Origin of the sequence: Sneathiella sp. (assembly GCF_047631475.1) — a bacterium.
In the GTDB taxonomy this organism is placed as follows: domain Bacteria; phylum Pseudomonadota; class Alphaproteobacteria; order Sneathiellales; family Sneathiellaceae; genus Sneathiella.
In genome coordinates, this window is record NZ_JBLHZT010000030.1 from 1 (window position 1) to 48,559 (window position 48,559).

At 47.7% G+C, this 48,559-nt stretch carries 42 protein-coding genes; 20 read left to right on the forward strand and 22 right to left on the reverse strand.

Annotated elements, in window-relative coordinates:
* Nucleotides 1–89: 89 nt before the first annotated feature.
* Nucleotides 90–410 (reverse strand): DUF1476 domain-containing protein, encoded by a 321-nt coding sequence (locus ACJAYR_RS12535; RefSeq protein ID WP_415236917.1) that lies wholly within the window; start codon nucleotides 408–410, stop codon nucleotides 90–92.
* 306 nt (nucleotides 411–716) lie between these two features.
* Here ACJAYR_RS12535 and purC point away from each other — a divergent pair, with 306 nt between their 5' ends.
* The 9 genes from purC to ACJAYR_RS12580 all read left to right on the forward strand — a co-directional run bounded on the left by purC (nucleotide 717) and on the right by ACJAYR_RS12580 (nucleotide 9,191).
* A complete protein-coding gene (purC, locus tag ACJAYR_RS12540; protein ID WP_169545489.1) occupies nucleotides 717–1,481 on the forward strand; it encodes a phosphoribosylaminoimidazolesuccinocarboxamide synthase in 765 nt (254 codons plus the stop codon).
* Between the two features lie 50 nt (nucleotides 1,482–1,531).
* Nucleotides 1,532–1,774 carry a phosphoribosylformylglycinamidine synthase subunit PurS gene (gene purS / locus ACJAYR_RS12545; RefSeq protein WP_169545488.1) on the forward strand — a complete coding sequence of 81 codons (243 nt, stop codon included), beginning with the start codon at nucleotides 1,532–1,534 and terminating at the stop codon, nucleotides 1,772–1,774.
* Between the two features lie 24 nt (nucleotides 1,775–1,798).
* Nucleotides 1,799–2,488 (forward strand): phosphoribosylformylglycinamidine synthase subunit PurQ, encoded by a 690-nt coding sequence (gene purQ, locus ACJAYR_RS12550; RefSeq protein ID WP_415236918.1) that lies wholly within the window; start codon nucleotides 1,799–1,801, stop codon nucleotides 2,486–2,488.
* An 8-nt stretch (nucleotides 2,489–2,496) separates the two neighbouring features.
* Nucleotides 2,497–4,704 carry a phosphoribosylformylglycinamidine synthase subunit PurL gene (gene purL / locus ACJAYR_RS12555; protein ID WP_415236919.1) on the forward strand — a complete coding sequence of 736 codons (2,208 nt, stop codon included), beginning with the start codon at nucleotides 2,497–2,499 and terminating at the stop codon, nucleotides 4,702–4,704.
* A 6-nt stretch (nucleotides 4,705–4,710) separates the two neighbouring features.
* Nucleotides 4,711–4,947, forward strand: coding sequence for a BolA family protein (locus ACJAYR_RS12560; protein ID WP_169545485.1), 237 nt, complete (start codon nucleotides 4,711–4,713; stop codon nucleotides 4,945–4,947).
* Between the two features lie 31 nt (nucleotides 4,948–4,978).
* Nucleotides 4,979–5,317, forward strand: coding sequence for a Grx4 family monothiol glutaredoxin (gene grxD, locus ACJAYR_RS12565; RefSeq protein ID WP_169545484.1), 339 nt, complete (start codon nucleotides 4,979–4,981; stop codon nucleotides 5,315–5,317).
* A gap of 165 nt (nucleotides 5,318–5,482) precedes the next feature.
* Nucleotides 5,483–6,514: an alpha/beta hydrolase gene (locus ACJAYR_RS12570; RefSeq protein WP_415236920.1), complete on the forward strand. Its 1,032-nt coding sequence runs from the start codon at nucleotides 5,483–5,485 to the stop codon at nucleotides 6,512–6,514.
* A 5-nt stretch (nucleotides 6,515–6,519) separates the two neighbouring features.
* The gene (locus ACJAYR_RS12575; RefSeq protein WP_415236921.1) at nucleotides 6,520–7,494 is read left to right on the forward strand and encodes a nucleoside recognition domain-containing protein; all 975 of its coding nucleotides are present in this window, start codon (nucleotides 6,520–6,522) and stop codon (nucleotides 7,492–7,494) included.
* Between the two features lie 956 nt (nucleotides 7,495–8,450).
* On the forward strand, nucleotides 8,451–9,191 hold the full coding sequence (locus ACJAYR_RS12580) for a substrate-binding periplasmic protein (protein WP_415236922.1): 741 nt from the start codon (nucleotides 8,451–8,453) through the stop codon (nucleotides 9,189–9,191).
* A 39-nt stretch (nucleotides 9,192–9,230) separates the two neighbouring features.
* On the opposite strand, the gene prfB is transcribed toward ACJAYR_RS12580, so the two are convergent.
* The 3 genes from prfB to ACJAYR_RS12595 form a co-directional block, all read right to left on the reverse strand.
* Nucleotides 9,231–10,338, reverse strand: a protein-coding gene (prfB, locus tag ACJAYR_RS12585) for a peptide chain release factor 2 (protein ID WP_415236923.1) whose coding sequence is annotated in 2 segments (ribosomal slippage) — nucleotides 9,231–10,268 and nucleotides 10,270–10,338 — 1,107 coding nt in all. Because the reading frame shifts where the segments join, the coding sequence is not laid out codon by codon here.
* A 61-nt stretch (nucleotides 10,339–10,399) separates the two neighbouring features.
* Nucleotides 10,400–12,835, reverse strand: coding sequence for a penicillin-binding protein 1A (locus ACJAYR_RS12590; protein WP_415236924.1), 2,436 nt, complete (start codon nucleotides 12,833–12,835; stop codon nucleotides 10,400–10,402).
* A 112-nt stretch (nucleotides 12,836–12,947) separates the two neighbouring features.
* Nucleotides 12,948–14,135 carry an N-acetylmuramoyl-L-alanine amidase gene (locus ACJAYR_RS12595; RefSeq protein ID WP_415236925.1) on the reverse strand — a complete coding sequence of 396 codons (1,188 nt, stop codon included), beginning with the start codon at nucleotides 14,133–14,135 and terminating at the stop codon, nucleotides 12,948–12,950.
* Between the two features lie 463 nt (nucleotides 14,136–14,598).
* Between ACJAYR_RS12595 and ACJAYR_RS12600 the strand changes: the two genes are divergently transcribed.
* A complete protein-coding gene (locus ACJAYR_RS12600) occupies nucleotides 14,599–17,373 on the forward strand; it encodes an Rne/Rng family ribonuclease (protein ID WP_415236926.1) in 2,775 nt (924 codons plus the stop codon).
* 135 nt (nucleotides 17,374–17,508) lie between these two features.
* On the opposite strand, the gene ACJAYR_RS12605 is transcribed toward ACJAYR_RS12600, so the two are convergent.
* Both ACJAYR_RS12605 and ACJAYR_RS12610 read right to left on the reverse strand, forming a co-directional pair.
* Entirely contained in the window at nucleotides 17,509–18,657 is a 1,149-nt protein-coding gene (locus ACJAYR_RS12605) for a pyridoxal phosphate-dependent aminotransferase (RefSeq protein ID WP_415236927.1), read from the reverse strand.
* Between the two features lie 24 nt (nucleotides 18,658–18,681).
* A complete protein-coding gene (locus ACJAYR_RS12610) occupies nucleotides 18,682–20,115 on the reverse strand; it encodes a gamma-glutamyltransferase (protein WP_415236928.1) in 1,434 nt (477 codons plus the stop codon).
* 73 nt (nucleotides 20,116–20,188) lie between these two features.
* Here ACJAYR_RS12610 and ACJAYR_RS12615 point away from each other — a divergent pair, with 73 nt between their 5' ends.
* Together ACJAYR_RS12615 and ACJAYR_RS12620 are read left to right on the forward strand one after the other, a co-directional pair.
* On the forward strand, nucleotides 20,189–21,538 hold the full coding sequence (locus ACJAYR_RS12615; protein WP_415236929.1) for a M48 family metalloprotease: 1,350 nt from the start codon (nucleotides 20,189–20,191) through the stop codon (nucleotides 21,536–21,538).
* 92 nt (nucleotides 21,539–21,630) lie between these two features.
* A complete protein-coding gene (locus tag ACJAYR_RS12620; RefSeq protein ID WP_415236930.1) occupies nucleotides 21,631–22,404 on the forward strand; it encodes a DsbA family protein in 774 nt (257 codons plus the stop codon).
* 17 nt (nucleotides 22,405–22,421) lie between these two features.
* Here ACJAYR_RS12620 and hppD read toward each other — a convergent pair whose 3' ends face one another.
* On the reverse strand, nucleotides 22,422–23,492 hold the full coding sequence (gene hppD / locus ACJAYR_RS12625) for a 4-hydroxyphenylpyruvate dioxygenase (protein ID WP_415236931.1): 1,071 nt from the start codon (nucleotides 23,490–23,492) through the stop codon (nucleotides 22,422–22,424).
* 85 nt (nucleotides 23,493–23,577) lie between these two features.
* On the opposite strand from hppD, the gene ACJAYR_RS12630 reads away from it, so the two are divergent.
* Complete coding sequence (locus tag ACJAYR_RS12630) at nucleotides 23,578–24,054, forward strand: MarR family winged helix-turn-helix transcriptional regulator (RefSeq protein ID WP_415236932.1); 477 nt, start codon at nucleotides 23,578–23,580, stop codon at nucleotides 24,052–24,054.
* Between the two features lie 17 nt (nucleotides 24,055–24,071).
* Here ACJAYR_RS12630 and ACJAYR_RS12635 read toward each other — a convergent pair whose 3' ends face one another.
* Nucleotides 24,072–24,818: a DUF3750 domain-containing protein gene (locus ACJAYR_RS12635; protein WP_415236933.1), complete on the reverse strand. Its 747-nt coding sequence runs from the start codon at nucleotides 24,816–24,818 to the stop codon at nucleotides 24,072–24,074.
* 65 nt (nucleotides 24,819–24,883) lie between these two features.
* The gene (gene thiS, locus ACJAYR_RS12640; RefSeq protein WP_415236934.1) at nucleotides 24,884–25,861 is read right to left on the reverse strand and encodes a sulfur carrier protein ThiS; all 978 of its coding nucleotides are present in this window, start codon (nucleotides 25,859–25,861) and stop codon (nucleotides 24,884–24,886) included.
* Between the two features lie 201 nt (nucleotides 25,862–26,062).
* Here thiS and aroQ point away from each other — a divergent pair, with 201 nt between their 5' ends.
* Genes aroQ through aat form a run of 4 tightly spaced genes read left to right on the forward strand, consistent with a single transcriptional unit; the run spans nucleotide 26,063 to nucleotide 29,022 of the window.
* Nucleotides 26,063–26,503, forward strand: coding sequence for a type II 3-dehydroquinate dehydratase (gene aroQ / locus ACJAYR_RS12645; protein WP_169545469.1), 441 nt, complete (start codon nucleotides 26,063–26,065; stop codon nucleotides 26,501–26,503).
* Between the two features lie 20 nt (nucleotides 26,504–26,523).
* Entirely contained in the window at nucleotides 26,524–26,988 is a 465-nt protein-coding gene (gene accB, locus ACJAYR_RS12650; RefSeq protein ID WP_415236935.1) for an acetyl-CoA carboxylase biotin carboxyl carrier protein, read from the forward strand.
* Between the two features lie 13 nt (nucleotides 26,989–27,001).
* Nucleotides 27,002–28,345, forward strand: a complete 1,344-nt coding sequence (gene accC, locus ACJAYR_RS12655; protein WP_415236936.1) for an acetyl-CoA carboxylase biotin carboxylase subunit — start codon at nucleotides 27,002–27,004, stop codon at nucleotides 28,343–28,345.
* Between the two features lie 26 nt (nucleotides 28,346–28,371).
* Nucleotides 28,372–29,022: a leucyl/phenylalanyl-tRNA--protein transferase gene (aat, locus tag ACJAYR_RS12660; protein WP_415236937.1), complete on the forward strand. Its 651-nt coding sequence runs from the start codon at nucleotides 28,372–28,374 to the stop codon at nucleotides 29,020–29,022.
* On the opposite strand, the gene ACJAYR_RS12665 is transcribed toward aat, so the two are convergent.
* The 3 genes from ACJAYR_RS12665 to ACJAYR_RS12675 are packed head-to-tail and all read right to left on the reverse strand — an operon-like array spanning nucleotide 28,959 to nucleotide 30,299.
* The gene (locus ACJAYR_RS12665; RefSeq protein WP_415236938.1) at nucleotides 28,959–29,375 is read right to left on the reverse strand and encodes a DUF2155 domain-containing protein; all 417 of its coding nucleotides are present in this window, start codon (nucleotides 29,373–29,375) and stop codon (nucleotides 28,959–28,961) included. The genes aat and ACJAYR_RS12665 overlap by 64 nt on opposite strands.
* A 48-nt stretch (nucleotides 29,376–29,423) precedes the next feature.
* Nucleotides 29,424–29,888, reverse strand: coding sequence for an outer membrane lipid asymmetry maintenance protein MlaD (mlaD, locus tag ACJAYR_RS12670; RefSeq protein WP_169545466.1), 465 nt, complete (start codon nucleotides 29,886–29,888; stop codon nucleotides 29,424–29,426).
* Between the two features lie 45 nt (nucleotides 29,889–29,933).
* Nucleotides 29,934–30,299: an NADH:ubiquinone oxidoreductase subunit NDUFA12 gene (locus ACJAYR_RS12675; protein WP_169545465.1), complete on the reverse strand. Its 366-nt coding sequence runs from the start codon at nucleotides 30,297–30,299 to the stop codon at nucleotides 29,934–29,936.
* 484 nt (nucleotides 30,300–30,783) lie between these two features.
* On the opposite strand from ACJAYR_RS12675, the gene ACJAYR_RS12680 reads away from it, so the two are divergent.
* Nucleotides 30,784–34,464 (forward strand): vitamin B12-dependent ribonucleotide reductase, encoded by a 3,681-nt coding sequence (locus ACJAYR_RS12680; protein ID WP_415236939.1) that lies wholly within the window; start codon nucleotides 30,784–30,786, stop codon nucleotides 34,462–34,464.
* 215 nt (nucleotides 34,465–34,679) lie between these two features.
* Here ACJAYR_RS12680 and ACJAYR_RS12685 read toward each other — a convergent pair whose 3' ends face one another.
* Entirely contained in the window at nucleotides 34,680–36,380 is a 1,701-nt protein-coding gene (locus ACJAYR_RS12685) for an EAL domain-containing protein (protein ID WP_415236940.1), read from the reverse strand.
* Between the two features lie 97 nt (nucleotides 36,381–36,477).
* Complete coding sequence (gene aspS / locus ACJAYR_RS12690) at nucleotides 36,478–38,262, reverse strand: aspartate--tRNA ligase (protein ID WP_415236941.1); 1,785 nt, start codon at nucleotides 38,260–38,262, stop codon at nucleotides 36,478–36,480.
* 195 nt (nucleotides 38,263–38,457) lie between these two features.
* Here aspS and rnd point away from each other — a divergent pair, with 195 nt between their 5' ends.
* Nucleotides 38,458–39,609: a ribonuclease D gene (gene rnd / locus ACJAYR_RS12695; protein WP_415236942.1), complete on the forward strand. Its 1,152-nt coding sequence runs from the start codon at nucleotides 38,458–38,460 to the stop codon at nucleotides 39,607–39,609.
* On the opposite strand, the gene ACJAYR_RS12700 is transcribed toward rnd, so the two are convergent.
* From ACJAYR_RS12700 to ACJAYR_RS12735, 8 genes are all read right to left on the reverse strand, one after another.
* Nucleotides 39,593–41,119, reverse strand: coding sequence for a hypothetical protein (locus ACJAYR_RS12700; RefSeq protein ID WP_415236943.1), 1,527 nt, complete (start codon nucleotides 41,117–41,119; stop codon nucleotides 39,593–39,595). The genes rnd and ACJAYR_RS12700 overlap by 17 nt on opposite strands.
* A gap of 52 nt (nucleotides 41,120–41,171) precedes the next feature.
* Nucleotides 41,172–43,325 (reverse strand): RNA degradosome polyphosphate kinase, encoded by a 2,154-nt coding sequence (locus tag ACJAYR_RS12705; protein WP_415236944.1) that lies wholly within the window; start codon nucleotides 43,323–43,325, stop codon nucleotides 41,172–41,174.
* A gap of 91 nt (nucleotides 43,326–43,416) precedes the next feature.
* The gene (locus ACJAYR_RS12710) at nucleotides 43,417–43,851 is read right to left on the reverse strand and encodes a DUF2147 domain-containing protein (protein WP_415236945.1); all 435 of its coding nucleotides are present in this window, start codon (nucleotides 43,849–43,851) and stop codon (nucleotides 43,417–43,419) included.
* Nucleotides 43,852–43,875: 24 nt separating this feature from the next.
* Nucleotides 43,876–44,655 carry an SDR family oxidoreductase gene (locus ACJAYR_RS12715; RefSeq protein WP_415236946.1) on the reverse strand — a complete coding sequence of 260 codons (780 nt, stop codon included), beginning with the start codon at nucleotides 44,653–44,655 and terminating at the stop codon, nucleotides 43,876–43,878.
* Nucleotides 44,655–45,332, reverse strand: a complete 678-nt coding sequence (locus tag ACJAYR_RS12720) for an HdaA/DnaA family protein (RefSeq protein WP_415236947.1) — start codon at nucleotides 45,330–45,332, stop codon at nucleotides 44,655–44,657. Before ACJAYR_RS12720 ends, ACJAYR_RS12715 begins: the two co-directional genes overlap by 1 nt.
* A complete protein-coding gene (locus tag ACJAYR_RS12725) occupies nucleotides 45,329–46,411 on the reverse strand; it encodes an AI-2E family transporter (protein ID WP_415236948.1) in 1,083 nt (360 codons plus the stop codon). Before ACJAYR_RS12725 ends, ACJAYR_RS12720 begins: the two co-directional genes overlap by 4 nt.
* Before the next feature lie 6 nt (nucleotides 46,412–46,417).
* A complete protein-coding gene (locus tag ACJAYR_RS12730; RefSeq protein ID WP_169545456.1) occupies nucleotides 46,418–46,963 on the reverse strand; it encodes a CDP-alcohol phosphatidyltransferase family protein in 546 nt (181 codons plus the stop codon).
* 49 nt (nucleotides 46,964–47,012) lie between these two features.
* Nucleotides 47,013–48,164, reverse strand: coding sequence for a DUF2066 domain-containing protein (locus ACJAYR_RS12735; protein WP_415236949.1), 1,152 nt, complete (start codon nucleotides 48,162–48,164; stop codon nucleotides 47,013–47,015).
* A 66-nt stretch (nucleotides 48,165–48,230) separates the two neighbouring features.
* Between ACJAYR_RS12735 and ACJAYR_RS12740 the strand changes: the two genes are divergently transcribed.
* On the forward strand, nucleotides 48,231–48,559 hold a 329-nt coding region (locus tag ACJAYR_RS12740; RefSeq protein WP_415236950.1), incomplete at its 3' end, for an AIR synthase related protein.

Genomic DNA, 48,559 nt, shown 5'->3' on the forward strand with positions numbered 1-48,559 from the left:
CCCCATGTATTATACCGTCTGTCCAGAGACGACTGGCATAAAAAAAGCCGGTCTTTATAACCGGCTTTTTTTGAACTGTCCTTCAAACCCTATTCAGATTTGATCTGTTCGCGGGCTTTCACCAGCAATTCATCCATTTCCCGGCGAATGCGGTGGTCCGACATTTCAACATTTTTTGAATCGAAATCTCGACGGATTTTACGGAAGACGTCGTCGTCGCCTTTTTCTTCCAGATCTGCCGTGATTACTTCTTTTGCGTAAGCGGCAACGGCATCTCCAGAGAGACCCATCAATTCTGCGGCCCACTGACCCAGAAGCTTGTTGCGGCGTGCGTTTGCTTTGAACTCAAGATCGCTATCATGCGCGAACTTGTTTTCATGTGTTTTACCAAGATCGTCCAAACCTGACATTCTTAACCCCTTAAAGTCACTTTTCAGTGCCGAAAATACCGTTATTACAGCTTATCACAAGACTAAACATGTAAGATGGTTATTTCTATAAAAAGCGACAAGAACTTTTTTTGAAATTATCCGCTCATAATGTGTTACGAGTTGTTGTGTTTGCGGCATAACTGAACTATGTTCCCCGTGAAATCACTAATCACTGGTATTTCAAGACGGATAGACCGGATTTGTTGACATGTCATTGCGACAGATCAAGTCAGCCGTTTCCTATTTACTGTTGGCTTTTTTAGCCCCATAGCTGGAGTGACGTCCATGACCCGACGTAGACGTGTCTACGAAGGCAAGGCAAAAGTTCTTTTTGAAGGACCAGAGCCAGGAACCCTTGTTCAATATTTTAAAGACGATGCAACTGCGTTCAACGGCGAGAAGAAATCCACCGTGACCGGCAAAGGCGTCCTTAATAACCGTATTTCAGAACATCTGATGAACCGCCTGTCTGAGATCGGTATTCACAATCACTTTATTCGGCGCCTGAACATGCGCGAGCAATTGATCCGGGAAGTCGAAATCATTCCTGTGGAAGTTATTGTTCGGAATGTCGCTGCAGGCTCTATTTGCAGTCGTTTGGGGATTACAGAAGGCACAGCCCTTCCGCGGACCATCATTGAATACTGCTTCAAGTCCGATGAACTGAACGACCCCCTTGTTTCTGAAGAGCATGTCACAGCCTTTGGCTGGGCGACGCCGCAGGAACTTGACGACATCATGAACCAGTCTTTGCGGGTCAATGACTTTTTGACCGGATTGTTCACTGGGATCGGCATTAAACTGATCGATTTTAAACTGGAATTTGGACGTCTTTATTCTGACGATGAAGTGCAGGTTATTCTGGCCGATGAAATTAGCCCTGATAACTGCCGTCTTTGGGATATTGCGACCAACGAAAAAATGGATAAAGACAGATTCCGTCGGGATCTTGGTGGGATTGAAGATGCCTATCAGGAAGTCGCTCGTCGGCTGGGTATCCTGCCCGAGGGCGGTCCCGGAGATCTTAAAGGTTCTACTGCAATTCAATAAGGCGCATTTTTGCGCCTTTTTTCTTGGGCATTTCAAGAAGGTAAGGATAAATGAAAGCTCGCGTTACTATTTCACTCAAGAACGGTGTACTGGATCCACAAGGCAAGGCAATTGAAAATGCGTTGCACGGGCTGGGCTTTGAACAGGCAAACAATGTCCGTCAGGGGAAAGTGATCGAACTCGATCTGGGGAATATCTCAGAAAATGAAGCACCGGACACTGTCGACAGGATGTGTAAACAATTGTTGGCCAATACAGTGATCGAAAATTACTCCATTGAATTGTTGGACTAACCTTTACTGGGAGACTAAAGACCGATGAAGGCCGTCGTTATTGTTTTTCCGGGGTCCAACTGTGACCGTGACATGAAAGTTGCGATCGAACAGTCTTTGGGTACCGCCCCGGCTATGGTCTGGCATGCAGACAGTCAATTGCCGGAATGCGATTTAATTGCCATTCCCGGCGGGTTCTCCTACGGCGACTATTTGCGTTGTGGCGCAATCGCAGGGAACTCACCGATTATGAGAGAAGTTGTGAAAAAAGCGGCCTCCGGCACGCCAGTTCTTGGGGTCTGCAACGGATTTCAGGTCGCCACGGAAACTGGAATGCTACCCGGAGCGTTGCTTCGCAATGCAAATCAGGCTTTCATTTGTAAAGATGTGCATTTGCAAGTTGTTGGCGAAAACCGGAACTTCTCAGCTGGTTTTTCTTCAGGTGATATTGTCCGCTTTCCTGTGGCCCATCATGACGGTAATTATTTTGCCGATGATGAGACCCTTGCTCGGCTCGAAGGTGAAGGTCAGATTGCCTTTAAATATGCCGATGAAAATGGCGTTGTTTCAGACGAGAGCAACATAAACGGTTCGCGCAATAATATTGCCGGCGTTTATAACAAGGCTGGAAATATCCTTGGTTTGATGCCTCACCCTGAACGCCTGATAAGTGACCAGCTTGGTGGCACGGACGGCAAAGTTTTCTTCGATAATCTTATCAATTCTCTGAACTGATTGACGACATGACCGAAATCACAAAAGAAATTGTCGCTGAACACGGTTTATCCGAAAGCGAATATGAACGGGTTCTGGAAATTCTGGGACGCGAACCAAATCTGACGGAACTTGGGATCTTCTCTGTAATGTGGAGTGAGCATTGTTCCTATAAATCTTCCAAAAAATGGCTCAAAACCCTACCGACAGAAGCCCCTTGGGTCATTTGCGGACCTGGGGAGAATGCCGGTGTGGTTGATATTGGCGATGGCCAGGCTGCTATTTTTAAAATGGAAAGCCATAACCACCCGTCCTATATCGAGCCCTATCAAGGCGCCGCGACCGGTGTTGGCGGAATTATGCGGGATGTCTTTACAATGGGCGCCCGCCCGATTGCTAATCTGAATGCCCTTCGTTTCGGCCGGCCAGAGCATCCCAAAACACGCCATCTCGTGTCTGGTGTTGTTGCTGGTATCGGTGGATATGGCAACTGTATGGGTATCCCAACAGTGGGCGGTGAAACCAATTTCCATGCGTCTTATGACGGTAATATTCTGGTAAATGCGATGACCGTTGGTCTTGCTGATACCGATAATATTTTCTATTCAGCCGCCGCCGGTATCGGCAATCCGGTTGTGTATGTAGGATCAAAAACCGGACGGGATGGTATTCACGGCGCCACGATGGCCTCAGCTGAATTCGATGATGACAGTGAAGAGAAACGCCCGACAGTTCAGGTTGGGGATCCGTTCACGGAAAAACTCCTTCTGGAAGCCTGCCTCGAATTGATGGCAACAGACGCGATTGTTGCTATTCAGGATATGGGGGCTGCCGGTCTGACCTCTTCTTCTTTCGAAATGGCAGACAAAGGCGGCGTTGGAATTCAGCTGGATCTTGACCATGTGCCGATGCGCGAAGAAGGCATGACGCCTTATGAAATCATGCTGTCGGAAAGTCAGGAAAGAATGTTGATGGTTCTGAAACCCGGTCGGGAAGCAGAAGCAAAAGCAATTTTTGACAAGTGGGAACTTGATTTCTCGGTCATCGGAACCGTTACTGACACAGGGCGCATGGTCCTGACCATGTTTGGTGATGTGGTCGCAGACCTTCCGGTTGCCCCGTTGGCGGATGCCGCACCGGAATATGATCGTCCTTGGATAAAGACAGAAGTGCCTGCACCAATCAAGGCCGCAGATGTTACCGAATGCAAGGATCTGAAACAGGCCCTGCTGACGATTATGGGCTCTTCTGAAATTGCCAGCCGAAAATGGATTTGGGAACAGTATGACCATATGGTGATGGGCGATACCATTCAACGTCCTGGCGGTGATGCCGCGGTTGTCCGTATCCACGGAACAGATAAAGCGCTTGCTGTCACAACAGACTGTACACCGCGGTATTGTTATGTGGATCCAGAAACCGGCGGCGCGCAGGCAATTGCGGAAACCTGGCGTAACCTGACCGCAACCGGGGCCCAGCCTCTTGCGGTTACGGATTGCATGAATTTTGGAAATCCGGAACGTCCTGAAATTATGGGACAGTTTGTTGGATGTATTGAAGGGATGCGAAAAGCCTGCACAGATCTGGATTATCCAGTCGTGTCTGGAAATGTGTCCTTATATAACGAAACAAACGGCACCGGCATTCATCCGACCCCGGCAATTGGCGGTGTCGGTTTGTTGAAACAGTCCGATCATATGGCGACGATCGCTTTTAAAAACGAAGGGGATGTTGTTCTTCTGGTTGGTGATACATCGGGAGACATGGGCCAGTCTATTTACCTCAGAGAAATCGAGGGCCGTGAAGAAGGGGCACCACCTCGCATGGATCTTGCTGTTGAAAAAAGAAACGGTGATTTCGTTAGAAATGCAATTCACACAGGGCTGGTAACTGCGTGTCATGATCTTTCAGATGGTGGTTTGGCTGTCGCATTGAGTGAAATGGCGCTTGCCGGCAAGATGGGTGCAACGATTGATCTGGATCTGGATCTTCCTTCCCATGCCGCACTTTTTGCAGAAGATCAGGGTCGTTATGTAATGACGGCATCGCCTGAAAATGCGCAGAAACTTCTGGAAAATTCAAAGAATGCCAACGTTCCCCTTCAAATAATTGGAACGACCGGTCATAATGAATTGAATATTGCAGGTGAACTGCACATATCTGTAGAAGATATCCGTCAGGTGCACAGCAATTGGCTGCCAAATCTGATGGTAAAACAAAGTGTTGAGCAGGAGTAATTAAGCATGGCAATGGACGCAGGTGAAATCGAACGCCTCATTCTCGAAGGCATCCCGGGTGCTTCCGTACAAATCACAGATTTACGGGGTGATGGCGATCATTATGCTGCGCTGGTTGAATCTTCGGCTTTTGAAGGTATTCCACGTGTCAAACAACACCAAATGGTGTATGACGCTCTCAAAGGGAAAATGGGCGGTGACCTGCATGCGCTTGCATTGCAGACCTCAACCCCTAAATCATAAATTACGTTAATAGTTTAAGAAGGACTTACAAATGCTTGATCAAGCTACCGAAGAACGGATTAAACAGGAAGTGTCCTCGAACGATGTTGTCCTGTTCATGAAAGGGACGGCAATCTTCCCGCAATGCGGTTTTTCAGCGACAGCGGTTCAGATTTTATCGCACCTGAATGTCAAGTTTCACAGCATTGATGTCCTCAGTGACCCCAGCATTCGCGACGGCATAAAACAATATAGCGAATGGCCGACCATCCCTCAGCTTTATGTAAAAGGCGAGTTTCTTGGCGGTTGCGACATTATGCGCGAAATGTTTGAAACAGGTGAATTGCAGGGCATTCTTGAAGAAAAGAATGTTGCCAAAGCAACTGCATAATTGCCTATACCTGACGAGATCAAAAAACGGTGCCGTAGTGCACCGTTTTTTTTGACCTAAATTCGAAAGATCCCGCTGACATTTCGCCGAAAATACGTTGATGTCATTAAAAAATAATCTACTCTGCCGACAGAAAATAGGGGAATTTGCACTCTGGAGGGCAATGTGAATCAAGAAAAACTGGTGAAAATCATTGCGTCGTTACCCGACGGGCTGTTCAATCTTTTATATATTGGCCGGCGGATTAAGAAAGACAAACAACTCCTGAACGCAAAGGCACAGTTTTTATGTTCCATCGTTGAAAAACAAAGCCTACCCATTGAAGAGGAAACTGTCGAAAATACACGGCTTCAAATGGAGAGCCTTTCTGACTTGCTATCTGGCGAGACAGTTCCCATGGGATCAATCGAAAATTTTACGATTGACGGTCCCTTAGGCGACATCCCTGTTCGTTTGTATAAACCAGAAACTGATGATAGCCCGCTTCCGGTTCTGGTTTATTTTCATGGGGGTGGGTTTATTCGGGGGTCAATCAATTCACATGACGGGCTTTGTCGGCGTCTTGTTCAATATGGCGGTTTTGCTGTTTTGTCCGTTGATTACCATCTGGCCCCGGAATATCCTTTTCCAGCTGCTGTAGATGATGCCTACGCTGCCTTTGACTGGGCTCGTTCGAACGGCCAGTCGAAAGGTCTGGATACCGGAAAGGTTGCTGTGGGCGGCGATAGTTCTGGCGGTAACCTTGCGGCAGTCGTTGCGCAGGATACACTGCGTAATGGTACCCCCTCGCCTGTATTTCAGTTGTTGCTTTATCCAACGACAGACGCCAACTTTACGGCGCCCAGCCATCGCACGTTTGCAAATGGATTTTTCTTAACCGCCGAGCGAATGCATTGGTACAGAGGACACTATCTTCCTGATCCTGCCCTTTGGAATGATGAAAGAGCCTCACCGGGACTGAAAGAGAATCTTGAAGGGCTTGCGCCCGCCCTGATCATTACTGCAGGGTTCGATCCGTTACGAGATGAGGCGGAAGACTATGCCAGTCGATTAAAAAATGCGGGGGTTCCCATGGGCGTTATCCGGCATGAAGGTATGGTTCATGGTTTTATGTCGTTAAGTGGGCTGTTAGAAGACGCTGATAAAGCCATTCGGACTGCTGCAGACACTTTGAAAACGATATTTTCAAAGGATTGATGGTAATGAATGCAGTGCTTCAGGCATTAAAGGAAATCTTTCGGGAAAGTCTCATTGTCTATTGGGGCCTATTGAAAATCATGGTTCCCGTCATGGTTATTGTTGAAATCGGTGTTCGTTTGGGTGTCGTGGAAATCATCAGTAAATGGTGTGCGCCTATCATGTCAGTGTTCGGCCTTCCAGCAGAGCTTTCCCTTGTTTTGGCGACCAACCTGATTGTGGGTCTTTATGGTGCCGGGGCTGCCCTTGTTACCTTGGCCCCCGGTTTGGATCTTACCGTAGAAAATATGACCGTTTTGGCAGGAATGCTGCTTTTTGCGCATGCCCTCCCTGTGGAACAGACGATCGTAAAAAAGACTGGCACACCGCTTATTTTTTCTATTTTTACTCGGGTATTTGCTGCGGGATTTTATGGTTGGATAATGCATGTGGTGTATCAGTTTTTTGGCGCTCTTGATGGTCCGGCAACCATATTGATCACAGCGGGAAGCCAGACGGGTGATACCAGCTGGATGGCGTGGGGTATCTCTTCTCTTACCGGTCTTATTTCAGTTTTCGGTGTTCTCGTGTTTTTGATCACCCTGCTTCGTGTTCTGGAATATCTTGGCATTACAAAGCTTATTACCCGGGCCTTAACACCCGCGCTGCGCCTCATGGGGGTCGGGCCAAATGCGGCCCCCCTCGCGATGATTGGAATATTGCTGGGTCTTTCTTTTGGAGGGGCGCTTATCTTGCGGGAAGTTGAAAAAGGGGCCCTACAGCCGAGAAGTATATTTATCTCCATGATTTTTATGGGGCTGTGCCATAGCCTTATTGAAGATACGATTATTGCAATTGCCTATGGCGGGCATTGGAGTGGTGTTCTGGTTGGCCGGCTTGTTATTTCAATTCTGCTAATCCTTCCTATCAGTTTCTATGTCCTGCGTGTTTCCGATAAGACTTTCTTTCGCTACTGGTACAGTAGAAAGAGTAGCCCCTAAGGTGACATAAAATCTGCCGGTTTGCGTGGCCGGTAATTCCCCCACGCTTGTCCGGTCCCGCTAAAACGTTAAGATGATATGCGCTGCGCCCTCACTCCTTGATCGTGAAGGTCATAAATGCGGCGTTGTAACACTCGAATTGGAGGGGGCGCTGGATGAATTTCGTGAAGTCCAGACACTTTATCGTGTGGCGGGGGCGTCTAATTCAATTCCAAAGAGGTGCCACAATAGCGGAACCCCGCAGGCATTCCCAAATCACCGGATTTCAAATTTGGGAGAGCGGGCGCCTTCAGGACGCCCCTGTTTTTAAAAAAAATGCGGCCATATGCACCAATCCTCGACGCCTTTCTTGGCCTATAAGAAACGCGGAAAATATTCAATATTTTGTAGTTTTGTTATTCAGCGATAGGGCGCCCGTTTGTCCAACCTCTGGTATTTTAAGTCAGGGTTGGGGAGTTTGGAAGTATCCATGCAATCAAATAGGCAGGCCCGAATAGACGTTCGAATAAAATATTCGCGGTTTTTGCTGATCCTTTTTTCCATTGGTACGTGGAAAAATGCCTTATCCTCATGAGGGTGAACGATAAAACTAAATTGATGATTTTAAAAAAATCATCTCGTTCTTCCCTTTTATGCGTTTGTGTTACGGATGAAAATTTTCGAGTTTCTACTTGTCAAATTGGCCTGCTTCATCAAAAACGCACATCCATAACGCGCATCTGAAAAGTAACTTTTTGTAATATCAGCAAAATAATAATGTTATAAATTCTATCGACGAGTGCTTTTTGATGCATTTTTATTAATTAAATATCAACCACTTATAAGAGATAATTTAAAGCATGAAAGAGTATATAGAAAATGGAGATGAAAAAAAATACTGGAAAATGTAATAAAAAAGAAGAATAATGAATAAACGGCATGTCATATATGAAACTTACATAGTGATCGGCAGTTGCATGAAAAGAGTATTATTTTTAATTGGGTTGATCACTTCAGGGTTTGTTTCTGTTGTTTCTGCGTCTGAAACAACACCGGATCTGAAATTCGCCTGTAATCATTTCCCCCCTTATAATTTTAAAAATCAAACCGCCTCAGGTATGAACGTCGATGTTATTAAAGCGGCATTGGCTAACCAAGGCAGAAAAGCGTCGTTTGATTTTTTTCCGTTTTCTCGTGCCATGGCGCTCGTGAAAAACGGTGATTATGACGCGGTATGTGGTTGCAGTTATCGCGAAGAACGGGAAACCAGCTTTTTCTTTTCAGATATGCTTGGCAATATCAGTCAGGGTGTTTTTCGCAAAAAAAAGAATGCAGAGCAGTCGATTAACAGCCTTTCCAAGCTGAAAGGACAAACAGTTGCGACCATAACCGGGTATGTGCTGCAAAAAGAACTTAATGAGAATGACATAGAAAATGTCGGTGTAAAAGACGAAATACAATTGATCCGGATGCTGGAAAGCGACCGGGTTAAGAATATATATGCCTATCGCGATATAATTTTATATGATTTGAACTTGATGGGATTAGAGCTGCCGCTGGATTATTCAGAAATCTCTACCCAGCCAAATTATGTCTGTATTTCCAGAAAGATCCCTGACGGGGACCGCGTTCTAAACGAGTTTAATCGTGGATTACGGGCGATAAAATCATCCGGTTTGTATAGTAGAATTCGGGCGGAATATCTGACCGTGAATTAGAGGGACCAGCCATTTGATGCATCGCTGGCCCCACATCTTTTACTCTCCGTCGCCCACCCGTTGGGATAGCGCGGCGGCAAGATAATCATCCAGATCGCCATCCAGAACACCCTGCGCGTTTCCTTTTTCGACGCCGGTTCTCAAATCCTTGACCATTTGATAAGGGTGAAGCACATAAGACCTGATCTGATGCCCCCAACCAATATCTGTTTGCTGACCGCGGGTTTCCTGTGCCGCTTCTTCACGTTTTTGAAGTTCCAACTCATATAATCGAGACTTCAGCATTTTCATGGCGGAGGCCTTGTTTTTATGCTGGGAGCGGTCGTTTTGGCACTGAACCACAACATTTGTCGGAACATGCGTAATCCGGATCGCTGACTCGGTTCTGTTCACATGCTGTCCACCGGCGCCAGACGCGCGGTAAGTATCAATACGCAGATCTTTTTCTTCGATTTCGATGTCAATATCGTCATCGATCACAGGAAAAACACCGACCGAGGAAAAGCTGGTATGGCGACGGGCATTAGAATCAAACGGAGAAATCCTGACAAGCCGGTGAACACCAGATTCCGTTTTCAGCCATCCATAGGCATTCTCACCAGAAATCTCGATCGTTACGGACTTGAGGCCCGCCTCTTCGCCAGCACTTTCTTCAAGTGTTTTAACCTTACAGCCATGCTGTTCCGCCCAACGCATATACATGCGCAGCAAAATCTGGGTCCAGTCCTGAGACTCGGTTCCCCCCGCCCCGGCATGGATTTCAAGATAGCAGTCGTTCCCATCCACTTCACCGGAGAGCATACTCTCGAGGCGTCGTTTATCCACCTCAACCTGCAACTCACGCAGGGCTTCAGCCGCTTCGCCAAGGGTTTCTTCGTCCTCCTCCATCTCCGAAAGCTCCATCAGCTCAACCGTATCGTCCAGATCCTGTACAATTCGGTTATAGGCGGTAATGGCGGTATCCAGATTGGTCCGTTCCCGCATCAGAGCCTGTGCTTTGGAAGAGTCGTTCCAAAGATCGGGATCTTCGACAAGCGAGTTTAACTCTTCGAGGCGTCTTGTGGCGTTTTCCCAGTCAAAGATGCCTCCTCAGCAGTCCTAATGCCTGCTTGATTTCATCAACAACGGCCTGATGTTCGGCGCGCATGTTTATTCCACTTCATTCTTGAATTTCGATTTGGTTTGAGAAACTAATGGTAACTTGTCGATCAGTAAAGACCACCTGTGCCATGTGTTGCCGGATTTTTTGGTAAATCGTTGGAAATGATCGAAAGACCACCCCCATCTGACCCATCGAGTACTGAATTGGCCTTGATGGCATCCGATGTTTTGAAGGCTTCAAGGATGACCTGTCTGTCACCAGCGGTTGCCGGCATTCCAGTTGTCTGATTAACCCGAACCAGGCGGATACCTTCAGGCACCCGAAAAGGAATAGCAGATTTGTCTTTCAGGGCTTCCTGCATGAAATCCCGGAAAACGGGAGAAGCAACCCCACCGCCGCCTTCTTTCGGGCCTAACGTTTTAGGTGTGTCAAAACCGATATAGATACCGACAGCCAGATCTGGCGAAAATCCAACAAACCATGCATCCCGCGCTTCATTGGTAGTCCCTGTTTTGCCGGCCAGTGGTTTCTTGATGGCAGAAACTTTACGCCCCGTTCCTCTTTGCACAACACCTTCCAGCATAGAGACAACCTGATAGGCTGTTGCAGGAGAAATAATCTGTTTGCGATTATCTTCTATTTCCGGTTCTTCCTGATCTTGCCAGAGGCTGGCACGACATCCAGTGCAGGCCCGTGTTTCATGTTGGTAGATTGAAATACCGCGGCGGTTTTGAACGCGGTCGATCAGGGTTGGTGCAATTTCCTTACCCCCATTTACCAGTTCTGAATAAGCCGTTGTCATTCTTAACAGAGTAGTTTCCATGGCGCCCAATGACATGGCCAGGGTTTCCTGAAGATTATCGTGGATGCCAAATCGTTGGGCGTAATCAGCGACGGTTGACATTCCGATGGAACGCGCCAATCGGACCGTCATAAGGTTTCTGGATTTTTCAAGGCCCAGACGCAAGGTGCTGGGGCCGTAAAATTTCTTTGTATAGTTGGACGGTTTCCAGCGATCGCCATTTTCCTGATTTAAAACGAAGGGTCCATCCATAACTTTGCTGGCAGGCGTAAAGCCGTTATCCAATGCTGCTGCGTAGACAAATGGCTTGAACGAGGATCCGGGTTGGCGCCGTGCCTGAACCGCGCGGTTGAATTCCGATGCGTCAGCATCCCATCCACCTACGAGTGCAAGAATGCGCCCTGTATGAGGGTCCATGGCCACAAGTCCGCCCGAAATATCGGGTATCTGTTCCAGGCTATAAAGCCCCTCTTTTGCCCGTTCTCCTGTTATCGGGGTCACCGTGATAACATCGCCGACGGCAACCACATCGGATGCTTTTGAAACGCCGGGACCAACGCGTTGATCTTTCAGCCATGGCCGTGCCCATTTCATGTCCTGTAATTCGATCCGGCCTTGTGCGCCAGTGTCAAACCCGATGGCCACTTCATTTTTGCTCATTTCGAGGACCACAGCTAATTTCCAGTCGCCAAGACCTTTTGGAGGGGGCACCGATTTAAGCTGCTCGATCCAGTTTTCTTCCGTTTTAATCTGTGCAACCGGTCCGCGCCAACCGTGGCGGCGGTCATACCGGCGAAGGCCATCACGAAGGGCTTTTTCACCAATTTTCTGTAGTGAGGTCTGCATGGTTGTTCGAACGGACAGACCTCCGTCATATAACCCTTCAACACCATAAAGCGTATAGAGTTCCCGGCGGACTTCCTCAACGAACCATTTGGCTTCAATCACCTGCGCGTCGCCGCCCTGCTTGACATTCAGTGGCTGGTTTGTTGCATCCGCCGCCTCTTCCGCTGTAATAAACTTCTCATCCAGCATTCTGGAGATAACCCAGTTTCTGCGCGCAAGCGCCCGTTCCGGGAAACGGAAGGGACTATAGTTGTTCGGAGCCTTAGGAAGCGCCCCCAGATACGCCGCTTCGGCAATTGTCAGGTCATTCAGCGATTTATCAAAATAGTAAAGAGCCGCCGCCGCAACACCATACGCCCGATGTCCTAGATAAATTTCGTTTAAATACAGTTCCAGAATGCGATCTTTCGGCAGGATCCGTTCAACTCGGATGGCAAGGATCGCTTCCTTTGCTTTGCGTTCATAGGATACTTCGTTGGTCAGCAACATATTTTTTGCGACCTGCTGGGTAATTGTTGACGCTCCAACCAAGCGGCGCCCCTGCCCCAGATTTTTAAGGTTCACGAAAAAGGCGCGGGCAATACCCTGAAAATCAATTCCGATATGCTGATAGAAATTTTGATCTTCTGCTGCAAGAAAGGCTTGTTTTACCTTTTTTGGAATTGCATCCACGGGAACAAAAAGACGCCGTTGACGCGCATATTCTGCAATCAGGCTACCGTCTGCGGCGTGAACCCGTGTCATAACGGGAGGCTCGTAGCCAGCAAGCTGGTCGTAATCGGGTAACCCTTTGCCGAAATGCCAGAATCCGTAAAAAATCGCACTCACACCGATTATAAGACCCAGCAGACCCAAACCAGACAAAATCAAAAATATTTTTAAAAATCTATTCATAGAGCTCAACACTTAACAAAGGAACGCTTGCATTTTTATCGTCTGCATACTTAACGGCAACTTTGTCTATTTTTCGTTTATATTGCTAATATTAGCGTTCCGAGTGGCGATTTTAAGGCTTGATTGCTTCAAAATACTTATCGACTGCCAATGCGATGGAGTTTGCCAGCTTTCGTTGACCAATCTCGGATTTTAAAATCTGTTCATCTTTTTTATTGGAAAGATATCCCAACTCAACCAGAACCGAAGGTACATCCGGTGCTTTCAACACCCGAAATCCTGCAAATCTATGGGAATGCCCACCGACTTTCATTCCTGAACGGGCAATTTCTGGGATCAGCATCTTGGCAAATTTTACTGAAAAATTCATCGTCTCCCGCTGCGCAAGATCAATCAGGATTCCCTGAACCGTATCGTCCTGTTCCTCCAGATCCACACCGGCAATAACATCCGACTTATTGTTTGTATTCGCAAGGGCAGCCGCTTCGTCATCCGACGCATTTTCAGACAGGGTATAGACAGTCGATCCGCGGATGTCTGAACGGCCAATAGAATCGGCGTGAATGGATATGAACAGATCTGCTTCGTTCTTTCGGGCAAAATTCACCCGTTCACGCAAACTGACAAAGGTGTCGTTGGAGCGGGTCATCAAAATATGATATCGCTTGTTCAGTGATAGTTTCTGCTTCAGTTTGCGGGCCACGGCCAACGTAAGCTGTTTTTCATAAACGCCGCTTTTGCCAATGGCCCCAGGGTCAATGCCCCCATGCCCTGCATCAATAATAATGTTTAACTGCTTCTCATTTTTCGGGGGCGGCGCCGTTTTAATGGCGGGAACCGTCATCGCTACCTGACGTTTTCGAGATTCTGTTACGGCGGTTTGGAACGTCGACTTATCGGTTTTCTGGACATCAATGAAAAACCGATAGGGCTTCCCTTCTGAGGGCGGAAGAATTACTTTTCGAAGGACCTTAACTGGACGGTTCAAATCAAGCACAACCCGAGACGTACCCTGACGAAACAACCCGTAACGATAATTTTCGATAACCCCTGTTTTTCGAACTTTTTTGTTCCCCGGCTTCCAGGAAACTTCCTGCATATCAATGACTATACGATAGGGGTTGGGCAGGAAAAAGATATTGTATTCCGGCTTCTCGGACATCTCCATTACAAAGCGGGTTTTGTCTTTGTGTAAACCAAGCCGAACAGAAGTCACTTCTGGTTTTGCAATTGCTGTTTCACCAAAAAGAAAACAAAGCAACAGAACACTCAGTAAACCTGTTACACGCCTATATCTCAAACTACGAACCCCTTGGTAAAACGACATCTCTCAAAACGCCTACTAGTAGGCAATCGACCAAAGCATCTTATTCGTCAAAAGTTTTTTTAACCATATGTAATTATTCGTTTGTTATGTTGCTGCCAAGTAACTATCATCTGGGTGTGAGTTTCTGTGGTCAGTCCTCGAATATAAAAATATATGGAGGCGGCGCCGTTTTCGACAGCTTTTGCTGGCATCGACTTTTCGATCCCCCAAAGCGTCTGGAAACAGCGCTAAAGACAATGCAGAAAAATGGTTGAAACAGAAGTTGTTCCGTCTTTGATATACATTGGCGGGATCGGCAGCCGATTTAGGGTCCAGAGTTAAATAGGACATTCCTTTCCCTCCGGTTAGAGGGGGACCGGCGCCAACGACTTCCTTAAAAAATTTGGTTACTTTGCCCCTGTCTCACCAGGAAATTTGTAACTGACGGAGCTTTTAAATGGCTACGCGTATGCTAATCGACGCGACTCACGATGAGGAGACGCGCGTCGTAATCGTTAAAGGTACTCGCCTTGAAGAGTTTGATTATGAAACTGCTTCGAAGAAACAACTAAAAGGCAATATCTACCTTGCCAAAGTAACCAGAGTAGAACCGTCGCTGCAGGCGGCGTTTGTGGAATATGGCGGAAATCGCCACGGCTTCCTTCCCTTTTCCGAAATTCATCCTGATTATTATCAGATCCCGGTTTCTGACCGCGAAGAGCTGATTGAGCAGGAAAGTGTTGCTGAAAAAGAAGCGCTGAGTAAAGAGGACGAAGAGGAAGAAAAATCTTCCACTGAGCCGTCCGATCCGTCTGATACAGATGACGAGCCAAATAATTCATCCGCAAAAAATAGTGAAACGGCCTCCAGCGACGATGACGATGAAGAAGGTGTTGTCGATGATGAAGACGACACTTTGGGCGGTCTTGAAACTGTTGGAGACGACGAAGACGATTCTGTTGAGAATATCGGCGGCGAAGATGATGTTGATCTTGCACCCAAGGTAAATGTTAAACGCCACTATAAAATCCAGGAAGTCATTAAGCGCCGACAGATCCTGTTGGTCCAGGTTGTTAAGGAAGAACGGGGCAATAAAGGCGCCGCACTAACCACTTATATTTCATTACCCGGCCGTTATAGCGTGCTTATGCCAAATACGGGCCGCGGTGGTGGTATCAGCCGTAAAATCAGTAACCCTGCGGATCGCAAGAGATTAAAGAAAATCGCGTCGGAGCTTGATGTTCCGGATGGGATTGGCGTCATTATCAGAACAGCCGGTCTAAACCGGACAAAAGTGGAAATTCGCCGGGATTATGAATTCCTGATGCGTCTTTGGGACGATATTCGCGAGACAACGCTGAAATCCATTGCCCCCTGCTGCGTTTACGAAGAAGCAAATCTGATCAAACGTTCTATTCGCGACCTGTATTCTAAAGAGGTCAGCGAAATCCTGATTGAAGGCGATAACGGCTATCGGATTGCCAAGGACTTCATGCGCAAGCTGATGCCAAGCCATGCCAAGAAAGTTCAGCCTTACAGGGATCGTATTCCCCTATTCCATCGTTTTCAGGTGGAGCAGCAGTTTGCATCAATGTATTTACCGGAAGTTCATCTGAAATCCGGCGGTTATATTGTTATCAATCCTACCGAAGCGCTTGTTTCAATCGACGTCAACTCTGGTAAGGCGACGAAAGAAAGAAGCATCGAGGAAACAGCTCTTAAAACAAATCTGGAAGCGGCTGAAGAGATTTCCCGTCAGCTTAGACTGCGTGACCTTGCTGGTCTGATCGTTATCGATTTTATCGATATGGACGACAACCGGAATAACAAAGCGGTTGAACGTCGGATGAAAGATTGTCTGAAATCTGATCGGGCACGGATCCAGGTTGGTCGCATCAGTCCGTTCGGACTTATGGAAATGTCGCGTCAGCGTCTGCGTCCATCTTTCCTCGAAGCAAGTACAAATATCTGCCATACCTGTGGTGGCTCCGGTTTCGTTCGTTCAATTGAATCGACAGCATTGCTGATCATTCGCGCCCTTGAAGAAGAAGGGGTTCGTGAGCGGAGTGCCAAGATTACAATTACGGTTCATACGGATGTTGCAATTTATCTGCTCAACCAGAAACGTGGTGTCATTCAGGAACTCGAAGGTTTGTATGGTTTGACAATTGTCATTCTTGCGGATCCAACAACCAATTTGAACGATCACCAGATTGAACGCGAACGTGGCAAGCCAAACGCACCGACCCAGTCTGTTCTTCCTCCTGCTGTTTCAGAACCAGAAGAAGAAGACGAACCCACTGAGGACACAGCGGATAGCGAAGAGAGCGAAAGCAACTCAGCTAAACGTCGTCGTCGTCGCAGGCGGAGGAAGCCACGTGACGATGCCGATGGTAATGCTGAAAACGTTGAAACGTCAGAAGAAAACGAGTCCGATAAGTCAGAAGCAAAATCTGAGGAAACGGATGAAGAACCGCGCAAACGCCGCCGTGGAAAACGGGGTGGTCGTCGTCGGTCACGTCAGCCTTCTTCTGAAAATGGTGATGAAAACCAAGCCATAGTGGCCACTGAAAACCCGGAAAATCAGGAAGTCCTTCTTATTCCGATTACCATGCCCGAAACAGATGAAGGCGGTATTATTCTGAAATCTGGTGATTCAGATGAACCTTCGGATGAAACACCAACGTCGAAATCAGGGGAGACGAGCGAGGACGCTGAAAAGCCGAAAACGCCACGTCGCCGCAGACCACGTACTCGTAAAAAACCGGATACTGCCGGTGATGATACCGAAACAGTATCTGCAGAGGCTCCTGCAACAGAGGCTGAGGCTTCTACTGTCCAGCAACCGTCGGAAGAGGCCCCTGAAGAACAACCTGAAAAGGTGCGTCCCCGAAGGCGCCGTTCACCCCGTAAAAAGAGTGGCGAAACTGCTGAACCGACTTCTGAAGCGAACGTAAAAACTTCAGCGGTGGCTTCAGAAACAGTGGTGACAAATGTGTCGTCTCCGGCTGCGGAAAGTGATACGGCCCCTGCGGAAGCGACTGTAAAACCAAAACGCACGCGGGCGAGAAAAGAAAAAGTTGAAACACCTTCAGTTGCCAACACGCCTGAAGTGAAGGCTGAACCGGTTATTACAGAGGTTCCAGAAACATCTCCTGTTTCTTCTGAACCTGAAGAACCAGCAAAACCAAAAGGCCCTCGCCGGTCTGGCTGGTGGCGCCGTAAAAGCTGACAAATTGATAAAACTTAATAAAAAAGGCGCCTTTCACGGCGCCTTTTTTGATTTCTATTACTGTTTGTTTAGAGGGTCGTTTTTTTCAAAAACCCACTAATCAGTTTATCGATGTTCAGATAATCAAAGTTCAGGTTATCGTTTTGCAAGCCAGAGCCTTAAGGCTTCAACCGCTTTTTCAATGACGTCTGTCGCACCAGCAAAAGAGAACCGGACATAATGCTTGCCCCGAACAGGATCAAAATCCAGACCGGGAGTAGCCGCAACACCGCATCCTTCCAACATTTCCTGACAGAACACCATGCTGTCATCCGTTAAATGACGAACGTCAGCGTAGATATAAAAAGCACCATCGGCCGCTGCTAATTTATCAAGCCCCATAGCAGGAAGTTCGTCCAGCAACAGGCGCCGGTTTTTTTCGTAATTCGTTTTATACTCTTCCAGCTCATCTGTGCAATCAAAGGCTGCCAGCGCCGCATACTGGCTTAAAGCAGGTGCCGATATGAACAGGCTTTGAGCAATTTTTTCGATCCGCGGGACCAATGCTTCCGGCACGACCATCCAGCCAAGCCGCCACCCTGTCATGGAGAAATACTTGGAAAATGAGTTAATAATGACTGCATTTTCAGAAAATGAGAGCGCAGAGACTGTTTCCGTGCCGTAAGTCAGGCCGTGATAGATTTCATCGGAAATGAAATGCATCTGTTTTTCATCACAATACTGAACCAATGCGTTTAATTCAGTTGGCGTAAGCATTGTACCAGTTGGATTGGCAGGGCTGGCAACCAGCAGGCCGTTGAGTTTTCCCGGCACCGCATCGATTAATTGTGGTGTTGGTTGGAAATTGGTTTCATGCCCACAGGGAAGGCCGACAGGAACGATATCCAGAGATTGCAGAATATTCCGGTAGGCAGGGTAACCAGGTTCTGCCAGAAGAACCCGGTCATTGGCTGCAAATAAACTTAAAAAGGACAGCAGAAATCCACCCGAGGATCCTGTCGTTACAACAACCCGGGACGGATCGACATCCAGCCCGTACATTTCACTATAATGATTGGCGATAGCTGCCCGCAAAGGCGGGATGCCCAGCGCTTCAGTATATCCGATGGGCTGACCATGGAGGGCCTTGGCGGCCGCTTCTTTCACAGCCAACGGCGCAGATGTTGCGGGTTGCCCGATTTCCATATGAAAGACAGTTTTGCCTTCGGCCTCCCTCTGGTTAGCTGATTTCAATACTTCCATAGCGAAAAATGGGGAAAGCTTTCCCCGAGACGGATAAGTCACGGTTATACCTTTGCAAATGCGTGATTAACGCCGGATCATCGACAGGCCATACCCTCTTGGATCGGTATAGGACTGACAGTTAAACAGTTTGCCGTTTTTGCAGTGAATTGCATTCACGCGTCCCAGACGTTCAACCTCTAACTGAACCGGATGCGTTCCGGCAAGAGAAGATATCAGCGACCGATCGTTTTGGCTTTCAAATAACAAAGGTAAGCCTGGCCCCATTGTAAACGCTCGCGGAGCACTGATGGCTGCTTCCAGGTTATTCTCGTTCGCGAATACCTGAAGTGCTGTATAAACAGAAGCAACCGTTCCTGCCGCCCCGCCAGACGCTGCGCTGGCAAAGTAAAAGTCCTTATTGGGTTCGTTCACCATCAGGATCGGTGTGGTCGGGAATTCAGCTTTTTCATCCGGGACCACAGGTGCCATGACAATTCCGGTAATGCCGCCGGCAAAACCGGTTCCGAACGGCTTTTTCATGCCAACAACACAGGAAACTGCATTTCCTTCATTGTCAGAGGTTACAAAAGATGTTGTCGCATGCGACACAAAGGGAGAATGGGATTGGTATTTTGAAAAATTCTTACCGTTTGACTCGATCAATTTCGGTAACGTGACATCATCTGAAAGGTACAGAAACCCTTTGCCTTCAAAAGTGTCTGTCCAAACGTTTTTAAATAACTCGCCATAAGGACTGTTTGAAACGCCGACTGTGTTGGCATCAACATTGAAGGTAATCGCTGTTTCCCATGTTGGCCGATAATTAAACATATCCTTTTTGGTAATGGCCCCACCGATGGCATTCGCATCTTCTGTAAATGATCGCGCAAGATTTCCGCTATAGAAATGCGCCCCGCCATTTGTTCGCAAGGTTGTCAGTACACTGGCTAACCGGATTTGCTGGATCTTTTCGCCTTCTTTTTTGAAGTCGCCCTTTTCATCCATATAGATTTCCTGAAGCCGGGAACCGAGACGGAATTTAGCACTGCTTGAAATCATTGCCATACTTTGGGCCCGAGAGATATTCTCTCCAAAATTGGCAAACTTTTCGGCGTAAGACAGCAGGGCGGACCATTCGAAGCGACCATAGCGCGCATGCAGGGCGGCAAAGCCCCGAATGTTACCGGGAATTCCAACACTCCCGCCCGCAGCCGGGACACCGACCGGAAATTTCAAATTCTCCAGACGGTTTTTCTCGTTGTTATAAACAATGCATTCACCGCCACCGCCAAGTGATCCAGCAATAGGATAGGTCACTGCCAAGGTAAAATAAAGTGCGGTGGCCGCATCAGCAGCGGTCCCGCCTGCGGATAGAATATCCTGCGCGATTAAGGTCGCCCGGGGCTCGTCTGAGGCTGCGCCACCCAAAGGTCCATCAACACTGTCGATTTCCCCGACCTGTTTCGTTGCTGGCGTATCGCAGGCCGAAAGTAGAAAGACGCCACCGGCTAATAACAAACTGGTTTTCCTCAACCATTGACGTGGGCCGGTTCTGTTCTTAGGTTTACTTTGAAACAATGGGAAAGAGTTCTTGATTAAACGCATACTTATATCTTTTTTAGCCATAGTATTTGCGACCCTGCCTTCTGTGCGCGCTTATGCTCAACAGACGAAGCTGTCCTACATTCGTGATGCTGAAATTGAACATACCCTGCGATCCTACGCAAGCCCCCTCTTCACCACAGCGGGACTAAATGCAAATGATGTGTCCATTCACCTGATTAACAACAAAACACTAAATGCCTTTGTCGCCGGCGGGCAACGTATGTTTTTCTTCACCGGGCTTTTGGAACGGGTGGAACATCCCAGTCAGTTAAAGGGGGTTATTGCCCACGAAACCGGACATATTGCCGGTGGACATCTTGCACGAACACAGGAAGCCCTGGAGAAAGCGACAACCGCCAGTATCATCGGGTATCTTCTGGGAGCTGCAGCAATTATCGCGGGCGGCGGTGCGGGTGGACAAGGAATTATTATGGGCTCGCAAGCGCTCGCCACCAAAAATTTTCTAAAATATAACCGTACGCAAGAATCATCTGCGGATCAGGCCGCGATGGCCTATCTGAACCAAGTCGGCGTATCTGGTGTTGGAATGCTGGAATTCTTAAGAATTCTGGGGGAATCAGATCGGGCCAATTATGGCAAAATCGATCCCTACTGGCGAAGTCACCCGATCAGCAGTGAGCGAATTCAGGCGTTGGAACAACAGGTGAATAACTCACCGTTTAAAGATGTCAAAGATCCGCCGCACGAAGTGGCGGCCCTCAAACGGATACAGGGCAAACTTTTTGGCTTTACCAATAGCCTTGCAAAGACTTTGAAAAAATATCCACTGGAAGATCAATCGGTTGAGGCGCGATATGCGCGCGCAGTTGGATATTTTCGCAGACCTGACATTGCCAAAGCGACTGTAGAAATTGACTCTTTGATCGCTGAATTTCCCGGAAATCCATATTTTTACGAGTTAAAAGGGCAAATGTTATATGAAAATGGGGATGTGTTCGGTGCCCTTCCCTCTTTGGAAGCGGCCGTAGAAACAGCCCCGTTTGAACCTCTAATTCTAACCTTGTATGGCCGCGTTTTGTTAGCGTCCGGTCGCCGGGAAGATGACTTAAAAGCCGTCGAGGTTCTGCGTACCAGTGTTTCCTATGATCCAAATAATTCTGAAAGCTGGCATCAATTGGCGACCGGTTACAGTCGCATTGGTGATACGGGTAATCTGGCCCTCGCAACAGCAGAACGTTTTCTGTTAATCGGAAAATTCGATAAAGCCATTTTTCATGCGAAGCGGGCTCAGGAAAACCTGGGAACGGGCACCCCCGGCTTTCTTCGCGCCGATGATATCATCACAATCGCGGCCCAGTTGGAAAGCCGACGCTGATCAAATAACTTTGTACTCACAACCTTGTGCTTTGAATAGCGGGTGTCTTTGTATACCTTTACAATTCAGTTCTATTGTTAAAGGTTTATTCTATGCAAAATTCGAAGGGTACTGTGGCCCTCATCAGTGTTTTATGTCTTGGTCTGGCGGCGATGGTTGGTCTTAACCTCTATCAAATGCAAAAACCTGAAGAAGATACCAAGGATATATTTGGCGCACAGGTAAGAGCTTACCTTTTGGAAAATCCCGCGGTAATTCGCGAAGCCATTCAAGTACTCAGCGCGACCGAAGCCGCAGAAGCCCGTCAAAAAGCAAAAGAGCAACTGGCTTCTCGTATGAACGAGCTTGAAAATGACGGATACAGTTTTGTCGCTGGTAATCCGGACGGTGATATTACGATTGTCGAATTTTTCGACTACCAATGCGGGTACTGCAAACGAAGTTATCCTGATCTGATGAAGACCGTTGAAGAAGACGGAAATATTCGCTTGGTAATGAAAGAGTTTCCAATTTTGGGAGACGAGTCAGTTTTGGCAGCCCGGGCCGTTATGGCGGCAGAGAAACAGGGAAAATATAACGAGTTTCATAAAGTCCTGATGGAATCCCGTGGGGGTCTGTCTTTGGACAAAATCATGTCCTATGCGCAAGGTCTTGGGCTGAATGTTCAGCAACTGGCCACGGACATGGGGTCAGACGCGATTTCAAAGAGTCTCAGTCAAACCTACGAATTAGCGCAAGCACTCAATATTACAGGGACACCAGCCTTTGTGATTGGCGGGCACTTGGCCCCAGGTGCCATACCTGCGGACACCATGAAAAGGTTGGTTGCGGAAGCAAGATCCAAAAAATCATCCGCAACCAACTAGGTTTCATGCAAACTGGATCAGATGACGCCTCGGTTAATCTGGTCCAGTTCAATTGATTCAAACAAGGCCTGGAAGTTGCCTTCCCCAAATCCTTCATTCCCTTTTCGTTGAATAAGTTCAAAGAAAATCGGTCCAATGACATTTTGGGTAAAGATCTGAAGCAGTAGGCCCTGCCCTTCAGTTGGAGCGCCGTCCAGAAGGATTTTCAAATCTTTCAGCCGCGCCGTGTCTTCCCCATGATCTTTAACCCGTTCGTCCAGAAGATCGTAATAGGTATCCGGTGACGATTGAAATTCGACATTTTGCGCCTTCATGACTTCAACAGAGTTAAAGATGTCATCTGTACCCAAAGCGATATGTTGAATACCTTCCCCATGATACGCATCCAGATATTCCTGAATTTGCGACTTATCATCGGAACTTTCATTGATCGGTATCCGGATTTTCCCGCATGGGCTGGTCATCGCTTTACTTTTAAGCCCGGTCAATTTGCCTTCAATATCGAAATACCGAATTTCCTTGAAGTTAAACAGGCGTTCGTAAAATTCTGACCATTCATCCATGCGCCCCCGATGAACATTGTGCGTCAGGTGATCAATGTAAGTAAGTCCTGCCCCAACCGGGTTGCGTTCCTCCCCTTCAATCGGCACAAAATCCACATCATAAATGGAGCCTTTGTCACCATACCGATCAACCAGATAAATCAGCGAGTCGCCAATTCCCTTAATCGCTGGAATACTGAGCTCCATTGGGCCGGGTGTCGCGTCCACAACCCATGCGCCGCCAGCACGGGCTTGTTCAACTGCCTTTGCCGCATCTTTTACCCGAAAGGCCATCGCACAGGCGCAAGGGCCGTGAATCCGGGCAAAGGCCTGCGCAAAGCTGTCTTTCTCTGCGTTCACGATGAAATTAACATCACCCTGGCGATAAAGGGTTACATCCTTTGATCTGTGTTTCGCGACGGGACGAAAGCCCATCTGGACAAATAATTTTCCCAGAGCTTCCGGATCCGGCGCCGCATATTCCACAAACTCAAACCCGTCGGTTTGCATCGGGTTTTCCCATAAATCAGCCACAAAAGCCTCCATCACAAATTTCAAGAGATATATAGTTACATATGAAACTATTATTTTTCAAGTTGTTCTTTGCACGGTTAAAAGTCAAGATAGGCGGATGAAGAAAGAGTCAAGTAAACTTAACCTGCAACGATTTTTGCCTTATCGCCTGACAAAGCTTTCCGGAGTTATCAGCCGAAGCCTGGCAGAGCGTTATTCCCGTCAGTTTGACCTTACCATTCAAGAGTGGCGCATTCTGGCTATCTTGGGCGAAAAACCCGGATTAACTGCCCGTGAAGTGGGCGTTTTGGCGTCTCTTGATAAAGTAAATATGAGCCGCGCGACTGAAAAACTGGAAAAATCAGGGCGCATTACCCGTCAAGTTGTCGCCGAAGACCGCCGTGCATTTTCGTTAATCCTGACTGATGAGGGCAAGGCGGTCCTTGAAAAAATAATTCCGTTGGCGTCTGAATATGAGGATCTATTGTTGGAAGAATTTTCCTCTAACGAGATTGAAATGCTGGATGGCTTTTTAAATCGGCTGGATAAACGGGCAGATGAATTGATCCCGCATCTGAAAAAGAACGGTGACTAACCACCTTTTGGAGAGTTTCAAAGCAAGGGCACCCTTCCAAACCCCGGTAACTTTAACACCATATCCCCATAATCGAATCCCGTTGTTAATCCAAGAAGATGAAATTCGAGCCCTTCAACCGGACTAAACGCAAATCCGCCATATCCACCGGCCGAAAACTGCACCCCTCGTCCACTGACGGGTGTCCCGATAACCCCATCGCCCGCCAGATAGTCTTTACCGATTGCGGTTGGGGGAAGGTCTAGCTCCAACTCTGGGATTTCGCGGCTGATATAAGCGATAAACGTGTTGGAATTGGGCCCGGGCCAGACCTTATAACTGTCTTTATAGGGATAACGATCAACGACATTATTCAGTTTACCAATGATATCTGCCGCCTTTTGGCCCCTGATATCCGTTATAAGAAACGGACGGTTACCGGCCCAGTAATTATCCGGCACACCAAAGCGGATGGTAAGCGGGGTGTGCCGCCAGCCGATCACTTCGTAGCGTGTAAAGCCAGGGGCATTCGCTGCTTTGACAGATATCCACGTATGAACGGCAAAACTGCCACGCCACCCCCATGTGCGAGCGGCCATAACCTGTACAACGGCTTCTTTGATGATCTTGGGATCCGGGGAAAGATAGGTACGATCATACCGTGCGTTTGACCAGTGTTTGGTTTCAACACCATATTCGCTGGCGAACGAAATAAGCTGGGGGGTCAGAAATGGAAATAAAACCAGAACGAACCCTGCCAGAATTTTAATGAGCGTGCGTTTCATTCGTCTCCTCATCCATAAATATAAAGATGAGGAGACCGTATCAATCCGTCAAGAGTAAGGCGAAACTATATCAAACCTGCGAGTGGTGAACTTGGATCCGCATATTTTTTGATCGGCATCCGGCCTGCCAGGAAGGATTTGCGCCCTGCGGTTACAGCGTCTTTCATGGCAGAGGCCATGATGACCGGGTTTTTTGCATGTGCGATGGCAGAATTCATGAGCACGCCGTCACATCCCAGTTCCATTGCAATTGTCGCATCTGATGCAGTTCCTACCCCGGCATCAACGATCACTGGCACTTTCGCCTGATCTTTGATAATACCAATCCCGACAGGGTTCTGAATACCTAATCCAGAACCGATAGGTGCCCCCAAAGGCATAATGGCAACGCAGCCCATATCTTCCAGCATCTGACATTGAATAGGGTCATCTGAGCAATAAACCATAACCTTAAACCCTTCATCTATCAGGGTTTGTGCGGCTTTCAGGGTTTCGGGCATATTGGGATAGAGTGTTTTTTCGTGACCAAGGACTTCCAGTTTCACCAGATCCCAGCCTCCGGCTTCCCGCGCTAGCCGTAATGTTCGAAGGGCTTCATCTGCCGTATAACAAAAAGCCGTATTTGGCAGATAAATATATTTTTTCGGATCTACATAATCGACCAGCATTGGCTGCTTGGGGTCTGTAATATTCACGCGCCGAACAGCAACGGTAACCATTTCAGCGCCCGATGCTTCGATCGCCAGTTTCGTTTCTTCAAAATCTTTATATTTTCCTGTGCCTACAATTAACCGGGAGTTTAACTTACGGCCTGCGACTTCAAAAACATCATCCGTATCCACGGAACCACCTCCAATAAAATGAACTATTTCAAGTTTGTCGCCCTCTTCCAGCATCGTTGTGCTGTAGCTCGATTTAGGGACAATTTCCAGATTTCGTTCTAACGCTACTTTCTGACCATCCAATTCAAGATCATTCAACAGTTCGTCAATGGACAAAGAGCGGTCATAGACTCTCTTTTCACCATTTATTGTGAGGTTCATTTAACTCAACCTTTACTCAGCAGTTCATAATTAGGGTGACAATTTCGGCGATTATGGTGCTCACACGTCACTGTTGCAACCGTCAACCTTGTTTCTGTCATACTTTATTCATAATTAACTATGCTACGGCTTTATCAATCTCTAAAACTTGAGTATAAGTGAGCCGTCTACTAAATGGCCACAGGCCCTTAGGGAGAGGAAATGGGAAAGTCAGTTCTGATAGTAAATGGTCCGAACCTCAATATGTTGGGGAAACGTGAACCAGAAATATATGGCAGTACAACACTGTCAGATATTGAAGAACTGTGCCGCGTCCATGCAAAAACCCTGGGAATGGATTGTGCGTTCATGCAAAGTAACCTTGAAGGCGAGATGATTAATGCCATTCAAGCAGCCGGAGAGACGCATTCCGGTATTATTATTAATGCAGCCGCTTATACGCACACATCCGTGGCGTTAATGGATGCGTTAAAAGCAGTGAACCTGCCATGTGTAGAAGTTCATCTGTCTAATGTATTTTCACGCGAGTCTTTCCGCCACACGAGTTACATTTCTTTTGCCGCTACTGGCGTGATTTGTGGGTTTGGAGCAAAAGGATATACTCTGGCTTTAGACGCGCTTTCCGAAATTTTTGATCAATAGAAACGAAAAGTCGAACAATTATGAGTAAACTTGACATCGACAAGGACGTCATCCGGGAACTGGCCGAAATCATGAATGAAACCGGACTGGGTGAAATTGAAGTTGAGCATGGAAGCAGCAGACTGCGTGTTTCCCGTAATTCTTCTGTTGCAAGTCAGGCAGTACCTCAAATGGTGGCTGCCCCTGCTCCATTGGCTCCAGCGGCTCCTGCGGCTGTTGAAGCGGCCCCTGCTGCGGATGCCGCCTCTCATCCCGGCGCCGTGAAATCACCAATGGTCGGCACAGCGTATCTGTCACCAGAGCCCGGCGCTGCCGAGTTTATCAAAGTTGGTGATTCTGTTTCTCAGGGGCAGACCCTGCTGATTGTTGAAGCTATGAAAACAATGAACCCGATTGCGGCGCCAAAAGGCGGCAAAGTCTTGGATGTTCTTGTTTCAGATTCGCAACCAGTCGAATTCGGTCAACCTCTCGTTATTATCGAGTGAGTGGACATACTTGATGTTTAAAAAAATTCTCATCGCAAATCGCGGCGAAATTGCCCTTCGGATTCACCGCGCCTGTCGTGAAATGGGTATCAAAACAGTCGCTGTCCATTCAGAAGCAGACGCCGCTGCCATGCATGTGCGTCTTGCAGATGAAAGTGTGTGTATCGGACCGCCTTCGTCGACAGCAAGTTACCTGAATATTCCGTCGATTATCGCTGCGGCCGAAGTAACCAACGCAGATGGCATTCATCCAGGGTACGGATTTTTGTCTGAAAATGCTAAATTCGTCGATATCGTTACGGAACACGGCATCAAGTTCATTGGCCCGTCTGCTGATCATATCCGCCTGATGGGAGATAAGATCGCGGCAAAGGATACCATGAAGAAATTTGGTGTTCCTTGTGTCCCTGGCTCAGACGGTGAAGTTAAAACGCTAGAAGAAGCCCGCAAGATTGCAGCGGATATCGGTTATCCCGTAATCATCAAGGCTTCTGCCGGTGGCGGTGGACGCGGTATGAAGGTTGCTCTTAACGACGCCTCTATTTCTGAAGCCTTTTCTTCTGCACGGGCTGAATCGCAACTGGCCTTTGGAGATAATGCGGTTTACATCGAAAAATATCTGGGCACACCTCGGCATATTGAAATACAGGTTCTGGCAGATGGACAGGGCAATGTCGTGCATCTGGGGGAACGGGATTGTTCTCTGCAGCGCCGTCATCAGAAGGCACTGGAAGAAACCCCATCGCCTGCGCTGAACGACGCTTTGCGGGAACGCATTGGTAAAACGGTGTCTGATGCGATCCGGGAAATGCGCTATGAAGGCGTCGGCACTATCGAGTTTCTGTTTGAAAATGATGAGTTTTATTTCATTGAAATGAACACCCGCCTTCAGGTGGAGCATCCGGTTACCGAAATGGTTACGGGTATCGATCTTGTGCGTGAACAGATTAATGTCGCTGCCGGTCAGAAACTTAGCCTGTCTCAAGAGGATATTTCCTTTAATGGGCATTCGATTGAATGTCGGATCACGGCAGAAGACCCCAACACTTTTGCAGCATCCCCCGGCCCTGTGCTGGAGTTTCATGCGCCAGGTGGCTTAGGGGTTCGGGTCGATTCCGCGTTGTACTCCGGCTACAATGTTCCGCCTTATTATGACAGTCTGATCGCAAAACTGATTGTTCACGGTGCCAATCGGAAAGAATGTCTGATGCGCCTGGATCGCGCGTTGGAGGAGTTCGTTGTCGGAGGCATTAAAACCACATTGCCACTGCATCAGGAACTCATCAAGAACGATGAATTTATCAAAGGCGAATATAATATTCACTGGCTGGAAAAATTCATTGAGGATCGACAATAGTTTTTATTGATTGATCACATAGTATAATGACCGCGCTGACGACAGAAATTTTGTTGAGTGCCTATTCACACGGTATCTTTCCAATGTCGGAATCTCAGGACGATCCAGAAATTTTCTGGGTCGACCCTGAGCGCCGCGGCATTTTTCCACTAGATGATTTTCATGTCCCGCGAAGTCTCGCCAAAACGATCCGCAAGGATCCTTTCAAAATCACGGCGGACACCTGTTTTCGGCAGGTTATGAAGGAATGCGCGGCCTCGCAAAGCGGTCGCGAGACAACCTGGATCAATCGAACCATCCTTGACCTCTATACGGAACTTCATCAAGAAGGCCATGCCCATTCAATCGAATGCTGGGACGGAGATACGTTGGTGGGCGGATTGTATGGAGTATCCTTTGCCGGTGTTTTTTGCGGAGAAAGCATGTTTTCCCGTCAGACCAATGCCAGTAAAATTGCATTGGTATATCTGGTTGCCCGCTTGAAGCGAGGCGGCTTCAAGCTTCTTGATACCCAGTTCTTAACCGATCACCTTGCCTCGATGGGGGCGATTGAAATCTCTAGAGAAGAATATCATCGTCGGTTGGATCAGGCTCTGGATGTTGAAGGTGATTTTTATTCTTTAGAAGACGGTTTGTCGTCTTCCGCCATTTTGCAATCAATCACCCAAACATCATAAACAGGATGTTCAAGAGCATTTAATGCAGGGCTTGACGCAAACATCCATCCACTGAACAGCTCTACCGTTTCTTCTTCCTGTTTGGTTTCCCGAATTTCCAAAAATGTGGATGTCTCAGGTGGCTCCTCAGGAGAACGTTTCAGGCATTTACGGCTTGTGATTTCCAACGTGCCATACCGCACGCTTTCGCCAATGGGAATGATCAGGTCAAGTGTTCGGGCTGTCACTTTGTCCAACGCGCGAACAATCGATGCCTCCCCAACCAGAGACTCTGCATTCGCGTGATCGGCGGCAACAATAAGACCGGCAAAAACAACAGGTAAACAAAATAGGAAACGGCGTTTCAGAGGCATTTAAAATTGCACTCCCTACCCGGTCTTTTTGAAGAATATACGGGGATATCAATCACTTTTATCGTCACCGGAACCGGCGCTGAAGATGGCCTGCCCGATAAGATCCATCAAACTGACGGAACTTTGCGTATACGTGATTTCGTCGCCGCTTTGCAGCACAGTTTCCGCGCCGCCGGGTTCAAGATCCAGATAGCTTCCCCCCAGCAGGCTTTCTGACGCGACTTTGGCGGCGGTGTCCTCTGGCAAGGCAATTTCATCACGGATACTAATCCCAATGATTGCCTGAAACGTTTCTGTATCCAGCACCTGACTGACAACAGTTCCGACCTTGATGCCACTCATCCTGACATCACTACCGACCTGAAGGCCATCCACTTTATCAAAACGGGCTGTGAGATTAAGGCCGTTACCGGTCGTGCCGATATCAGCAGTGCGATAGGCGAAGACAAGAAAAATAGTTGCAAAAGCGAGGACCACGCCCCCGATAATGGTTTCAACAATATTATTTCCCAAACCTAAGCCTCCCGCTTATCGTAATGTTTCCGACGCAAAAAAACCTTATTCTGGTTTCCAAGCTTCGTAATCGGTTGTTGCCTTCTGTCGTTCACCGGGTGAAACAACAGATCCACCTGGACGGTAAGCATAGTCTGTACCGGTCAAATTTGGCAAATGCTCTTCTTCCCACTTGTTCGCCTCAACGGCTTGTTCTGAAGGAAGGTTATTGGTCGTGTAGTGCAGCCAGATATGCCAAGCCGCAGGGACTTTAGACGCTTCTGGCTTCCCTTTATAAAGGACCCAGCGGCGCTCCCGGCCCAATGGACCTGTCGGCTTTCCTTTTTCTTTATAGTAGCGATTACCAAACTGATCTTCACCAACCTGTTCCCCTTTTCTCCAGGTAAACAGTCTTGTGCCCAGCGTAGCCATAGCGTTCTCTTCCGTCTGAAACTCAATAATTTGCAGGAATATGGCATCCAACTTCCTGTCAGTCCAGCCAAACTTTACCCAGAGAAGATCAATTTTCGATGAATCTGTGACATCTATATTCCAGTGCCTCTTTTTCCGGTTTTGATTCTTGTGAAATTCAGTCTGATTAACCGAACTGTTGTTTTTCGGTCACCCCATAAAAAAAATGTGAGGACAGCGTTTTTTACTTGCCACAGAAAAAGGAAACAAAACTGCGACATTCCACGACATGTGGACGACGAACGGACCTCTCACTACAAGATATGGATTATGACATGGTTGACTTAAGGGAATGTGATTGGCACCATCCTAGCGTCTCTAAGGGGGAGGCCTACCAGATGTAGTGCAAGAAGGTCAGTTTTAATGACTGTGCACGGGTCGCGTTCTGAGTATTCATTCACCTTCTACGACACAAGAATTGGGGATTACTTTAAGGACGATTAACATGCGGATTACACGGCGATTTACCGATGAAAGCTCTTCACCTTATGCCAAGATCAAATTTCGTCAGGCGTCGAGTGAAATTAGGAATCCGGATGGCTCGATCGTTTTCAAGCTCGACAATATCGATGTACCGTCTGATTGGTCTCAGGTTGCCTGCGATATCATTGCGCAAAAGTATTTTCGTAAAGCCGGTGTCCCTGCCCGTCTGAAATCCGATAAAGAAGCGGATGTGCCCGATTGGTTGTCCCGTCAGGTAGCCGACGAAGAAGCGTTGAAAGATCTTCCAGAAGAAGAGCGGTATGTTCCGGAAACATCTGCGACTGAAGTATTTGATCGTCTGGCGGGTACTTGGACTTATTGGGGTTGGAAGGGCGGATATTTCGATACGGAAGCCGACGCCTCAGCGTATTTTGATGAAATGCGCTATATGTTGGCCCGTCAGATGGGTGCGCCAAATTCACCGCAATGGTTCAACACAGGCCTGCATTGGACTTATGGTATTTCAGGGCCTGCACAAGGTCATTCCTATGTGGATTACAAGACAGGCAAGCTGAAGAAATCCGTTAATTCTTATGAACATCCTCAGCCACATGCCTGCTTCATCCAGTCTGTTGACGATGATCTCGTCAATGAAGGCGGGATTATGGATTTGTGGGTACGCGAAGCGCGGCTGTTTAAATATGGTTCCGGAACAGGCACTAACTTTTCAAATGTAAGAAGTGCAGGTGAAAGCCTTTCTGGTGGCGGCAAGTCCTCTGGTTTGATGAGCTTTCTTAAAATCGGTGATCGGGCAGCAGGCGCGATTAAGTCCGGCGGTACAACCCGCCGTGCCGCTAAGATGGTCACATTGGATATCGACCACCCTGATATTGAAGAATATATTCAGTGGAAAGCCAAAGAAGAGCAGAAAGTGGCCGCGCTTGTCGCAGGTTCAAAGCTCTGCGGTCGTCATCTGAACAATGTTATTAAAGCCTGTCATTCCGCTGAGGGGGACGAAGCCTTTAATGTTTCAGAAAATCCGGAACTGAAAAAGGCGATTATTGGCGCCCGTAAGGCAATGGTCCCTGAAAACTATATCCAGCGGGTTATTCAGTTTGCCAAGCAAGGCTACACAGAAATTGAATTCGCCACTTACGATACAGACTGGGATTCTGAAGCTTATCTGACAGTTTCCGGTCAGAACTCCAACAACTCTGTTCGGATTACTAACGAGTTTGTGGAAGCCGTTTTGGAGGATGGAAACTGGGATCTAATTCGCCGTGTTGATGGCAAGGTCGCGAAAACCATCAAAGCCCGCGACCTTTGGGAAATGATTGGCGAAAGCGCCTGGCAGTCTGCCGATCCTGGTCTGCAATATGATACAACAATCAACGAATGGCATACCTGCCCGAAAGACGGACGCATTAATGCGTCCAACCCTTGCTCAGAGTATATGTTCCTTGATGACACAGCGTGTAATCTGGCGTCTCTTAACCTGATGAATTTCCGCCGCCCGGATAAAAGTTTCGATGTTGAAGGGTTTGAACATGCCGTTCGGATCTGGACGATTACACTGGAGATTTCGGTTTTGATGGCGCAGTTCCCATCAGAAGAAATCGCTAAGCTTTCTTATAAATTCCGGACACTTGGTTTAGGATTTGCCAATATTGGCGGTCTTCTGATGTCACAGGGCCTGTCGTATGATTCAGACGAAGGTCGGGCTCTTTGTGGCTCTATTACGGCACTGATGACTGGTACAGCGTATAAAACAAGTGCTGAAATGGCGTCTGAATTAGGCCCCTTCCCCGGATACAAGAAAAACTCCGCTGAAATGCTGCGTGTTATCCGAAACCATCGGACAGCCGCTTATGGCAAATCCAGTAATTATGAAGGGTTGACCGTAAAGCCGGTTCCCCTTGATATTGAAAACTGCCCGGATGCCTCATTGGTCGATGCCGCCATCCGTTCATGGGACGAAGCCCTTGAACTCGGCGAAAAACATGGCTTCCGTAATGCTCAGTCAACCGTGATTGCGCCAACCGGAACCATCGGACTTGTGATGGATTGCGACACGACTGGGATCGAACCTGATTTTGCTCTTGTGAAATTCAAGAAACTTGCGGGCGGCGGATATTTCAAGATCATCAACCGGGTTGTTCCGGAAGCACTGGATAATCTGGGGTATAGCCGTTCGGAAGTTCGGGACATTATCAACTATGCCGTTGGACATGGAACTTTGCAGGATGCACCGGGCGTTAATCATGAAGCACTTCGTGAAAAAGGCTTTACCGACGATATTCTGGAAGAAATCGAAAAAGGACTGGCCGCAAGCTTTGATGTCAAGTTCGTGTTTAACAAATTCACCCTTGGAGAAGAATTCTGTACCGATGTCCTTGGCCTAAATGCCGAAGATCTGGATGATTATAACTTTGATTTATTGGCCGCCATCGGCTTTACCCGCGCTCAGATTGAACAAGCGAACACCTACTGCTGTGGCTCCATGACGCTGGAAGGCGCGCCTCTGTTAAAAGAAGAGCATCTGCCGGTATTCGATTGTGCCAACCCATGTGGCCGTATTGGTAAACGCTACCTGTCTGTTGATAGTCATATTAAAATGATGGCCGCGTCGCAGCCGTTTATTTCCGGTGCTATTTCCAAGACAATCAATATGGCGAACGCCTCTACCGTCGAAGATTGTAAAGACGCCTATCTTCTGTCCTGGAAACTGGGTCTGAAAGCAAATGCCCTTTATCGGGATGGCTCTAAACTCAGTCAGCCTCTCTCCGCCATTTCAATTGATGAAGAGGACGAGATGGAGCTGGAAGAAAAGCTTCAGGAGGCACCAGCAGTTGCAAGCACCGTTATTGCTGAACGGATTGTTGAACGTCTGTCGAACGAACGTCGTAAGTTGCCAACACGCCGTAAAGGATATACACAGAAAGCAGTTGTTGGTGGTCATAAAGTTTATCTGCGAACCGGTGAATATGATGATGGCACCATTGGTGAGTTATTCATTGATATGCATAAAGAAGGCGCAGCCTTCAGAAGCTTGATGAATAATTTCGCAATCGCAATTTCCATTGGCTTGCAGTATGGCGTTCCACTTGAGGAATTTGTCGAGGCCTACACCTTCACACGCTTTGAACCGTCAGGGATTGTGGAAGGCAATGATGCCATTAAGATGTCTACTTCTATTTTGGATTATCTGTTCCGCGAACTGGCAATTTCATATCTTGGCAGAAACGATCTGGCACATGTTGTCGTTGATGATCTGCATATGGACGCCATGGGCGGCGGTGAGTCACAGGCGGAAATCTCTGACGAGGAAGTCAAGGAAACCTCCAGCCCATTGGGAAATGTCATTAATCTTGCCTCCACAGGCTATGTGCGGTCTAACAATTTTCAGGTGTTGCAAGGCGGTTTGAATAACATGTCAATGGCAGTGGGTCAGACCGAAACGGCGGCCCCAGCAGCGACAACGATGACGCCGCCGCCAACATCAACACCGGGGTCAGGGGCAAAACCTGCATCCAGTGGCAAGAAAGCCGGGTCAGCTGGATCAAGCCGAATGGACAAGGTTCGCGAAGCCCGGATGAAAGGATATGAAGGGGATAGTTGCGGAGAATGTGGAAACTTCACATTAGTGCGAAACGGAACCTGCATGAAATGTGATACATGTGGCTCCACAAGCGGTTGTTCTTAATGGGTTTTGTAAGTCGGTAACAAACAAACCCAGTATAAAATTAACGTTGTGTAACTTGTAATGTAGCGTGTTTGTAGGGATCAAATTGTTGTTTGCAGGACCTGCAGAACCTGTTTTACTCCGACAATGATTTGGTTCACGAGCTTGTTAGTTTCTTTACTTAAGTCAGTGATTATTTGGGCGGTGTCTAAATTTCTTAGACGCTGCCCCTTTTTTTAGGATCCCCAACTCAAGGTCACCCCTTTCTTGCGGGCATTCATTGAAATCGTTCTTTTTTTCTTGGAAGTAATAATCTCAGGTTGCGGTTTTCCGAAAAGCCACCCTTGGCCATAATTAACCCCGAGTGATTTGAGATACTGTGCTTGTTCTTTGGTTTCGACCATTTCAGCAATAGTGCCAATTTTGAGTTCCTGACACAGGCGAGCCATGCAGCGTAAAATTGCAGCGTCTTTTTCATTGTTCAAAACATCGCGAACGTAAGCCCCATCGATTTTTACATGATCGACAGTAATCGCCCGAATATATTGGAACGAGGCTGCCCCTGCCCCCATATCATCCAGACTGACTTCAATACCGTTTTTTCGGATCTGTTGAATAACGCGTTCAGCCCGCACAAGATCCTTTATTTGACTGGATTCAGTAATTTCAAACCCAATAAACGGATGTAAGTCAGTTGCCGTCACCAGCAATGATAAGAGCGAGTCAATGAACCCATCGGATTCTATTGAATGGCCGGAAATATTGATGGCGATTTTGGGATGTTCGTTCCCCTTTTGGCGAAAACTGGAAACATAATCAATGGCCTTTTTGGACACAGCGAGGTCCAAATCCAGAATTATACCAACTTCTTCGGCAAAGGTGACCGTTTCAAAGGGCGATTCACCATCTGCAAAACGACACAAGACCTCATGGTGGTGGACCTCTTCTGTATTCAGAGCAACAATGGGTTGGTACACAAGGCTGAAATCATGACGCTTAAAAACACTCTTGAGGCTTGAAATCCGGTTCATCGTCGATTCCATGCGGCCCTGCAAGCCATCCGCCAGGTTTTCTATGCTGAAATCACCATTTTCTTTGGCCACGAAACTGTTAATCACAAACATCAGCGCATGGCTGGCATTTTCTGAGGAGAGGTTCCCCTTATCAAGGTCAATCGTACTCGGGGTTACCTTTACCCCATGACCAGGTGCCATCTCGTTTGAAATCAGTTCGACTTTTTCTTTTAAAAGGGTTTCATCGAAACTCTTATTGTGCAGAACGCCATATTTATCTTCATCAATACGGCCCGCAGAATCGCCCCCGAAAGAATAGCTGCGCATTACCGCACCAATTTTGTGGAGAAACTCGCCCATGTCTGTTTCAGAGACATTCGCGGCCATATCCCCAAGGTTGGACAAATTTAAGAGGGTGAGTTCAAGATCTTGACCGGTTTCTGCGGCAATTGACAATTGATCGTTGGCCAGTGTGATAAAATCGTTTTTATCCAGCAATCCGGTGTCGTCATCCCGATTGACGGCTAAAGACTGGGCTGCGGGCAATCCGGTAACATTGAGGGTCAAATATAAATGCCCATGGGTTCGCGGTAAACTGCAGGCGCCGACAATGGCCGTCACATTGGATTTTTTCATCCGGGCAGCAACCGGACTGATACGCTCCCCTTCTTTCATATTCTTGAACAGGTACGAAATCACACGTTGATCAAGCGGGTCCAGAACATCTGTAAAATCGGTTCCATGAAGCTCTTCTGCTGTTTTTCCGGTAATCCCTTTTGCCGCACCAGACGCAAAACAAATCTTTCCCTTGTCATCCAACTCTATTAGCAGGTCAGCCGCGGCAAATGAAAATGCCACAAAGCGTTCTTTATCATCTTTTAGGGAGTTTAGTTTTTCTGATGCAACCACAATACAGCCCTTCATTGAGAAGCGCTAATATTATGCGGTAAAACATTAACAAAATTAAAATTTTGGCAAAATAGTTGAAAGCCCGGAAATACCGGGCTTTCAACCTAAAAAATCAACTCTCTGCTTTTGGTTCAGGCATAACAGTCCGAACATGCAGTTCGCGGAGGTTTTTCGCAGGAACCGGTGCTGGTGCCTGCATCATCAGATCCTGGGCCTGCTGGTTCATTGGGAACAAAATCACTTCGCGAATATTTGGCTCGTCTGCAAGCAACATAACAATACGATCGACACCTGGGGCAATACCACCATGCGGAGGCGCGCCGTAACGGAAGGCATTCAACATGCCACCAAAACGATCTTCAACAACCTGGGGATCATAACCAGCGATTTCAAACGCCTTCATCATGATGTCTGGACGGTGGTTCCGGATTGCGCCGGAAGACAGTTCAATACCGTTACAAACGATATCATACTGGTAGCCTTTGATATCCAGCGGATCCATTGTTTCCAACGCTTCAAGGCCGCCTTGTGGCATTGAAAACGGGTTATGGCTGAAATCGAGTTTTTTCTCTTTTTCATCATATTCGTACATTGGGAAATCAATAACCCAACAGAATTTGAAAACATCTTTTTCGCAGATATCAAGGTCAGTGCCGACAATATTTCTGGCTTTACCCGCCAGTTCAGCGGCTTCCAATTCTTTACCGCACGCAAAGAAAATACCGTCACCGTCTTTAACGCCCGCGGTTTCCTGAATTTTTGCGATACGATCCGCATCCAGATTTTTCGCAATCGGTCCTTTCGCTTCACCATCCTTGAAGATGATATAGCCAAGACCACCGGCCCCTTCTTTACGGGCCCAATCGTTCATTTTGTCAAAGAAACTCCGTGCTCGGTTTCCAGCACCTGGCGCTGGAATAGCCCTAACAACAGACCCTTTTTCAACCGCACCGGCAAACAAACCAAAGCCCGAACCCCTGAATATTTCAGTAACGTCTGACAAAAGGATCGGATTTCTAAGATCCGGTTTGTCAGAGCCATATTTCAGCATTGCTTCGTCAAAAGGAATTTTGACAAATGGTGTCTCAACCCGGCGATCACCAGCAAATTCCTGAAAAACGTTTGTCAAAACCGGTTCAACAGCATTGAAAACATCGTCCTGCGTTACAAACGCCATTTCAATATCAAGCTGATAAAATTCACCCGGACTACGATCCGCACGCGCATCTTCATCCCTGAAACAAGGTGCGATCTGGAAATACCGATCGAAACCAGACATCATTACCAGCTGCTTAAATTGCTGCGGTGCCTGAGGCAATGCGTAGAACTGGCCAGGATGCATCCGGCTTGGAACCAGAAAGTCCCGTGCCCCTTCCGGAGAAGACGCCGTCAGAATAGGTGTCTGGAATTCCATGAAACCCTGATCGATCATACTGCTGCGCAGCTTTGAGATCACGTTGGAACGCAAGATGATATTGTTATGCAGCCGTTCCCGGCGCAAATCGAGATATCGGTGACGCAGGCGAATATCTTCTGGATATTCCTGTTCACCAAAGACCGGCATAGGCAGATCGTCGGCCGCAGACTGCAAAGCGAAATCGGTAATATCAATTTCGATTGCCCCTGTTGGAAGGTTCGGATTGACCGTGTCCTCGCTCCGGGCGACAACTTTACCGGTCACCGTGATAACACTTTCAGATCGGGCGGCTTCAACCTGTTTGAAAATCGGAACATCCGTTTCGACAACGCATTGCGTAATACCATAATGGTCGCGCAGATCGACAAAAAGCAGATTGCCATGATCGCGTTTTCTATGGACCCAGCCAGAAAGGCGGACTGTTTTACCAACGTCACTGTCACGAAGTTCAGCGCAAGTATGTGTACGATAACTATGCATCACGGTTCTCTTAAGCGTTTATCAGGATCAAAATACTCTATAGTGAGTACCAAAGGGCTTGTATTACATGCTTTTTCTCCAAAGGCCAACCTTCCTTTGTTGTAAAAAATCGGCTAATCTCAACTTTCCTGTAAAATACCGTCATGGACAGTGGCAAATGCGTCTGTTCAACGATTAAAAAGAGTAATAAATTTCATGCAGATTGTGACCTCGACAGATACTCTTTCAGACTTATGTCAACGGCTTTCCAAACATTCTTATGTCACCATAGATACCGAATTTTTAAGGGAAAACACCTTTTGGCCCGAACTGTGTCTGGTGCAAATCGCCAGTGATGATGAATCCGCGATTATTGATCCGTTGGCCAATGGAATTGATCTGGCCCCACTGTTTGAGCTGTTGCAAAACACAAATGTGTTGAAGGTTTTTCATGCAGGCCGTCAGGATCTGGAGATTTTTCATCATCTTTCGGGACATGTACCTATTCCGATCTTTGACACTCAGGTTGCTGCAATGGTGTGTGGATTTGGCGAATCCGTTGGCTATGATACGCTTGTTACAAAAATCACCGGACATGGGATTGATAAATCCTCGCGCTTTACAGACTGGTCACGCCGTCCGCTGACTGAGCGGCAGTTATCTTATGCCGAAGCCGATGTTACCCATCTTCGCGACGTTTATCAGCATCTAAAGGCGGAGCTTGAAAAATCGGGTCGGTCCCAATGGCTGACATCCGAAATGACGATCCTTGAATCACCAGAGACTTATTTTCTGCCGCCGGAAAAAGCCTGGCAAAAAATTAAAGCCAGAAATAACAAACCTCGTTTTCTGGCCATCCTTCAAACAACGGCGGCGTGGCGGGAAAAACAGGCACATCATCAAAATATTCCGCGCAATCGCATTCTCAGGGATGAAGCTTTGCTGGAAATTGCGGCCAATCCGCCCCGCAACGCAGAGAAACTCTCTCATGTCAGGGGGATTGGTAAAAAATTTGCAGAAGGAAAAATGGGCGCTAGTCTGCTGTCCGCAATCAATGAAGGTATTGAAATGCCGCATGATGATTGTCCAAAGGTCGCATTGAAAGCACAAATGCCCAAAGGGTTGGGTCCTTTGATGGACTTGCTGAAGGTATTATTGAAAACACGATGCGAAGAAGAAAACGTTGCTCAAAAACTCGTTTGTAACAGCCGCGATCTGGAAAAAATTGCCAGTGATAGCAATGCTGATATTCCAGCCTTGAAAGGGTGGCGGCATGAAGTTTTTGGACAACACGCCCTCGCCCTAAAAGAAGGTAAAATCGGCTTTACCGCTAAAGACAATAAGATCCGGATTATCGATCTCTCATAATCCGGATTTCAGCCGTCTTGTTAAAGCTTGTGGCCAGACTGTTCAGTCTGCTTTCAACATGCACACCCTGCAACATCGAAAGTTCTTCAGGCAGGTAAAGAACAACCACGTTGCCTTCCACTGTGAGTTTGGTGCGCGGTAAAATCCCAATGGTACCACCGCTCAAAGTGTGAGACAGACGTAAAGCCAAACCCAGACTAAGCGCATGTCCGCGTTCTTCTTCTGATACCAGAGCCAATCCGTCTTCCGGGGCGTTACCATCCAGATTGCCGCGATATCGCGCATATACAGCAAGGGCGACAATCGCCCTTCCCTTGTGGCCAATGCCGCTAAACGGCGCGCGGAAAATTCGCCTGAACGCTTGCGGTGCCCGATAATCGGTACTCATCAACCAGGCGATATCTGACAAAGTTGCTGAGGCCAGCGCCAGACGCTGTCCTTTCTCAGGGATGTGATAAAACGCGCCTTTCATCCAACTGAATATTTCTTCACCATGTTCCGCAAAACGACCTTCGCGAGCTGCCATATCGCGGCAGGCTTCCAGCAAAGGATCCCGCTTGCGTACCGGTTTTTTAAGCTCAGAAAAAAGCATGCCTTCACGCAGGCCGTTTGCAGAAAAAATAATGCTCTTCGGGGTGATGATAGTGAACAGCTGTTCCATGATAATTGCAGCAGTTCTCATTGTGCTGACGCGGGATTTAGGAACAAGCGGCATTGCCCGAAGATAATCGTCAGACAGCTCTTTTACTTCGGAAATTGTCTCAAGCATTTCTGGAAGCGACAATTTATAATTGTGAATTATGTTCAGCGAATGACCGGTTTTCGAGATATGGTATCGAGCCAGTGCACGCCAGGCACCGCCCACGACGTAAAAGTTTTTGCCCTTCAATTCTGAAAGCCAGTCCACTTTTGAAAAGTAATCATTCAGATAATCAGCAAGTTGCTGATTATTCATATCCATCTGCCACAATCGCAAAGCCCCTAACGGAAGGGTTGCCGTGTTTTCAATGCGGTGGTCATCAACCTTAACAAGCTCAAGACTACCACCGCCCAGATCGCCCACAAGACCATGTGCATACGGCATTCCTGACAAAACACCCAATCCCGCATAGCGAGCTTCCTGTTTGCCGCTCAACACCTGAACATTGAAATCGCATTCCTGCTCGACATCTGCGACAAATTCAGACCCGTTGTCTGCTTCACGGACAGCGGCGGTCGCCGCAACGAGAACGCGGTCAATTCCCATTTGATTAACCAGTGCCGCATACCGGCGGAGGGCTGCCATGGCTTGATCCATCGCATCCTGACCCAACAGTTGAGAGCTTCCCAAATCCCGGCCCAGTCCGCAAAGGACCTTCTCGTTGAATTTCGGCATTGGAACACGTGAAGGCCCATCAAATACAACAAGCCGCACCGAGTTAGACCCGATATCAATAACAGCGGTGAGTTTCTTGGATGACTTTACTTCCGGATCCAGACTTCTGTCTCGATGATCAACAATATCCTGCACAAATTTACTCTTTGCTATGGCACCCAGTACCCTGTCCCAAGTGCAACATCCATTAACTGGGTGGAATCAAAATCGGAACCGGATTATTCACCTTTAAAGCTTTTCCGCGCCCAGATAAAGACGGATTTGTTAAAAAATATTTGTGGGCGGAAAAATCATTCTTAACATCTTGTAAACGTTGATATTCTCCGTCCGGCCCAAGAACCCAGGTTTGCTCGGTATCTTTCAGGCAGGCGACCATAATTTGATCAAGCACCTGCCGTTTCACAGTCTCGTTTGTAATCGGTACCAGTGTTTCAATCCGGCGGTCGAAATTTCGAGGCATCCAATCGGCCGATGTAATAAAAACATGGGCTTCTTCGGACGGCATTTCGGCCCCATTACCAAAGCAGACGACCCGCGAATGTTCCAAAAAACGACCAACAATGCTTTTCACATAGATATTCTCGGAAAGTCCGGGGACCCCCGGACGCAAACAGCAAATTCCGCGCACAATCAAACGGATATCCACACCCGCATTGCTGGCTTCATATAGTTTATCAATGATTTTGGCATCGACCAGCGAATTCATTTTTGCCCAGACAGAGGCAGGCTTACCTTCTTTTGCAAAGGCAATTTCCTGATCAATCATTTCGATCAGTGAACTTCGCAGACTATACGGTGACAAATACAGTTTTGATAATCCTTTGGGCGTGGCGTATCCAGTGATGTAATTAAACATCAGGGCCACATCTTTGGCCAAATCAGCATCATCCGTAAAGAGTGACAGGTCTGAATAGATACGGGCGTTCACCGGATGGTAGTTACCAGTTCCAAAATGCATGTAATTTTTCAGCTGTCCGCCTTCCCTGCGCACCACCAGAGAGACTTTTGCATGGGTTTTCAGATCAAAGAAACCGTAAATGACCTGAGCCCCTGCCCGTTCCAGATCCCGCGCCCAGCGAATATTCGCCTCTTCATCGAACCTTGCTTTCAGCTCGATCAGGGCAGTGACCGACTTTCCAGCTTCGGCCGCTTCTATCAATGCTTTGATAATCGGGGAGTCCGATGATGTTCGATACAAAGTATGCTTGATCGCAACTACGTCGGGATCGGCAGCGGCCTGCCTTAGAAACTGGACGACAACGTCAAAGCTTTCATACGGGTGATGAACAATGAAATCTTTGGCACTGATGGCATTAAAGACATTACCACCGGCATCCCTGACCCTTTCAGGATAACGCGCTTCAGCAGGTTCAAACACAAGATCAGGTCGTTCTTCACCGATCATCTGATTGATGGTTGAAATGCCGAGAATACCATCGATCACCATGATCGCACGAACATCAATATTAAGCTCTTCTGCCAAAAAATCCGCGAGGGGCTTAGGCATTCCAGCATCAACTTTTAACCGAATGACACTGCCCCGGCGCCGGCGTTTCAACGCGCTTTCATACAGCCGCACAAGATCTTCGGCTTCTTCTTCAACCTCGATATCACTATCACGAACAAGCCGAAAAAGACCTTGCCCATCCACCGAATAACCGGGGAAAAGCCGATCCAGAAACAGGGTCACCGTGTGTTCCAGCGTGATATACCGAATTTCACTACCAGGCAGCCTGATGAAGCGATGCAGGGTTTGCGGAAATAGAATAAGCGCCTTCAGGCGTTTTTCTGCTTTTCGGCCCGACAATTGCAAAATCATGCCAAAACCAAGATTCTGAATAAACGGAAATGGATGAGACGGATCAATTGCCATAGGCGTCAGGATCGGAAAGATCTGTTCTTCGAAATAACTCGCGAGCCACGCCTTATCGTCGACCGAAAGGCCGTCCGGATTGACGACAGAAATACCCTCACGTTGCATATCCTGCAAAAGGTCTTTCCAGATAACCTGTTGCTGATCAATAAGGCGCGCTGCCTTTATATCCACTTTTTCCAAAGTTTGTGCAGGGGTTAATCCATCTGAACTTAAGGTGGTGACACGGGCGTTGATCTGGCCGAGAAGCCCCGCAACCCGAACCATGTAGAATTCATCAAGATTTGTCGCCGAAATGGACAAAAATCTTAGCCGCTCCAACAAAGGGTGGTTCTTATTTTCGGCCTCTTCCAAGACCCGCCAGTTGAAAGAAAGCCAGGAAAGCTCGCGGTTTATAAACCGACTATGGCTTTCAGGATTTACATCAGACAACTCTTCTTGATCAGAGACAATAATAGGAGAATTCACAGCACCACCTTAATGGATTGGGATAAGTTCCATTCCCATACCACCTGTATATCACCATTTTGTGACAAAATGCAGCTTTATCAAGTATTTCCTATTTCTTTCGTGTCCAGATTTGTTCTTTGCAAATAAACAAGACACATCCTTCGACCTGCAGCTGATCGGTATCGATAAGGCGCATTTCAGAACTATAGGTATTGCCATCTTCCGGGTTATAAATTGTCCCGTCATCCCATTCGTTGGGCCCAGTTTTTTCCAACCCATTCAGCAGCTGAATCCCAATAATCGGCCTATTTCTAAGTTTTTCGTCTTGATTATTGATGTCGGTTTTTGGCTCGCCTTTTTCGGTGTTGGGTTCTTTCAGCCAAATCAGTTCACCGCAATATTTATTCTCTCCACAGGAAGAAATCTGTACATGGCTTTTACCCTCGACCGTTTCCCATATGCCGATAACATCTGAATTTGCCGATGCGGTGCCGCCCATCCCCATAGCAGCCAAAAAAGTTAATCCACATACTAATTTCTTCATGTGAGCCCCCGTCTTGTTTGTTGGCTAAAGAGTACCCGGGAAGGCACCCCCGTCCAAGAGAATATTCTGGCCTGTAATGAAACCAGCTTTGTCACTGCATAAAAACGCGCAGGCGGCTCCAAACTCCTCGGGCTGACCAAACCGCCCGGCCGGGTTCAAGGCGGCGCGTTCTGCTGCTACTGCCTCGATGGATTTGCCGGTTGCTTTTGCCGCGGGTTCCAATGTTGATTTCAGCCTATCCGTATCAAATGGTCCGGGTAATAAACCATTGATGGTTACGTTATGGGCGACCGTTTTACGGGAAATCCCGGCGACAAAACCCGTTAAACCGGCCCGCGCACCATTGGAGAGCCCTAAAATATCTATCGGCGCTTTTACGGCCGCCGATGTTATATTGATGATGCGGCCAAATTTACGTTCCTGCATCCCATCCACAGTCTGACGGATCAATTCGATAGCCGTCAACATGTTGGCATTCAGGGCTTTCATCCAGTCTTCAGTAGACCAATCCCTAAAGTCACCTGGAGGCGGTCCGCCGGCGTTATTGATCAAAATGTCAGGATCGGGACATTCTTTCAGAACAGCAGCCCGTCCTTCCTCTGTGGTAATGTCCCCTGCAATCGCGACAACGTCCACGCCATATTTTGTACGAATGTCCTCTGCGGTTTTTAGCAAGGGGCCTTCTGTTCGGGCTGTCAAAACCAGATTTACACCCTCTTCTGCCAAGGCTTCCGCGCAGGCCCGTCCAAGCCCTTTACTGGAAGCGCATACTATTGCCCTGCGACCCTTAATTCCGAAATCCATTATAATTGTCCTTCTTTTTCCAATAGATCCCTTACGAGTGGGATGGTTATGCGCCGTTTATGGGCCAGTGATAGATCGTCGAGTGCGGATACAACATGCCGTGCCTGTCCAAACGATCTTTCAAGGCGAACCATTAGATATTGCAAGATATCAGGGGTGACCTGCAACTGCCTGTCGGCAAATAGCTTGACCAGAACGGATGCAAATAACTCGTCATCCGGCTCTTCAATTCTAGCGATCTGAACTGTTCCAAGGCGTGATTTGAGATCGGGGAGCGTGAGGGTCCATTCTGAATAGTTGTAACGGGACGTCATAAGAACGGACCCCCCTTTTTCTTTTACCAGATTATACAGGTGAAACAGATTTTCCTCGGGCACATCAGGGCCAATATTTTCAATAACCAAGGGGGCACGGGCAAAATTAGAAAGCGTATCCATAGGTAGCATGGCCAACTCGTCCGCTGTTATCAAGGCCGCTTTATTCCGTTCCATCCAGACATGAGACAAATGGGTTTTTCCGCATCCATCAGGGCCAGTCAGCAACAGAAACTGGCTTGGCCAGTCTGGCCAGCGGTCGATCCAGGCAACCGCCTCTTTATTGGGGCCCGCAACCAGAAAATCATCCCGTCCGTGAGCCGCTCTCCATGCGAGGTCAAGGGGCAGTTGTTCTGACTTCACTCGTCCCCCTCCAACTGCTCCTGATTTCGCCCATAGAGCGGACTGCCCATATATTGGGACAGAGCAAAACGGCTTACCACACCGACGACAGCAGCCAAGGGCACCGCAATTAACACACCCACAAAACCGAACAGGCTACCGCCCGCCAACAAGCCAAACATGACCCAGACCGGGTGAAGTCCCACTTTTTCGCCGACCAGTTTGGGTGTTAAGACATATCCTTCGAGAACCTGCCCAACAATAAAGATGGCTCCAACAATTCCAATTTGAAAAAAGTCGGGCCAGAATTGAAAAATCGCCACCCCCACCGAGGCGATAAAACCGACGATGGCCCCAACAAACGGTATGAACGAGATCAAACCAGTTACAATGCCGATCACAAGGCCAAATTCCAATCCGACAGCCAACAGGGCCGTTCCATAATAGATTGAAAGGATAAGGCATACTGTCGATTGCCCGCGGACAAATCCGGCAAGAACGAAATCGATATCTTTTGCGATTTGCCGGATTTCAGTCAGTTTGCTTCGGGGAATCCAACTATCCACTTTCGCGGTAATCCTGTCCCAGTCGCGTAACAGGTAAAAAGCGACAACCGGGGTAATAACAAGCAGTGATAACAGATTTACCAGTGCAAGCCCCTGACTGAGAAGATTGGAGGATAATGATCCCAGATTTTTGACAGCATTGGAGGCATAACTGCTTATGGCCGCCCGGAATTCTTCGCTGGCCTGAAGCATTTCAATATCCACAAACCGCGCAATTATGGGTTTAAAGAAATCGTATAACGCCGTGATATAACCGGGTAATCTTTTTAATAAGCCGATCAGTTGATCAATGAGCGCCGGCACCAACAGAATGATAAAGAGGCAACTTAACAGTAAGAAAATGCCCACAATAATCGACGTCGCTGTTGTCCGCCCCAAACCTTTCGCTTCCAGCTTATCCGCAACAGGATCGAGGAAATACGCGACGGCCATACCAAGAACAAAAGGCAGCAGGATGTCACTTAAAAGAATGAGAAAGAGGACAAACAGCGCGATGAGTACTGTCCAAAACCTCATATGTTGTTGAATTGTCATTTCCGTTCAGCCCCTCATTCCAGTTTGTTCGGATTGTTTCATCCAACTTGATAGATAGTAGTATCCAGACAAAACCGTCGTGATTGCAACAGTATAGACAATACTCACCTGCCAAACACCCAATTCAACATTAAAGCCTGCTGTTCCCAACACGACCGCCGCTAATGCAATTTGAAAGAATGTATTTATCTTGCTGATCAAAACAGGATGGATCCGCAGGTTTCGTTCCATTGCATGAGAAAAAAGGACCCCTCCCACGATAAGTAAATCGCGACTGACAACAAGGATCACAAGCCAACTTGGGATATATTCCTTGATCCCCAGCGTGACATAAACGGAAACCAGTAAGATTTTGTCAGCCAACGGGTCCAGATATTTACCCAGATGGGTCACCAGATTAAACTGTTTGGCAATCAGCCCATCCAGAGCATCAGAAAGCCCGCCCAAAACAAAGACAATAAAGGCAATCAGCATTTCTTCGCTAAGGATCAACCATACAATCAACGGTACCGTCAGGATACGCGCCAAAGTTATGCTATTGGGTATATTCAAGCTATTTTCCGAACTGTAATCTAAAGAAGAGACACTATTTTCAATCTTACTATTCGCGTGTAGCTGCTTCTAAAAGCCAAAAGCCATCGACTGAATTCAAGAACAAATCCCGTTGCGCCAACGCGCTGGAGAGCTGGTCAACTTCACCGACAAATGAAATCTCCCAAAATGCCTTCTCTACGGACAATTCCCGGATTTTGATTTCCTGAACAGCGGGGACAGATTTTGTTTTTTCCTGAATGGTCATCCATTCTGAGAGGCTGGAAATTGTTGTAGAAACGGCCAGTTTGTTCTCGATACTACGATCCAGAATATATTGATCCTTCCAACCTTCCTGAAGGTTATCAACAATATCAAAGATGGCCGTCCGGAAAATATCGCTGTCTGTTTGTCCGCCGGTGTAACTTTCGACCACAGCGGTACTGAAAGCATCATTCCGCTGAACAGAAACATCCAAACGACGAATGCCACCCTGATTTTGCAGACTGGCATACACGACCATCACAACGCCGGCTCCGTAACTATCCGCAATTTCGGTAAGCGCGGGCCCGTTTAAACCGACTGCATCCTCAACAGACACTGTTCGGATATCGTCAAGGGACCCGCTGGGAACCATGATGGGCACGACCCGCGTTTGCGCCCAGTCATCCATGCGCTTGGAGTTCCCGATGGGGCCGTTTCCTTTTTCAAAAACATCAATCCAGGTGTCGCGCCATGGGTTAGGTTCCCCCCAAAGGGTCTTGGCGCTCAATGCGTCATACACAGGCAGGATCAGAACCGGTTTGCTTCGGGTTTCAGCATAGGGAAGATTGTTGGCCTGCAGAATCGGCCGGACGCTTTCCGGTTTGAAATCAAAGATCAAATCCGCCAGATAACGCGTCGCCGACGTTTTTTCATTAGATACCTGAAAACCAGTAATCATTGAGGTTAAGTCGGCATCTGAAACTTCTGGCAGGGAATCATGATAAGACCTTGGAATAAGGTTTCTTAACAATGCTTTATACGCCCGCCGCTGTCCCGCGGCGACTGCAATCGTCCGCGCTTCGCTTGCAGAAGCCGCTGTCGCGTCCACCGAAATACCCTTCACTGAATAGAGTTTACTATCCGTTGCCCGCGCATTGTTAATGCCGAAAAGGAGAAAACTCGCTATTATGAACGATAGCAAGGCAAAATAACTTCGAATGTGTTTCGTTTCCGTCATTGCAAACCACTGGAAAAAACGTATGTTGACGCATCTAGAATCAGGATACCGGATACAGCATATCTTATGAAGACCGATAGCTCCAAAAAAAGTTACAGTTACAAAGATGCAGGTGTCGATATTGACGCAGGCAATTCTCTTGTTGATGCCATCAAACCACTTGCAGCAATGACCCGCAGGCCGGGCGCAAATGCTGATCTGGGTGGTTTTGGGGCGATTTTTGATCCTAAAGCGGCAGGCTTCAAAGATCCACTGCTTGTTTCAGCAACGGACGGTGTTGGTACAAAACTAAAAGTCGCCATCGATATGAACAAGCATGACACGGTTGGGATCGATCTGGTTGCCATGTGCGTGAATGACCTTGTCGTTCAGGGGGCAGAACCTCTTTTCTTCCT

Excerpts from the sequence above, each read along its gene's own strand:
- ACJAYR_RS12535 (WP_415236917.1), bottom strand. The coding sequence starts at position 410 with ATGTCAGGTTTGGACGATCTTGGTAAAACACATGAAAACAAGTTCGCG.
- purC (WP_169545489.1), top strand. The coding sequence starts at position 717 with ATGACCCGACGTAGACGTGTCTACGAAGGCAAGGCAAAAGTTCTTTTT.
- purS (WP_169545488.1), top strand. The coding sequence starts at position 1,532 with ATGAAAGCTCGCGTTACTATTTCACTCAAGAACGGTGTACTGGATCCA.
- purQ (WP_415236918.1), top strand. The coding sequence starts at position 1,799 with ATGAAGGCCGTCGTTATTGTTTTTCCGGGGTCCAACTGTGACCGTGAC.
- purL (WP_415236919.1), top strand. The coding sequence starts at position 2,497 with ATGACCGAAATCACAAAAGAAATTGTCGCTGAACACGGTTTATCCGAA.
- ACJAYR_RS12560 (WP_169545485.1), top strand. The coding sequence starts at position 4,711 with ATGGCAATGGACGCAGGTGAAATCGAACGCCTCATTCTCGAAGGCATC.
- grxD (WP_169545484.1), top strand. The coding sequence starts at position 4,979 with ATGCTTGATCAAGCTACCGAAGAACGGATTAAACAGGAAGTGTCCTCG.
- ACJAYR_RS12575 (WP_415236921.1), top strand. The coding sequence starts at position 6,520 with ATGAATGCAGTGCTTCAGGCATTAAAGGAAATCTTTCGGGAAAGTCTC.
- ACJAYR_RS12580 (WP_415236922.1), top strand. The coding sequence starts at position 8,451 with ATGAAAAGAGTATTATTTTTAATTGGGTTGATCACTTCAGGGTTTGTT.
- ACJAYR_RS12590 (WP_415236924.1), bottom strand. The coding sequence starts at position 12,835 with ATGAATAGATTTTTAAAAATATTTTTGATTTTGTCTGGTTTGGGTCTG.
- ACJAYR_RS12600 (WP_415236926.1), top strand. The coding sequence starts at position 14,599 with ATGGCTACGCGTATGCTAATCGACGCGACTCACGATGAGGAGACGCGC.
- ACJAYR_RS12620 (WP_415236930.1), top strand. The coding sequence starts at position 21,631 with ATGCAAAATTCGAAGGGTACTGTGGCCCTCATCAGTGTTTTATGTCTT.
- hppD (WP_415236931.1), bottom strand. The coding sequence starts at position 23,492 with ATGGAGGCTTTTGTGGCTGATTTATGGGAAAACCCGATGCAAACCGAC.
- ACJAYR_RS12630 (WP_415236932.1), top strand. The coding sequence starts at position 23,578 with ATGAAGAAAGAGTCAAGTAAACTTAACCTGCAACGATTTTTGCCTTAT.
- ACJAYR_RS12635 (WP_415236933.1), bottom strand. The coding sequence starts at position 24,818 with ATGAAACGCACGCTCATTAAAATTCTGGCAGGGTTCGTTCTGGTTTTA.
- thiS (WP_415236934.1), bottom strand. The coding sequence starts at position 25,861 with ATGAACCTCACAATAAATGGTGAAAAGAGAGTCTATGACCGCTCTTTG.
- aroQ (WP_169545469.1), top strand. The coding sequence starts at position 26,063 with ATGGGAAAGTCAGTTCTGATAGTAAATGGTCCGAACCTCAATATGTTG.
- accB (WP_415236935.1), top strand. The coding sequence starts at position 26,524 with ATGAGTAAACTTGACATCGACAAGGACGTCATCCGGGAACTGGCCGAA.
- accC (WP_415236936.1), top strand. The coding sequence starts at position 27,002 with ATGTTTAAAAAAATTCTCATCGCAAATCGCGGCGAAATTGCCCTTCGG.
- aat (WP_415236937.1), top strand. The coding sequence starts at position 28,372 with ATGACCGCGCTGACGACAGAAATTTTGTTGAGTGCCTATTCACACGGT.
- ACJAYR_RS12665 (WP_415236938.1), bottom strand. The coding sequence starts at position 29,375 with ATGCCTCTGAAACGCCGTTTCCTATTTTGTTTACCTGTTGTTTTTGCC.
- ACJAYR_RS12675 (WP_169545465.1), bottom strand. The coding sequence starts at position 30,299 with ATGGCTACGCTGGGCACAAGACTGTTTACCTGGAGAAAAGGGGAACAG.
- ACJAYR_RS12680 (WP_415236939.1), top strand. The coding sequence starts at position 30,784 with ATGCGGATTACACGGCGATTTACCGATGAAAGCTCTTCACCTTATGCC.
- ACJAYR_RS12685 (WP_415236940.1), bottom strand. The coding sequence starts at position 36,380 with ATGAAGGGCTGTATTGTGGTTGCATCAGAAAAACTAAACTCCCTAAAA.
- aspS (WP_415236941.1), bottom strand. The coding sequence starts at position 38,262 with ATGCATAGTTATCGTACACATACTTGCGCTGAACTTCGTGACAGTGAC.
- rnd (WP_415236942.1), top strand. The coding sequence starts at position 38,458 with ATGCAGATTGTGACCTCGACAGATACTCTTTCAGACTTATGTCAACGG.
- ACJAYR_RS12710 (WP_415236945.1), bottom strand. The coding sequence starts at position 43,851 with ATGAAGAAATTAGTATGTGGATTAACTTTTTTGGCTGCTATGGGGATG.
- ACJAYR_RS12715 (WP_415236946.1), bottom strand. The coding sequence starts at position 44,655 with ATGGATTTCGGAATTAAGGGTCGCAGGGCAATAGTATGCGCTTCCAGT.
- ACJAYR_RS12725 (WP_415236948.1), bottom strand. The coding sequence starts at position 46,411 with ATGACAATTCAACAACATATGAGGTTTTGGACAGTACTCATCGCGCTG.
- ACJAYR_RS12735 (WP_415236949.1), bottom strand. The coding sequence starts at position 48,164 with ATGACGGAAACGAAACACATTCGAAGTTATTTTGCCTTGCTATCGTTC.